Source organism: Pseudomonas sp. BIGb0381 (assembly GCF_024809815.1).
Lineage (GTDB): Bacteria > Pseudomonadota > Gammaproteobacteria > Pseudomonadales > Pseudomonadaceae > Aquipseudomonas.
Window position 1 is genome coordinate 228357 of record NZ_JANUEN010000005.1, and the last position, 56643, is coordinate 284999.

General features: G+C 58.8%; 59 protein-coding genes and 1 pseudogene (2 of these 60 running past the window's edge). 30 read left to right on the forward strand and 30 right to left on the reverse strand.

The annotated features are described in order from the left end of the window. The 15 genes from M2397_RS16280 to M2397_RS16355 all read right to left on the reverse strand — a co-directional run. Positions 1 to 7, reverse strand: the beginning of a protein-coding gene (locus tag M2397_RS16280) for a ClpP-like prohead protease/major capsid protein fusion protein (protein WP_259244113.1). 2024 nt of this gene lie to the left of the window's left edge; only the first 7 of its 2031 coding nucleotides appear in the window; its start codon is at positions 5 to 7; the stop codon falls past the left edge of the window. Positions 8 to 23: 16 nt separating this feature from the next. Beyond that, on the reverse strand, positions 24 to 1550 hold the full coding sequence (locus tag M2397_RS16285) for a phage portal protein (protein WP_259244038.1): 1527 nt from the start codon (positions 1548 to 1550) through the stop codon (positions 24 to 26). Then, positions 1547 to 1759, reverse strand: coding sequence for a primosomal replication protein PriB/PriC domain protein (locus M2397_RS16290; RefSeq protein ID WP_259244039.1), 213 nt, complete (start codon positions 1757 to 1759; stop codon positions 1547 to 1549). Before M2397_RS16290 ends, M2397_RS16285 begins: the two co-directional genes overlap by 4 nt. Further along, positions 1750 to 3813, reverse strand: a complete 2064-nt coding sequence (locus M2397_RS16295; protein ID WP_259244040.1) for a phage terminase large subunit family protein — start codon at positions 3811 to 3813, stop codon at positions 1750 to 1752. The genes M2397_RS16290 and M2397_RS16295 overlap by 10 nt, the downstream gene beginning before the upstream one ends. After that, on the reverse strand, positions 3776 to 4330 hold the full coding sequence (locus M2397_RS16300; protein ID WP_259244041.1) for a terminase small subunit: 555 nt from the start codon (positions 4328 to 4330) through the stop codon (positions 3776 to 3778). The genes M2397_RS16295 and M2397_RS16300 overlap by 38 nt, the downstream gene beginning before the upstream one ends. A gap of 200 nt (positions 4331 to 4530) precedes the next feature. Continuing rightward, positions 4531 to 5268 carry a hypothetical protein gene (locus M2397_RS16305; RefSeq protein ID WP_259244042.1) on the reverse strand — a complete coding sequence of 246 codons (738 nt, stop codon included), beginning with the start codon at positions 5266 to 5268 and terminating at the stop codon, positions 4531 to 4533. Positions 5269 to 5291: 23 nt separating this feature from the next. Beyond that, on the reverse strand, positions 5292 to 5636 hold the full coding sequence (locus M2397_RS16310) for a phage holin family protein (protein ID WP_259244043.1): 345 nt from the start codon (positions 5634 to 5636) through the stop codon (positions 5292 to 5294). Positions 5637 to 6519: 883 nt separating this feature from the next. Continuing rightward, a complete protein-coding gene (locus M2397_RS16315; RefSeq protein WP_259244044.1) occupies positions 6520 to 7134 on the reverse strand; it encodes a hypothetical protein in 615 nt (204 codons plus the stop codon). Between the two features lie 3 nt (positions 7135 to 7137). Further along, complete coding sequence (locus tag M2397_RS16320) at positions 7138 to 8265, reverse strand: DUF262 domain-containing protein (protein ID WP_259244045.1); 1128 nt, start codon at positions 8263 to 8265, stop codon at positions 7138 to 7140. Positions 8266 to 8540: 275 nt separating this feature from the next. Next, complete coding sequence (locus M2397_RS16325; RefSeq protein ID WP_259244046.1) at positions 8541 to 8930, reverse strand: antiterminator Q family protein; 390 nt, start codon at positions 8928 to 8930, stop codon at positions 8541 to 8543. Between the two features lie 296 nt (positions 8931 to 9226). Then, a complete protein-coding gene (locus tag M2397_RS16335; protein WP_259244048.1) occupies positions 9227 to 10555 on the reverse strand; it encodes a site-specific integrase in 1329 nt (442 codons plus the stop codon). Beyond that, positions 10552 to 10761, reverse strand: coding sequence for a hypothetical protein (locus tag M2397_RS16340; protein ID WP_259244049.1), 210 nt, complete (start codon positions 10759 to 10761; stop codon positions 10552 to 10554). Before M2397_RS16340 ends, M2397_RS16335 begins: the two co-directional genes overlap by 4 nt. Further along, complete coding sequence (gene dnaB, locus M2397_RS16345; RefSeq protein ID WP_259244050.1) at positions 10761 to 12128, reverse strand: replicative DNA helicase; 1368 nt, start codon at positions 12126 to 12128, stop codon at positions 10761 to 10763. The genes M2397_RS16340 and dnaB overlap by 1 nt, the downstream gene beginning before the upstream one ends. After that, entirely contained in the window at positions 12121 to 12828 is a 708-nt protein-coding gene (locus tag M2397_RS16350) for a helix-turn-helix domain-containing protein (RefSeq protein WP_259244051.1), read from the reverse strand. The genes dnaB and M2397_RS16350 overlap by 8 nt, the downstream gene beginning before the upstream one ends. Next, positions 12825 to 13049, reverse strand: coding sequence for a hypothetical protein (locus M2397_RS16355; RefSeq protein ID WP_259244052.1), 225 nt, complete (start codon positions 13047 to 13049; stop codon positions 12825 to 12827). Before M2397_RS16355 ends, M2397_RS16350 begins: the two co-directional genes overlap by 4 nt. A 477-nt stretch (positions 13050 to 13526) precedes the next feature. Here M2397_RS16355 and M2397_RS16360 point away from each other — a divergent pair, with 477 nt between their 5' ends. The 3 genes from M2397_RS16360 (at position 13527) to M2397_RS16370 (ending at position 15218) form a co-directional block, all read left to right on the forward strand. Next, entirely contained in the window at positions 13527 to 14195 is a 669-nt protein-coding gene (locus M2397_RS16360) for a LexA family transcriptional regulator (RefSeq protein WP_259244053.1), read from the forward strand. A gap of 333 nt (positions 14196 to 14528) precedes the next feature. After that, positions 14529 to 14912: a LuxR C-terminal-related transcriptional regulator gene (locus M2397_RS16365; RefSeq protein WP_259244054.1), complete on the forward strand. Its 384-nt coding sequence runs from the start codon at positions 14529 to 14531 to the stop codon at positions 14910 to 14912. Between the two features lie 21 nt (positions 14913 to 14933). Next, positions 14934 to 15218 carry a hypothetical protein gene (locus M2397_RS16370; RefSeq protein ID WP_259244055.1) on the forward strand — a complete coding sequence of 95 codons (285 nt, stop codon included), beginning with the start codon at positions 14934 to 14936 and terminating at the stop codon, positions 15216 to 15218. 19 nt (positions 15219 to 15237) lie between these two features. On the opposite strand, the gene M2397_RS16375 is transcribed toward M2397_RS16370, so the two are convergent. Together M2397_RS16375 and M2397_RS16380 are read right to left on the reverse strand one after the other, a co-directional pair. Next, positions 15238 to 15933, reverse strand: coding sequence for a hypothetical protein (locus M2397_RS16375; RefSeq protein WP_259244056.1), 696 nt, complete (start codon positions 15931 to 15933; stop codon positions 15238 to 15240). A gap of 125 nt (positions 15934 to 16058) precedes the next feature. Continuing rightward, positions 16059 to 16757, reverse strand: a complete 699-nt coding sequence (locus M2397_RS16380) for a hypothetical protein (protein WP_259244057.1) — start codon at positions 16755 to 16757, stop codon at positions 16059 to 16061. A 67-nt stretch (positions 16758 to 16824) separates the two neighbouring features. Between M2397_RS16380 and M2397_RS16385 the strand changes: the two genes are divergently transcribed. Further along, the gene (locus M2397_RS16385) at positions 16825 to 17604 is read left to right on the forward strand and encodes a DUF2786 domain-containing protein (RefSeq protein ID WP_259244058.1); all 780 of its coding nucleotides are present in this window, start codon (positions 16825 to 16827) and stop codon (positions 17602 to 17604) included. Between the two features lie 21 nt (positions 17605 to 17625). Here the strand turns inward: M2397_RS16385 and M2397_RS16390 are convergent, their stop codons facing one another. Further along, the gene (locus M2397_RS16390) at positions 17626 to 17859 is read right to left on the reverse strand and encodes a hypothetical protein (protein WP_259244059.1); all 234 of its coding nucleotides are present in this window, start codon (positions 17857 to 17859) and stop codon (positions 17626 to 17628) included. A 71-nt stretch (positions 17860 to 17930) separates the two neighbouring features. Between M2397_RS16390 and M2397_RS16395 the strand changes: the two genes are divergently transcribed. Further along, the gene (locus M2397_RS16395) at positions 17931 to 18854 is read left to right on the forward strand and encodes a DNA cytosine methyltransferase (RefSeq protein ID WP_259244060.1); all 924 of its coding nucleotides are present in this window, start codon (positions 17931 to 17933) and stop codon (positions 18852 to 18854) included. A 159-nt stretch (positions 18855 to 19013) separates the two neighbouring features. Here the strand turns inward: M2397_RS16395 and M2397_RS16400 are convergent, their stop codons facing one another. Together M2397_RS16400 and M2397_RS16405 are read right to left on the reverse strand one after the other, a co-directional pair. Continuing rightward, the gene (locus tag M2397_RS16400) at positions 19014 to 19739 is read right to left on the reverse strand and encodes a hypothetical protein (RefSeq protein WP_259244061.1); all 726 of its coding nucleotides are present in this window, start codon (positions 19737 to 19739) and stop codon (positions 19014 to 19016) included. A gap of 202 nt (positions 19740 to 19941) precedes the next feature. Next, a complete protein-coding gene (locus M2397_RS16405; protein ID WP_259244062.1) occupies positions 19942 to 20229 on the reverse strand; it encodes a hypothetical protein in 288 nt (95 codons plus the stop codon). Between M2397_RS16405 and M2397_RS16410 the strand changes: the two are divergent. The 5 genes and pseudogenes from M2397_RS16410 (at position 20218) to pbpG (ending at position 23398) form a co-directional block, all read left to right on the forward strand. Continuing rightward, positions 20218 to 20507, forward strand: a pseudogene (locus M2397_RS16410) (hypothetical protein). The gene M2397_RS16405 and the pseudogene M2397_RS16410 sit on opposite strands and share 12 nt — an antisense overlap. A gap of 147 nt (positions 20508 to 20654) precedes the next feature. Next, complete coding sequence (locus tag M2397_RS16415; protein WP_259244063.1) at positions 20655 to 20840, forward strand: hypothetical protein; 186 nt, start codon at positions 20655 to 20657, stop codon at positions 20838 to 20840. Between the two features lie 120 nt (positions 20841 to 20960). Further along, positions 20961 to 21305: a hypothetical protein gene (locus tag M2397_RS16420; protein ID WP_259244064.1), complete on the forward strand. Its 345-nt coding sequence runs from the start codon at positions 20961 to 20963 to the stop codon at positions 21303 to 21305. Next, complete coding sequence (locus tag M2397_RS16425; protein WP_259244114.1) at positions 21206 to 22342, forward strand: site-specific integrase; 1137 nt, start codon at positions 21206 to 21208, stop codon at positions 22340 to 22342. The genes M2397_RS16420 and M2397_RS16425 overlap by 100 nt, the downstream gene beginning before the upstream one ends. 132 nt (positions 22343 to 22474) lie before the next feature. Further along, positions 22475 to 23398, forward strand: a complete 924-nt coding sequence (gene pbpG, locus M2397_RS16430; RefSeq protein ID WP_184742859.1) for a D-alanyl-D-alanine endopeptidase — start codon at positions 22475 to 22477, stop codon at positions 23396 to 23398. Positions 23399 to 23448: 50 nt separating this feature from the next. On the opposite strand, the gene M2397_RS16435 is transcribed toward pbpG, so the two are convergent. Continuing rightward, the gene (locus M2397_RS16435) at positions 23449 to 24111 is read right to left on the reverse strand and encodes a C39 family peptidase (protein ID WP_131698141.1); all 663 of its coding nucleotides are present in this window, start codon (positions 24109 to 24111) and stop codon (positions 23449 to 23451) included. Between the two features lie 211 nt (positions 24112 to 24322). Here M2397_RS16435 and M2397_RS16440 point away from each other — a divergent pair, with 211 nt between their 5' ends. Then, positions 24323 to 24484, forward strand: coding sequence for a hypothetical protein (locus M2397_RS16440; protein ID WP_167655709.1), 162 nt, complete (start codon positions 24323 to 24325; stop codon positions 24482 to 24484). On the opposite strand, the gene M2397_RS16445 is transcribed toward M2397_RS16440, so the two are convergent. Then, complete coding sequence (locus M2397_RS16445) at positions 24481 to 24891, reverse strand: hypothetical protein (protein WP_131698142.1); 411 nt, start codon at positions 24889 to 24891, stop codon at positions 24481 to 24483. The genes M2397_RS16440 and M2397_RS16445 overlap by 4 nt on opposite strands. A 207-nt stretch (positions 24892 to 25098) precedes the next feature. On the opposite strand from M2397_RS16445, the gene M2397_RS16450 reads away from it, so the two are divergent. The 4 genes from M2397_RS16450 (at position 25099) to M2397_RS16465 (ending at position 31618) form a co-directional block, all read left to right on the forward strand. Next, entirely contained in the window at positions 25099 to 28320 is a 3222-nt protein-coding gene (locus tag M2397_RS16450) for an efflux RND transporter permease subunit (protein WP_259244065.1), read from the forward strand. Beyond that, entirely contained in the window at positions 28310 to 29476 is a 1167-nt protein-coding gene (locus tag M2397_RS16455; protein WP_259244066.1) for an efflux RND transporter periplasmic adaptor subunit, read from the forward strand. The genes M2397_RS16450 and M2397_RS16455 overlap by 11 nt, the downstream gene beginning before the upstream one ends. Continuing rightward, the gene (locus M2397_RS16460) at positions 29460 to 30878 is read left to right on the forward strand and encodes an efflux transporter outer membrane subunit (RefSeq protein WP_259244067.1); all 1419 of its coding nucleotides are present in this window, start codon (positions 29460 to 29462) and stop codon (positions 30876 to 30878) included. The genes M2397_RS16455 and M2397_RS16460 overlap by 17 nt, the downstream gene beginning before the upstream one ends. Positions 30879 to 31159: 281 nt before the next feature. Next, a complete protein-coding gene (locus M2397_RS16465; protein WP_259244068.1) occupies positions 31160 to 31618 on the forward strand; it encodes an REP-associated tyrosine transposase in 459 nt (152 codons plus the stop codon). Between the two features lie 121 nt (positions 31619 to 31739). Here the strand turns inward: M2397_RS16465 and M2397_RS16470 are convergent, their stop codons facing one another. Together M2397_RS16470 and M2397_RS16475 are read right to left on the reverse strand one after the other, a co-directional pair. After that, on the reverse strand, positions 31740 to 33023 hold the full coding sequence (locus M2397_RS16470) for a Zn-dependent hydrolase (RefSeq protein WP_131698146.1): 1284 nt from the start codon (positions 33021 to 33023) through the stop codon (positions 31740 to 31742). Between the two features lie 25 nt (positions 33024 to 33048). Further along, on the reverse strand, positions 33049 to 34530 hold the full coding sequence (locus tag M2397_RS16475) for an NCS1 family nucleobase:cation symporter-1 (protein ID WP_131698147.1): 1482 nt from the start codon (positions 34528 to 34530) through the stop codon (positions 33049 to 33051). Between the two features lie 591 nt (positions 34531 to 35121). On the opposite strand from M2397_RS16475, the gene hydA reads away from it, so the two are divergent. From hydA to preA, 3 genes are all read left to right on the forward strand, one after another. Further along, entirely contained in the window at positions 35122 to 36561 is a 1440-nt protein-coding gene (gene hydA, locus M2397_RS16480; protein WP_131698148.1) for a dihydropyrimidinase, read from the forward strand. A gap of 93 nt (positions 36562 to 36654) precedes the next feature. Next, entirely contained in the window at positions 36655 to 38022 is a 1368-nt protein-coding gene (locus M2397_RS16485; RefSeq protein ID WP_259244069.1) for an NAD(P)-dependent oxidoreductase, read from the forward strand. Continuing rightward, on the forward strand, positions 38022 to 39296 hold the full coding sequence (preA, locus tag M2397_RS16490) for an NAD-dependent dihydropyrimidine dehydrogenase subunit PreA (protein ID WP_115488543.1): 1275 nt from the start codon (positions 38022 to 38024) through the stop codon (positions 39294 to 39296). The genes M2397_RS16485 and preA overlap by 1 nt, the downstream gene beginning before the upstream one ends. Before the next feature lie 95 nt (positions 39297 to 39391). On the opposite strand, the gene M2397_RS16495 is transcribed toward preA, so the two are convergent. Beyond that, positions 39392 to 40012, reverse strand: coding sequence for a TetR/AcrR family transcriptional regulator (locus M2397_RS16495; protein WP_027606227.1), 621 nt, complete (start codon positions 40010 to 40012; stop codon positions 39392 to 39394). A gap of 115 nt (positions 40013 to 40127) precedes the next feature. Here M2397_RS16495 and copC point away from each other — a divergent pair, with 115 nt between their 5' ends. From copC to M2397_RS16540, 9 genes are all read left to right on the forward strand, one after another. Then, entirely contained in the window at positions 40128 to 40493 is a 366-nt protein-coding gene (gene copC, locus M2397_RS16500; RefSeq protein WP_167655713.1) for a copper homeostasis periplasmic binding protein CopC, read from the forward strand. Positions 40494 to 40496: 3 nt separating this feature from the next. Beyond that, positions 40497 to 41354, forward strand: a complete 858-nt coding sequence (copD, locus tag M2397_RS16505; RefSeq protein ID WP_259244070.1) for a copper homeostasis membrane protein CopD — start codon at positions 40497 to 40499, stop codon at positions 41352 to 41354. 156 nt (positions 41355 to 41510) lie between these two features. Beyond that, positions 41511 to 42773, forward strand: a complete 1263-nt coding sequence (locus tag M2397_RS16510) for an OprD family porin (RefSeq protein WP_259244071.1) — start codon at positions 41511 to 41513, stop codon at positions 42771 to 42773. Positions 42774 to 42996: 223 nt separating this feature from the next. Further along, on the forward strand, positions 42997 to 43815 hold the full coding sequence (locus tag M2397_RS16515) for an NAD(P)-dependent oxidoreductase (protein WP_131698152.1): 819 nt from the start codon (positions 42997 to 42999) through the stop codon (positions 43813 to 43815). Positions 43816 to 43845: 30 nt separating this feature from the next. Further along, complete coding sequence (locus M2397_RS16520) at positions 43846 to 44721, forward strand: SMP-30/gluconolactonase/LRE family protein (RefSeq protein WP_259244072.1); 876 nt, start codon at positions 43846 to 43848, stop codon at positions 44719 to 44721. A gap of 50 nt (positions 44722 to 44771) precedes the next feature. After that, positions 44772 to 45734 carry a TRAP transporter substrate-binding protein gene (locus tag M2397_RS16525; RefSeq protein WP_131698154.1) on the forward strand — a complete coding sequence of 321 codons (963 nt, stop codon included), beginning with the start codon at positions 44772 to 44774 and terminating at the stop codon, positions 45732 to 45734. Positions 45735 to 45800: 66 nt separating this feature from the next. Next, on the forward strand, positions 45801 to 46328 hold the full coding sequence (locus M2397_RS16530) for a TRAP transporter small permease (RefSeq protein WP_090402566.1): 528 nt from the start codon (positions 45801 to 45803) through the stop codon (positions 46326 to 46328). 1 nt (position 46329) lies between these two features. Then, a complete protein-coding gene (locus M2397_RS16535; RefSeq protein WP_065927003.1) occupies positions 46330 to 47610 on the forward strand; it encodes a TRAP transporter large permease in 1281 nt (426 codons plus the stop codon). Further along, positions 47610 to 48467 (forward strand): aldose 1-epimerase, encoded by an 858-nt coding sequence (locus M2397_RS16540; protein ID WP_259244073.1) that lies wholly within the window; start codon positions 47610 to 47612, stop codon positions 48465 to 48467. The genes M2397_RS16535 and M2397_RS16540 overlap by 1 nt, the downstream gene beginning before the upstream one ends. Positions 48468 to 48479: 12 nt before the next feature. Here M2397_RS16540 and M2397_RS16545 read toward each other — a convergent pair whose 3' ends face one another. The 3 genes from M2397_RS16545 to M2397_RS16555 form a co-directional block, all read right to left on the reverse strand. Beyond that, positions 48480 to 49625 (reverse strand): HlyD family secretion protein, encoded by a 1146-nt coding sequence (locus tag M2397_RS16545; RefSeq protein ID WP_053138529.1) that lies wholly within the window; start codon positions 49623 to 49625, stop codon positions 48480 to 48482. After that, positions 49622 to 51265, reverse strand: coding sequence for an MFS transporter (locus M2397_RS16550; RefSeq protein WP_184742885.1), 1644 nt, complete (start codon positions 51263 to 51265; stop codon positions 49622 to 49624). Before M2397_RS16550 ends, M2397_RS16545 begins: the two co-directional genes overlap by 4 nt. 117 nt (positions 51266 to 51382) lie before the next feature. After that, positions 51383 to 51970 (reverse strand): TetR/AcrR family transcriptional regulator, encoded by a 588-nt coding sequence (locus tag M2397_RS16555; RefSeq protein WP_259244074.1) that lies wholly within the window; start codon positions 51968 to 51970, stop codon positions 51383 to 51385. A 177-nt stretch (positions 51971 to 52147) separates the two neighbouring features. On the opposite strand from M2397_RS16555, the gene M2397_RS16560 reads away from it, so the two are divergent. Genes M2397_RS16560 through M2397_RS16570 form a run of 3 tightly spaced genes read left to right on the forward strand, consistent with a single transcriptional unit; the run spans position 52148 to position 54810 of the window. Further along, positions 52148 to 52936, forward strand: coding sequence for an SDR family oxidoreductase (locus M2397_RS16560; protein ID WP_259244075.1), 789 nt, complete (start codon positions 52148 to 52150; stop codon positions 52934 to 52936). Positions 52937 to 52964: 28 nt separating this feature from the next. Then, a complete protein-coding gene (locus M2397_RS16565) occupies positions 52965 to 53963 on the forward strand; it encodes an NADP-dependent oxidoreductase (protein ID WP_131698159.1) in 999 nt (332 codons plus the stop codon). Positions 53964 to 53997: 34 nt separating this feature from the next. Next, on the forward strand, positions 53998 to 54810 hold the full coding sequence (locus M2397_RS16570; protein ID WP_131698160.1) for an oxidoreductase: 813 nt from the start codon (positions 53998 to 54000) through the stop codon (positions 54808 to 54810). A 195-nt stretch (positions 54811 to 55005) separates the two neighbouring features. On the opposite strand, the gene M2397_RS16575 is transcribed toward M2397_RS16570, so the two are convergent. Both M2397_RS16575 and M2397_RS16580 read right to left on the reverse strand, forming a co-directional pair. Beyond that, positions 55006 to 56484 (reverse strand): DASS family sodium-coupled anion symporter, encoded by a 1479-nt coding sequence (locus M2397_RS16575; RefSeq protein ID WP_167655720.1) that lies wholly within the window; start codon positions 56482 to 56484, stop codon positions 55006 to 55008. 80 nt (positions 56485 to 56564) lie between these two features. Further along, a protein-coding gene (locus tag M2397_RS16580) for a hybrid sensor histidine kinase/response regulator (RefSeq protein ID WP_145336154.1) crosses the window boundary here: on the reverse strand, positions 56565 to 56643 show its 3' end. 1292 nt of this gene lie beyond the right edge of the window; only the last 79 of its 1371 coding nucleotides appear in the window; its start codon lies beyond the right edge, outside the window — the gene reads right to left on this strand; it ends in the stop codon at positions 56565 to 56567.

Genomic DNA, 56643 nt, shown 5'->3' on the forward strand with positions numbered 1-56643 from the left:
TGGGCATCGTCAGCGGCGGCGCTTCACGCTTTCTCTTTTTCGCTTGATAGGTCTGCATTGACGGTCACTTTCCCGTAGAACTTGTGATAGGCGTCGGAGCTGAACACCAGCCCTTTCGCTCGGTTGCTTTCGATTTCCGCCTGACGCGAACGCTTAAGCTCTTGCGGGTTTCGCCCGCGCGCTCGGATCACTTCGGCCTCATCGGCAAAACCACCCTGCACCAGCGCATCCCAGGCGGTCGCCTCATGCACCGGGTTAATCCAGGGCATCACCGGCCCCTGATAAACCGCGCCGCACACCGAATCCATGTTTACGTCGCCTGGCGGCACAAGTACGCCGCTGACCAACGCCATTTCGATAAAGGCCCGGTAAACCTTGCGCGACCAGTAGTCGATGAATTCGTGCTGCAGCAGGTCGTAACCCAGTTGCGACTCCACCAATTCCTGACGCTGGGCCGAGTAAGTGCCCGTGTAACTGCGCGTCGCCGTGGAGTAGCCAATGCGCGTACCCGCCGCAACCGCGCGCAACTGACCGTTGCGGAAACTCTCCACAAACTGGCTGGGCCGGTTGCTTTCGATCATCCCCACGTCTTCGCCGGGCAGAAGCCCGTCAAACACCATGCCGGGGGCAATGGGAATACTTCGGGCACCGGTGGCCTGGCCATCTTTGCCGGCAGTCGTAGGCGCAACCACGTAGTCGTCGGTCGAGCCCTTCTTGATAAACATCGCCAGGGCCGCGCTTATCCGGGCAGCAACGCGCTCGCTTTCTTCGTAGTCCTTGATGTCCGCCAAGCGCGTCAACACGGCGTGCAACAGAGGCTGGCCCCTGTTCTGCCCAATTCGCTTGCGGTACGCGATGTGCAACATCCGATCAGCCGGCACGAACTTGGTATCCACCGACATGCTGAAACCCAAGGCACTGCCGGGGTGACGCTTAAGCAGGTTGTATCCAACAACACGGCGCCAGGCGTCGCGTGTGATGCCCTGGCAAATCCCTTTCGATTCGTCGTTGTAGCTCCAGGGCAGGTAATCAGGCTCCAGCAACTCCAGCGTAAAAGGCACTTTGTGCAAGTGCTTGAAGTTGGGCACCTTGCCCAACAGCTGCTGGGCCAACGATTCGCCGTCGCGTAGCCAAGTGCGGCAAACCAGGCGTTCCATTTGTGCCCGGGTCAACTCCCCTGATGTTTCCGGCCGCAAGGACCACTCGGCCCACAGGTCTTTGATTTGTGCCGCGAACTCCAGGTGAATATTGCCCGCGTGATCCAGGGGCAGCGGCTCAACCGCGATCCCGGCACCACCCACTACTCGCTCTTCCAACCGGTCGAAAATACCCGTCACCAGGTCATGGTCTTCGTCCAACTTTCGAGCCTGGCCGCGCAACGATTCAGCGTCGCGCTGCAACGAGCTGTCAGCGCTTCGCGTTTGTCGCTTCGCCTTGTGTGTGCGCGTAACCTCCGCAGCCTCAAAGGCTTGAATTCCGCTACGTGCCGCCAGGCGCCGCAACCCCGCACCCGGACTAACCGCTGCAATGCAGCGGTCGATGAAGTTCAACGAAACTCAGCCAGGGCATAACCCGGACTGCCCTGCACGGCGGCGCGCTGGGCGATAACCCGGCGCTCCCATTCGCGTCGACCTGCTTGGATTTGCGGCAGTTCGGCCATGGTGTGGGTGCGGCCATTAAAAATGGTCGTTTTACCCAGCAGAATGGCGGTCTCTGCCTCCAGATACTTGTCCAGCATCTCCTGCGCGTTTATAGCCATCCGTTACTTTCCACGTTATGCCAGTCGCCAGGGGCGTCGGCTTGAGTTGATGGGGGCTCAGGCCGCGCCGACTCAATCGGCGGCTCTGATTCTTCTGGCTCATTCAGTTCGGGCACTTCCGGCACCTCCCACGCGCCCGTGGCCGGAACGAACTGAGCCTCTAAGGCCAGTTGCTCCAGATCCAGGCCGAAACGCTCCTGACTGATCCGCAGGGCGGCCAGTGCATACACAAAACAGTCGAGGGCTTCATTGCGGCGGCGGCCGTTAGTCCAGCGCTGAACCCGGCGGCCTTTGGAGACCACCCATTCTTTACGCTCGCTGGTCAGCTGCTTCATTTCGTCTTCGTCACACACCAGCTCGTTGAGGGGCAGATGGATGCACTCAGGTGCCGGACGGTCGCCGTCCGGTTCGATTTTCAAGCGGCTGTAGATCAGTTCCTTGGCGTTGTCCGTACCTACCTCAGTGAGGTAAACCCGGTCGCCCTTGGTCTTTTTCTTCGGGAAGGTGGCAATCTTCTTGCCGTAGGTCGCAGCGCCGAACACCGGGATAACCCAGGTGACACCGTGCTTTTTACTTTCCTTCCGCACTTCGTCCGAGTAGTGGCCGCCGGAGTCCCAGCACCAGCGCTCTACACGCATTAGCGTGCCGTCTTCGCGGGTGAACTGGCGTCGTATTTCCTGGCCCACTTTCTTGCGCAGCTCAACGCTTGCAGGGTCACCGGTCAGCACCCAACGGTGAACTAGCCACGCTTCCTCACCGGCGCCGAAAGCCCAAACACGGCCCTCATAACGGTCATCCTGCGTGTCAATCCCGCCGAACAGCGCGACACCCCGGGCGGGCACTTTCAGGTAGTTGCTACGCCGCTTGGCCAACACTTCCCATTCCAGTTTCTCGCCTTGGTCTTCTTCCCATGCTTCGCCCAGGGTGGTGTTGATAAAAGTCTTGAGCTTGCCCCGGTCCTTGCCTACCTTCAGCCATTCGCTGACCACCGAAGCCCAAGTAACGAACTCGGAATACACGGTCCAGATGTGGAACGTGACAGATCGCGGCGTGGTGATCGGCTGATCATCAGCGGAAAACCACTCCATCCCGTCGCGGGTCCAAATACCTTGGCGCTCGCAGATGTAGCGACCAGCAACTGACGCCTGGATCATTTCGTGGTATTCGAACGTGCAACCGTTGCCGGACTCGCACAAGTACCAGGCTTTCTCTACCTGGCCGTATCCATCGAGACGCCAGCGCATGCCGTAAGGCTTGTCGAAGGCTCCCCATTTCAAATGCTGCTCTGTGCCGCAGCATGGACATTTGATGTTGAACCGCAGGAAGTGCGGCGATTCATCAGCCGCCCGACTGATTTGGCAGCCCTCCCCCACTGACTCGTCGTCCTCACCGCCGGCAACGATCACCCCAGGCGTTGACCCGCGAATCGACTTAGGGAACGTCGCACCTTCAAGGCGCTTATCCCCCAGCATCGTCGGGGAGCCCTCACCCTCGATATCGGCGTCGAACTTTGACAGTTCGTCGTAGATCACTTCATCAGGGCTTTTCTCCCGGTAATTGCGCGCCGCTTTACCTCCCAGGCACCAAAGCATTTTCGAGTTATCAAAACGCTTTTCGTCTAGGGTGTTGTCTCGGTGCTTCACGCCGTACCAGGGCGCCAAAGCGCGCACCAGGGGCACATCGCGAATCATCGTTTCGATGTGCCGTTTCATCATGGTGTCGGCATCGGGGTCCGTCGGGCACCACGACAACACGTTGCGTTTCTTGTGCTGGATCTTGTAGCCCTTGTTGGCTACCAGCATCTTGGTATAGCCAACCCGTGCAGACTTCAGCACGTTGACTACGGCGATCAGGTCATTGCCCATCGCATTAAGAATGGCAACCTGAAACGGCGCCGTGGTCCACCGCCCCTCCTGATAGGACGACTCGGAAGACAGGTAAAAATGCTTATCGGCCCACTCAACCGCCGTCAGTGGCGGTTCCTTGTAGAGACCGGTTAGGCCCTTACGGACGCTATCAATCAGCGCCCTCATCCAGGGCTTCGACGAACTCATCTAGAAGCTCCGGCAAGGTGTCGGCCAGGTTGACCGCTTCGTTCCGCGTAACGGCTATTTCACGTTGGATAGCCTCGATGTGACGCACCTCGATATCCGGGTGCTTGCGTTTCACTTTGATGTGAATGGTGTCCAGGGTTGAGCCGAGCATCGCGCTCAACTTGCCCAGGGCGAACAGGCAGAAATCCACCGGCACCAGCTTTTTGGCTTTCACCCGATTACGCATTTCTTGGGCGTCGGCTTGCTCAGTGGTCAACCGCAGTTTCTGCTGCGCTTGCTTGTACTCAATCAGCGGATCGATTGGTTGGCCGTCGTCATCGAGCGGTTGTTGTTTCTCGCCCTTGTGAACCAGCCGGTTATCCAGCACAGAACGCACGTCGTAAAACGACTCCCGGCCGATCTTGGCAATGGGCGTCACCCCCCATTTATCGAAGGCTTGCGTGGTAATCCCGAGGCTGTCCGCCATGCGTGATTTGTTCAGCCACTCCGGCTTACGGGTGATCGATTGATTAACCATAACTACACAACAACCAACCTTTGAAAATGGGTCATATATAGCGAAGACGCGGGGCCCGAATTACCCCCTTAGGGGGTGGCGGTCCGGGAGTACCTTTGATTTTTTCGCAGCGGCCGCCCTGTCAAGTTAAAAAGGCGAGAAAACCGAAGAAAAGGCCAATTTTTTCACCCTTTTTTCTGATTTGATGGCGACTATGGCCATTACCGGGCCGAAGCCATCGCCTCAGCCCAGGCGGTCGCTGCGTCAGCTTTATAGTTCGCGTTTACGATGTTTTGCCCGATCTTGAAGAACGGGAAAATGGTTCGATACCTGGGCGCTGAATCCGCGAAGATGAACACCGGCCGGACTGCATCGCCCATGCCCATGGACTTGCGCTCCCACACACCCTGCGTGCCGTCAACAACACCTGAGAAGAAGCGATGGGCGTTGCCCTTACGTCGACTTCGAGCACTGCCACTGGCGTTTGCCTGATAGCCCCGCGTCGATTCAGCAGCCCCCAGGCCCGACAGGATCTTCAACATCGTGCCGCGCGACACGTTGCCGTACTGATTCATAAAAGCCGTGGTGGGCACGGCGTATTGGCCGCTGCGCATAATGCCGCGTGCTATCAACGATTTCTCGAAACGCTTGTGAGGCCGCATACCACCACTCACCGCCTGCTGAAGGTAAGTGTCGGCAGGAATGCCCGACGCCCATGAGTCTTTGAAGTAGACCTCAGCGGCTCGCGCCTTGGTGGCCATTTTTACGAACAGGCTGTTCAGCGTGGTCGGGGTGGGCCGGTCCAGGCGTTTCTGCATCACCGTGATGGTGCCCTTCTTGACCCGCTTGGCCAGTAAGGTCGCGGTGCGAGCCATCACAAATGGAATGTGCTTTTTCTCTAGCTCCAGCATGCCCGCAGAAACTGGAAACGCGTCCAGCGACATGTCGACCTTGAACATCGTCCCTCCCCGACTCTGTCGATCTACTGACCGTTAGTGGTACGGCCTGAAGCCGGGTCGCTAACGCCCGCCTTACGTGCCAAGAATTGCGTGTACAGGCCACCAGCAACATCTGCACCTATCACGGCGATTACGATGCCCAAGCCGGCCGCCAGGTAGAGGTTGTTCCAAAGGGCCATTGCGAGCAGCAACGTGGCCATACCCAGCAGGCCAGAAGCGAGAAAGCGCAGTGCTACTCGCTGAAGGATTTGGCGAAGGCCCAGGTCGCTGCCTGATGCACGAAGCATTTCTCCAGACAAACCAGCGAGGCTCAGCAGAACCAACAACCACAGGGGTACATCGGTCAGTGCCTGATGCTCGGAGTTCATCTTGAGTCCTCAAATAGGTCGGCCTCTACGTAGCTGGCATCCGCTTTAGGCAAGGAGACAGGCGTGGGGCCGAAAACAAAAAAGCCCCGCTGAATGGCAGGGCTTGAAAATAGGAACAAAAAACCCGGCTTAGTGGCCGGGTTTTGAAGGCGTCTCGCTGCGTTCACAGCAATACACGCTGCTATAAAAACAAATCTATTCCGTGCGGAAAAGCTTTAATTTCAATAACCGCAACTCGTCCTCAGTCCGTCGCGACCCGACTGGGTAATGACGTATCCACCCGATCCGTCTGACTCGAGAAATCCCCTTTTAACAAGAGAGTCCACAGTCCTTATCGAGTAAATTTCAATCTCTTCGTTTGGCCCTGGCTGAAATCGACCCTCGGCATAAATTGTGTATCCCAAGCAGGCCGAAGTGAGAGCGACCTTCTGAAGCTCTGTGAGGTTTAGCCGAATAACTTTATGCGACTGGGGCAATATCCGCTCCAGCTCCCCATCCTTCCAGTCAACCGCTTCCGCGCTTGCCGTAGGTTTATTCCCCTTAGCCCTGGATCGAAGCACTACAAAAACGACCGCTACCGAGACAATCAGCGCCGCTTTTACATACACGTCCATGTGACCTTCTCCGTGATTAAATTGCGAAACTCCGCTCTACTTGACCACCCATTTGCGTTCGCTCTGTCCAAAGATGGCACCGGATTTGACCAACACGCGTTGAAACCATGATCGGCAGAGGACGGCCAAAAGCTACCATCGAGCAGTACTAACCGGCGGGAAGATAGTCGCCGGGGCGCAGGCCCCCCCCAGACGCGCACAAAGTTATCCTGCATTTGTTTGCTCGAATATTCGCAGAAGTATGGACGAAATGACTTCCCGTAATCATTCTACTTCGTTAGATCAAAATATAAGGCCAGCCCATCCACTAGGTCCTTAGCAGAAGCAAATTCAACACTGGGTGCATTAATTGTGGAAGAGTGCTTTGTGCTTTGATGTGCTACATCGCCCCGACTTTTCCCATAACTGTTAAGACTTGCTGAAAGAGTTGAGTCAATTTCGTCTGCTGTCTTTCCTGCAAAGATTGACAACACATTAAATGACCCCTCCTTGATTCCATTATTATCTTTGATGAAACCTTTTGCACTTCCAATCATTTGCGTGACGTAACCTTTAAAAGCCGTGACATCAAAAGCATGTTCAGAGCTTAGTGGTTTATTCACTACGGTTGCTATGTAAAACAACTCAGGAAAAAACCGAGAAGAACCAACCTTTGAGCTTACTAACTGGAGACTTATTTTATCTAAATTCTCCTTCGCTTTTCGCTCTAAGAAATCCTCAATTTCCGCGTGCATTAAAAGTCTGAAAGCAGCAATAGAATCCAGGTCAGGCGTAAACTGTCCTGGATTAGCATTCTCAATTTTGATTAGATCATCTAGAAACTTAACCCTCAAATCAGTGAGTCTTGTTTCTAAATGTGCAAAGTGGGCGCATTGGGTTGGCATAGGTTAAACAATCCTATGCGCGTTTTTATCGTAAGCCCTTCCTAGGCAAGCGGCTAGCTTTTCACCCCATAGATCAACGCGTTGAAAAGTCGCAGCAACTGTTTTAGGTGTCTTTTCAATCGAGTCTTTAAAAATCTGAGTCGAGCATACTTCTCTAAAAGCTGCTACCACTTCAGGTTGACGTGCAACCGCTTCGGCAGCTACATCGGGCTGCGCGAAGAAGCGGGATATACAATCGAATACTGCGCGGTTGATAACGCGTTCATATTTATCGCCAATCCATTTTTTAAACGCGTCTTGGCCGAATATCTTATGCGCCGCATCAAGAGCAATATCTAGTCGCTGGAAGATACTTTCAATCTGCGGGGTTTTATTCGCCCAGTCATCTTCGAAATATCGGGTATTATTGTCTAGAAACTCTTTGAAGTCACCTCTGTACTCGGCTAAGGACTGGTCATAAGCAACAAATCGCAGTACAAGTTCCGAATCCCTCATCCTTTTGTCCAAACCAACCCCAAACACGGATTTGAATGACGCGCTACCTAGCATGTATTTATCGATGGCGCTAATGAGGTTTGCGCCAATCAATGCTTTGCGTAGCTCTTGCGGAGAAAGTGGTAGGCTGCCGCTATTAAGGCGAAAGAAAGTAACATAGAGAAAGTTTTCGTCTTTCCAGTTTCGGATTACGCTCGCCCTGATTGTTGCGTTTTCCAAATACTCACGATCTTCTTGAGGCAGGTCGCCGAATGCTTTCAAGTTAAGATCGCGGCGCATGTCAAGGCCTTTAAGCTTATACTCACCTTGCATATACTCGCTCACAGCTACAAGTCGCTGCTTGCCGTCAATGACAATAAACTTGCCGCGAGAATCCTTATTTTCTGCCAGAACAATGTTTGGCACAGGAAGCCCTACGATAATTGACTCAATTAGTCGGCTCTTCCTTTCATCATCCCAAGCGACTCTGCGCTGAAATCCAGGTTGCAGATCGATATTACCCTTTTGGATTTGTAGGTTAATCGTTTCGATAGTCCAGTCAGCATTAAGAACTACCGCGTCTTTGAATGATACTTGAGAAACAATGTCGTCTTCGTTTTCTTGCTGGTCATCAGGAATAAGTTCGAACTCAGCCATGTCAATTCCCTATGTGTAGCCGTAGTGATGATGGAATTTTGCCATCTTAGCCTAAGCTTGTAATTAGGTACACAGGAGTGCAGCTGACCGCTTTTTGCGCCGACAGCAGTTTTTTCGCGACCGCCAGCCACGGGGCGTTCTCTGCCGGTCATGCCCACGAATCGTACTGGTCAGTTCCGAAACAAATGATTGGCCAGGTCGAATGCTAATGGGTGGGCAAGTCCGTGCAAATACACCATTGACGCCGGATAGCAGTCAGGAAGGCGTCGCAGAGGTTAAGCCACCGCCCTCATCTCACTCACAGCACAATCCACCCAAGCAGCCCCAGCCCTCGCCAACTCACGTGCTTTCCCCTCACTGAGTCCGAAATACTTCCCCACTCGCAACATTGGCCACTTTTCGCCGTAGTACAGCCAAATCACGTCTCCCATCTGTTGATCTCGATGGGTCAGCCTAGCCACAGCATTATCGATAGCTACGGCCCACTCATCTGTGATGCAGTAATTCTTACTAACTGATACCTGTGCTACCGCTTGCCGCATCAGCGCCAAAGTAGGGGACGTGTAACCAGGCACACCCATCCCGTCCATTCTCCACCATCCCCACTGTTCAAGCAGGTATTCGGTGTCCCCCAATGGCCGGCCAGCCGGCTTACGAATCATCATGCTCTCAATCCCCTGTGTAATTTGTTCCGCCTGCTCCCAGGCGGTTTGGTTGCTCGTATTGGCTCTGTGGCCCTATCGGTGTAGGAGCAGTCTTTAACGCCAAGACTTCGCGCTGTACCTGCTGCAATTTAAAACTTAATTGGGTGACCAACTCGCCGACAGAAAGCACCAACTTGCTCCCCTGAACAACCCAACCTGAGCCGTTGCAATCCGTGCAAACCAGGTCATAAAACACCCCCGCCACTACCGCCCTACCCTTGCAGATCGAGCAGGGTTCAAGTTCGATCCGCTCCCGCTTAAAGCCAGGCCCCTGTCGTTTCTGCACGTTTTAAAACCTCGCCCTTAACAAATTGCGGTTCTGGCTCGCAGGCCCCGCCGTTCAAGGCGTCTACGAGGTTTCGCGAATCTTCATATCTAACGCCTGTCTGCGCGTGAATCGCCTTGAAGCCACGCGCATCTAACCAGTCGTGCCACTTCACCAACGCCAGGCGGCGCTGCTCTTTGGCCTGGGTGTTGATGTAGGTAGAAGCGATCTTGCCCAGGGAGTGGTTCAGCAACATCTCGCCTATGTGGCCGTCGACGCCGAGGTCAGTCCAGGCGGTGCGGGCCACCTTGCGCAGGTCGTGACTGGTCCAGGCGCCCTGCCCCAACCGAGTGAACGCGGCACTGGCTTGGTTATCACTCAGCGGCTTGCCACGGCGCGACGGGAACAGAAAAGCCCCTGTGTAGCCCTGGGTGGTTTGGCGGTCACGGTAATGGCGCAGCAGCGCGCATACTTGATCAGTCAGCGGCACACGCAACTCGGTTTTGCTCTTGGTATGTTCCGCCGGTAGGAACCACTCACGCTCAGGCAATGCAACGTCAGCCCACCGCGCCTGGCGGGTTTCACCGATCCGGGTGCCGTGGCACAGCATCATTAAGGCCAGCATGGCGTCACCTGGCGCGCTGTCGAAGCGCTCAGCCAGCAGCGTCACTAACTCGGGCACTTGCACATCGCGCAGCCGGGCGGGCTTGGGCTGAATGCGCGCCGACGTGAAGTTGCTGAACTTCAGCTCGGCCATCGGGTTGACGGGGATCAGATCCAGCTTGCGCGCCTGACGAAAGGCCATCGCAAGCAGACGAAACAGCTGCTGAACATACGACAGCGACAGCTCAGCCTGCACCGGCCACATCAGCAACCGGTCGAGGGCCTGTGCGTTGACATCGCGAAGCAACAAATCATTCAGCCGCGGCTTGAGCTGGCAGCTGATCGCAGACTTGATGGCCGCGCGGCGCTTGTCAGACAGTGCCCGCGACTTGGCCATGCGCTCACAGAACCAGTCGAGCAGCTCGCCGACAGTCAGCCAGCCCGACACGCTGGCCGCCCCATCCGCCGCCACACGCAGGCGCACTGCCGGCAACGCCGCGATCACCTGCTTGGTGTTCAGATCGGGAAAGGCGCCAATACGGTGCCACTGCCGCTTGTGGAGCAGGTACCAGGACCCGCGCGCACGGTTCTTGGCGAAACGAAAGTGCAGCGTCGGGTGGCCGGCATCACGCAGGTCACGCACGTGCTCGAGCTTGGCGTTGCGCACAATCTCGGCATCCGACAGTTTTACTGTCAGGGTTTTGATTTGGGTATTCAAACGTTGCCCTCCTTTCGGGCAAGTAGGTCAACGACCTCAAAAGTCGATGGCCACATCCAATTGCCGTAGCGCTTGGCCATGGCCTCATCAGCGAACAAAGCCACGGCATGGTCAGGCAGGACGTCCATGTCCAACTTGAAGCCGCAGCAATGCACCGCATAGCGGTAATTGGCCGGGACCGGAACGGCTAGGCGAATCGGTGCCATCAGTTTTTTTCCTTTCTGTAACGACCGGCCAGACTGCTGACCTTTTCGGGTTTGGTCGGCTCAACCCAGCCCGCTGCGAGCTGTTCGAATCGGCTGTACTGACCGTGGAAAGCGGCGCGCACGGTGCCGCCTGCAATGTCACGGCCCTTGCCGATAATGATTTCGGCAATGCCTTTGGCTTCGGTGTGTTCGTGGTAGACCTCGTCGCGGTACACGAACAGGATGATGTCCGCGTCCTGCTCAATGGCGCCGGATTCGCGCAGGTCAGAACACAGCGGGCGCTTGTTGGGCCGTTCTTCGCATTTGCGGGAGAGCTGGCTGAGCAGGATCACCGGGACGCCCAGCTCGCGTGCCATGAGCTTCGCGGTGCGCGTCATGTGGCTGACTTCCTGCTCACGACTGGACGTGCGCGAGTCGGACTCCACCAATTGCAGGTAGTCGATGACAATGAGGTCCAAGCCATAGCGACGCTTATGGCGGCGAGCCGCCGAGCGCAGTCGATTCATTGACATCGACGCGCGATCCGACAGGAACAGATTCGACTTCTTGAGCTTGCCGGCGGCACTCATCAGCTCGGCGCCGTGGGTGTTCGGGGCTTTGCCATTTTTGATCAGCTGTAACGGCACTCGCCCTTCGGACGCCATGAAGCGATCCATCAGTCCCGTGTTATCCATTTCCAGGCTGAACGCCATCACGCTTTTGCCATCACGGATGGCCGCGTGAGACGCGATGTTCATGGCGAGCGTGGTTTTGCCCATGGCCGGACGGCCAGCAATCACGATCAGTTGGCCAGGCTTGAGCCCTTGCAGCTTCTCGTCCAAATCAGGAATGCCCGTGGACAGGCCATCAATTTCGTCACCACGATCAGCCCGTGCCTGCAGCACCTCGATGTAGTCGTTGAGAAAGTCCTCAGCCTTGACCACTTCGGATGTTGCCGATTGGCTGTCAATGGCGTGGGACTCAGCCTGTACCGCTGCAACCTTGTCAGCCGCGGGCTGGTCACCGTAGGCAATGTCGTTGATCCGCACGCTCAGCTCGATGATCGACCTATCCAGGCTGCGCTCACGAACCGTTCCGGCGTAGGAAGCGGCGTTTGCAACGCTTGGCGTATTGCGGGCAATTTCTGCAGCGTAGGCAAACGAACTCGCACCACCAGGCAGATCCCCCACATAAACCCCGACGGTCACGATATCGACGGGATGACCATCACCGTGCAAGGCCAAAATCCCGCGATACAGCTCGGCGTTGTCCTCGTAGTAAAAGTCCTCGGGCACCAGGTCGGCGGCCAGTACGTCGATCAGCTCAGGGCGCAGGAACATCGCCCCCAGCACGCCGTGTTCGGCTTCCAGGCTGTAGGGATCACGCATTGTAATTACCCTCAACGACCTTCACGAAGTTGCTCGGGGCAATCAGCCAATCGAAGTTGCAGCGGAAAGGATTACCGCCAGAAGCCGAGACCTTGCCCATCAGAAACTCGCTGGAGCGCACCAGGGCGAAGTACTCGGCCCAGAAACTGAGATCCTGATGAACATCGCTTTCGTTCCAACGTGCGCTGACCTTGGCAATCCGATCATTGGTCAACAACATGACCCGGGGAAACTCCGGGATCGTTGCGTTGAACAAATCGACGATTGCCTGGGTTGGGCATTTCGGCTTCGAAATTTTCGTTGGTTGCTCGGCGCAAACAAGGGGTGACGGTTCACTTGATGGTTCTATTACGGTTCTGGGTGCGGCTGCTGCGGGGGTTTTTGTCGTGAGCTGCGGGGGTGGGGATGCAGCTACTGCGGGGTGCGCCTCCTGCGGGGGTGCATATGCTGCGGGGGTCAGGGTGTACATAGTTGAGCGCCCCATCCGTTCGCGAACAGACAAAATGCGCGCCTGGCCGAGCCACTTGATGGCAGCCTGAACGGTTCTTTCAGCAAGGCAAGTACGCTCAGAAATACGAGCGACCGAAGGCCAGCAAACACCCTCGTCGTTTGCATTGTCAGCCAGCGAGATTAGGACTGCTTTTTGCGGGCCACTCATGCCTTGCAACGGCCAGCACAGGCTCATGATGATGGTACTCATGCGGGAACATCCTGGGCAGGTGCCAGGGACGCCTTCAAGTAATCGAGGCATTTCCGGCGGAATTTAGACTTGGATGCATGCGAGTACTGGCCGCCGATCATGAGGGCGGCACTCATCGCAGCGAATTGATTTGAATCGAGGTGTCGAGACACCTTTTCGGAATCGCCGGACAGTGTCGCGACATCGCCCGAGCTGTTGACGGCGTGGCCGTTATTGATCATTATTCACCTCGTTATGAAGCTGTACTGAACCGCCCTGCCAGGCGGTTTTTTTATGTCTGTAATTTGGCTACTGGATGAATTAACAGCTAATCCATAATCTCTATTCCGGAGTTCCAACTCGGCGGAAAATGGAGGACATCAAACGGTTAAGCCGTCCTAGGATGCTCAACGAAATAGTTGGTGAGAGCCTGAATCGAGCTGATCCGAGGATCCTTGGTGGCACCGTTCGAGATCTTGCTCAGCGTGAAATATGGGACTTTTGCTGCGCTACTGATTTCCCGCCATTCACCGCGGCGGCGAGATAGCTCGCCTCTGACGAAGCCCAGCAGGTCATTTTGGAAATTGGCTACGTGCATAGCGGCTAACCTATCTAGTCATTAACGCATATCGTAGCCATATACGAATAACTTGGTCAAGCCACAAACGACTAGCCGCAGATGAGACTATTAGCCGTATATGGTTTAGGGGCTACGCAAAATGCTTTCTACTCGCCAAATCCTGGCAAACAACCTCAAGTACCTCATGTCCAGCTCGCAAAACTTGAACACCCAAAAGAAATTGGAGGCCAAGTCAGGGGTTGGACAGACAACGATCGGTCGAGCCCTAAAAGCAGAAACGGACACCGGTATAGACCGGGTTGAGTCGTTGGCCAAAGCATTTAAGCTTGAAGCTCAAGACTTGATTGATAACGGTCTGATTGACCGCCTCAAGGGCGGGGAATCAAACATCAGTTCCGGTCATGGCCTTTATGATCCGGTACCTCTGATCTCATGGGTGGCTGCAGGGATGCTCAGCGAAAGTTTTGATTTGCTATCTATAAATCATGCCGAGGAATGGCTGCAGTGCCCTTACTCCCACAGTGCCAGCGCATTCTGCCTGCAGGTGAATGGGCTAAGCATGTTCCCCGAGTACAGGGATGGTGAAATCATCCTCGTCGATCCGGATATTGAAGCTCGTCACAACAGTGATGTAGTCGTGAGGACGCCAGAGCCTGATCGCAAGACAACATTTAAAAGGCTCCAGATTACGGAGGAAGGCGTTTTCTTGTTGGCCCTGAATCCCGACTATCCAAGCCGTATTTTGGAAATGCCAGAGGACACCAAAATCTGTGGAGTGGTGACAGGCTCCTGGATGAAGCGTCGCTAGAAAAAACCAGTTCAAGCAAACCCGCTTAGGCGGGTTTTTGTTTGCCCCCACAAAACCGAATACGAATAACAAGAAATAAATAGCCATATCTGGCTTGACATAAAACCCGCATACGAATAATTTAATAGCCACGAACGGCTAGTAAAGAGTTCGGCGGGACTTAACAACCCACAAACGACTGGTGAAGCCGCCAGATAGCATGGGATCAGCGAAGTGATCTCCCAGCCCCGGAAAGCGGGACCGACTGGACCAAGCTCTTTAAGTAGAACGGAAGATTTCACTGGCTGGCCTTGGCGACAGGGCCAGACGGGAAACTAACCGGGAGTCACGACGATGGAAGTAACAATCATCAACGGCGTATGGAAAGGCCACCTCGGGCGCGGCCTTGCGCACAAAGAACTTCAGTACCTGCTATCTGCTGCCCAGGGCATGACGGCCAAGCAGATTGCCCGCCAGTTCGACGTGGCAGCCTGCACCGTAGCGAAGCGCCTTTCCTGCGCCATGTTCAAGCTCGGCGTTACCCGCCAGACCGCCATGATTGCCGAGGCTATGCGCCGCCAGATCATTTCGCCGATGTGCTTCGTATTGGCGGCACTGATCGCCATGCACGCAATGATCGGTGACGAGTCAATGCGTCGTGACCGCCGGGTGCCAGAACGCCGTACAGCAGAAGTCAGGATGGTTCGCCGCGCCGAACAACCGATGCTACTCGCCTAACTCAAACACCGAGGAAAAGGTATGCCCCCATCAATTCAAGAGCGTGCCGAAGGGCTCGCAGCCCTCCGTGTCCGCGCAACCATTGCCACCAGCGCGATGTACGCCTTGATCGGCAAAGAGCAGCCCGTACAAGAGGTTCGCTTTCAGGTAGTCAACAAAGGCAGCAGCGCCTATCACGTCGTCGAACGCTCCACCGGCAAGGTCATGGGGATGTGTTTCACCTGGAAGGCAGCGATCAACCGCGCCCAGGTGCTGGAGGCTCGCGCCGATGGCAGGAAGATCAACATAGAAGGGTGGTCTTCATGAGCGGTGTACTTCGGACGAACTAATCATCTACCAACACAATCCTTCTCTCTATAAAAACGAATGGATTATCTGTTGGTATTGAGTATGTAAAATCCTCGCAAACCCTTCGCCCATCCGATCTCAGATAGTTGATCAAGCATTGTCCGGTCCTATCTTCGGATGAGGCAGGGAACACAAAATCTATATCGGCACTTCTAGAGTCTCTTCGAAGTTTCCCTAGACTGACGGAGCCAGTGCTACCAATGGGAGGCTCAAATGTGACAGAAACGTCTCTAGCCTCAAAGCCGGAATTCTGAAAATAGACACTAGTTCTTATTCCTTCTGGCACTCCCTGCCTGACTCCGATCGAAGTAGAAAATACAGCTGATAAAGCCTTTTCGACCTCTTTTTCTTGCAACTGCAGTGCCGCCTTTTGAGATGCTATTTGCTGAACAGCCGCAGTTGCCATAATAGATTGCTGCTCCACAGAACGCTTCAATTCCTCTGCTTGCAACCTCAATGCATCCGTACTCAATTTAAGTTCTCGGCCTTGCTGCAAAAACCCTAACACCAACCAAAGAAATGCGACAGGCCCGAAAACTCCCGCAAGAAAGTCACCAAGTTCATTGAGCTTTAGCTCTTGAAAAGCTTCAAGTTTTAGTATTACCGTCAATGCGATTATTAATAGATAACCTATGGTACCCAATGCACCCCAAAACTCTAATTTCTTAATCATATTCACCTCCTTGATCCGGCTCCAAGCCGTTCCCCCATCATACCCAGCATCGCCGATGCACGACTCCCGACCGGAGATAAGCGCTATAGCTGTGTGTTACTCGACTGCATAAAAACCCCTTAAGTTTAGCGTATAAGCTTCGATCTAATTACTTCATCGGCAGACGATACCCACTCATCAAACATAGCAAGTTGATCCGGAGTTTTAGTTAGCCAGCCCTCACGCTCAAATCTCTTATAATTTCTACTAAGGGTAGACTCGTAAGACTTGATCATTTGATTCTCTGGGCTCATTCGCGCCCACTGACATAACGCACTAACAACATTATAGAAAGTATCTGTCTGACTAATCAAAATATCGTAATTATCAGAGAAATCCTTACCCCAAATCGCACGACACTCCTGCAAGACACCGAGAAATTCAGCCTTGGACTCTTGGCTCTTTTCAAGCCTTGCTTCGAAACCGGGTATATATAGCTCTAAAATCTCGACAGGCAACATCTCTCTACCAACATTAAACTGCAACGCACAGAATTGCGCATCATTGAAGGAAGACTTAGAAACCTCTTTATACTTTAACGAGGCCACTGCAACTCTCTGAGCTAACGCGTGATCCGATTCAGCGCCTAGTTGTTGGCGCCAGGCGTTCACCCCGGCAAATGCAACGAACACCGCAGCTATAGTCGCTGCAGACGAAAAAATTTCGAATAAATCGTGAATATTGGCCACTTTCAAAAACTGAATATCAAGCGATATCCCACCCCAGATAGCACCAGCACCAAATAGCAAAGCGCATCCGCACCAAACAACCCAATCCTTTCTCAAAGCGATTCTCCCGAATAAACCAATTCCAGATTATGCCGTAGCTTTTTGCCAGCGGCGAGGATCCCCTATGTCCACACAACAGATAGACGAAAAGAAGCTCGAGCGCGCAATCCGGAAGATAAAACACTGCCTGGCGCTGGCGCAGAGCGCAAACGAGAACGAAGCCGCCACTGCGCTCAGGCAGGCTCAGGCACTGATGCGGGAGTACCGGCTGAACGAAATTGATGTGAAGTTGAGCGATGTCGGTGAAGTTGAGTCCGCCCTCTTCCGCACCAAGCGGCGACAAGCGTGGGATCATCAGCTCAGCATCGCTGTAGCAGAAGCATTCAGCTGCACAACCCTACGGCACAGGACGTGGAGTTCTGCGAAAGGCCAGGTCATTGAGTGCGCAACATTCGTCGGAGTGTCTCCCGCCCAGAACATCGCCCTTTACGCGTACGAGGCGCTGCACACCAAGCTCACCCAGGCCCGGAAGGCCTACTGCTCAGCGGTCAGATCAGGAGTTCATCGCAGTCAGTATTCGGCAGAAACTGCCGGCGATCACTTTGCACTAGCGTGGGTTTGGGAGGTTCAGTCGAAGCTGAAAGCGCTTGTACCTCAAGCCGATGATGATCCGCTCGGGAGCCCCGCCACCGGCCAAGACCTCGTCGCGATTCAGGCGCAGGACAAGGCACTGATCAGCGAATATCTCGCTACCCAGGAAATCGGGAAGTCCAGGAAAGGCAAGGCGGTAGAGCTGGATCTAAACGCCCAGATCGCCGGGATGCTTGCTGGCAGCAAGGTGGAACTGCACGCCGGCATCGCGCGGGGTGGTGAGGACATCCTCGCGCTTCCCGTACTCGCTTGAACTCCCCTGCCCACAGAAGCCCTATAGCCCTGCACCAGCAATCAACCGGGCCCCGACCTCACGCCCAGCAACCTGCGCCAGGCCACGGTCAACATAGGTTCGGTCACCCATAACAACCGGCACCACCACCTCACCACCGCGCTTTACCTCGACGTTGATACGCCAGGTCTCCCGGCCTTCATCGTCTTTGTCGCACTCCATGTAGTTCCAAACCTCAAAGCCTTCGATGTCATCGTAAATATCGTGCTTTGTCATGGTCCAGCCCATTTATAGAAAGGGGGCCATCGTAGCACCACACCTCGGGCATGGCCCGGCAAGGACTCCCTATGCTTACAGCAATTGACCTATTTTCTGGTTTTGGCGGATGGACGCGCGGCGGGAAAGACGCCGGCCTCGACGTCCTATGGGCCGCCAACCACTGGCCGGCTGCTGTCGAGTGGCACACCAAGAACAACCCGGAGACACATCATGTGTGCCAAGATTTGCACCAAGCCGATTGGTCGCGGGTGCCGAAGCATGACGTGATGCTGGCCTCTCCATGCTGTCAAGGCCACGCAAAGGCTCGCGGCAAGGCCGCCGGAAACCCGCACCACGACAACTCGCGCTCGACGGCCTGGGCACCGGTAGCGAATGCAGAGGTCAACCGACCGGACTTCGCTGTTATCGAGAACGTGCCGGAGTTCTTGAACTGGATTCTCTACCCAGCCTGGGCCGACGCAATGCGGCGCCTGGGTTACTCGCTGGCTCCTCACATCGTGGACTGCGCCGACCTTGGGGTTCCTCAGCACCGGGTGCGCCTGTTCATGGTTTGCTCCCGCAGCAAGGCTCCGCTCCACCTGCAGCTCCAGCAGCACCAGCATGTGCCGGCAAGCCAAATCATCGACTTCAACGCCGGCAAGTGGTCGACAATCATTAAACCAAGTCGCGCCGAGTCGACATTGATCCGTGTGAAGAATGGCCGCGAGCGCTTCGGTGATCGGTTCGTAATGCCCTACTACGGTTCCGGGTCTGGGCTCACCGGCCGCAGCCTGGATCGCCCGATTGGTACCATCACCACCCTGGACCGATGGGCAGTCGTTGACGGTGACCGTATGCGCATGATCACCGCCGACGAGGCGATGGCAGCGCAATCCTTTCCCGCCGACACCCTTCGGCCGGACAACCACCGGCTGACCATGCACATGACGGGCAACGCGGTGCCGCCGCTGGCCGGTCAACGAATTATCGAGGCGCTGATGGCCGCAGCGTAACTACGCACTTCACCGCCCGGGCATTGCCCGGCAAGGACTGCCCATGACCCACTTGCTCTAGCGACTCAGCACCAAGCGGATTGCGTACGTCCTCGCCCCTATACTGATTTTCCTTCTGAAAACTTAATCACCATCCTAGAGCAGCAGTGTTTTTTCTTATCAGTACTGAGGATTACACAACCCAGAAGCCTTCCGAACTTTATATTTAGAAGAAACCTCCTCAAGCCAAAGTTGATTTAGAACCAAGCAATCCATTATTAGAAACTTACCCCCAACAACCTTCACTAAAAGCCCGACAGCCTCGTTTTTTTCATTAAAAACAACAGACGTTTTCTCCCGACCAAATTTGAGATCTTTCGCATCCAGATAGCCAACCAATGCAGGGGCCACTGAGAATGAAAGAGCCATTCCCATTAGACCGATCACTATGGAAATGCCTTTTGTTTTATGCTCAATGAATGCGTGTAGCCCCCAAGAAAGCATCCCCATCCCTAAAATACCTACGGACGCTACTCCGTAAACTAAAAGCTTTGTTTGGATGCTTATTTCGCTATCAACAGCTGGAGTAAACCAAGCGATCACTGGAGTGAGACATATAACAAAACAAAGCGAAATGAATAAATAACGACCCCCTCTTTGAGATCTTAGAAAACAAAACAGCACGATCATAATTATAAGAAACAGCATCACAAACGGCAATCCATCTTTAATCATGCCTTGCAAATCAATCAGTGCAATGACCCAATGACTACCCAGTTCAGAATAAAGCATCAAATTGGAGAAAAAACCTACTGCATATGCAATCCCCAATAAAACCCCAACTGCAGCAGCAGTTTTACTCGCAACGTCGATCATCGCTGAATAAGTAGCAGTTCCTTCACTCACTTACATTCTCCTATGTATTTTATTTAAATCACAGCAATGAAATTGCTAGCGTGCATTTGTAATGCAGAAAATCAACAGAGGGGGAGCGCCTAGCTAGCTTTCTGTATTTCAAAGTTGAAAAGTACCATATTTGAAAATCCCGTACGTTCAAATTATGCCGCTATTAGTGGCAAGGATGCGCTTGCTCATGAACACGCGAATGCTAACCCATGCTCGTCTTATGGAAATAGTGGTTTATGACCCAGAAGTCGGAACATTCTCTCACCTTGACCGGCCCAGGCCAAAGGTCGGTCAGTTCGACAAAGACAGTTACGTCAAGATCTCGATTGATGGGATCAAGCATCAGGCGCACCGGCTGGCCGGGCTGTACATGACGGGCAGCTATCCACCAGTAGACATGCACGTAGATCACATAAACGCCGTGCGCGAAGAAATTAAATTGATCCAGCCAGCCCCGGTCGTGCGCGGTTAGTACGGCATGTTCGCTCATGCCGACATGCCCGACTTCGACGAAGGCGACGGTGACGGTGACGGTGACGGTGAAAAGATAAGGCGTGGATTGCTGTATAGCGCTTGCAGGCGAAGATGGTGCGGCTCGAATACCACTGCGACGAAGCGGTCTCTGAGCGCTATTTCGAAGGTGGAAACCCGGACTGCAGTTACTGGGAGCCGGAGCGACCTGACGACGAGGGTTGGTTTTGCATGGCGATTCATGACACGGACGACGGCCCAGTCTGCTGGTGGGCGCGCCGTGAATTGACGCCATGATCCTGCTCACGGTGCCAGCCACCCTCTGGTTCGCTTACGCCTTCATCTCCAAGGGGCCGAGGCCATGAGAAATTTAAACTGAAAATAGTCGGGAAACCGTCAATTCGCCGCGTTGAACATAGGGGCCCATCAGACTAGGAGTACCTCATGAGAACTTTCGCAGAAGCGGTCATCGCCATTGCACCTGTGGCCAGCCGCAAGTCCAGAAATCGCTTCTTCCGCGACTACGACAGATGGACTAACCGCCTATTTATGCGGCGCCTCATCAACCTTCATGAGCGTCAAGATCTGCGTAAGCAAATCGCAGAGGCCTATTTAGCCTCCTTGATATAACAACCCCCACTAAATCCTGCCGCCTAGCGGCAGGCCTACCTTTTGCCGCACAGCGAGGTAAGGACACAACATGAACATCATCAAGACAGCGCCGCCCAGTACGGGCAGCGGGAGGTAGCTATGGCTGAGGCCAAGGAAAAATCAGAAGCATTTCAGCTCGACAAGGTGCCGGAGGCTCGGATGGCCGAGATCATCGGCACCACTAAGCGGGCATTGGAAGGCAAGCGTGACCGTCGCGTAATTCCTGAAGGCGTTTGGAACAAGATTGACGGCAGGATTTTTTATAGCTTAAGGAGATATGAAGCATGGCTAGAAAGCCAATGGGCCTGCCCACAGGAGTTGAATTCGTTGGCCAGTCCGTTCGCATTCGCTTCACATGGAGAGGCGAGCGACGCTGCGAGACTCTCGCACACCCGCAAACCTCAAAAGGGATTAAAGCGGCAGCCGATCTACGCGATCAAGTAATAAGCCTGGCAAAGCATGGGGTTTTGGATGATCAGCGATACGCTGAGCTGTTTCCGAACTCCAGCTACATGCCAGTATCGCTGGTGATGACGTTCGCCGAGTACGCCCAGGCCTGGATCGATAGCTTGGAGATCGTACCCGGCACGCGCAGAAACTATCGAGCAACGATCAACACCTACTGGATGCCATGGCTTGGGCAGCTCCCGATCACGGCAATCACCACGACGGTGCTACGCAGAGTAATAAGCGAAACAGTTTGGGAAACACAGTCGATTAAGCGCGAGTCGATAGCGCGAGTCAGTTCACTACTGAAGTCTGCCGTGCAAGATGAGTTGATCGATCGCAACCCGGCGACGCCGATCAAACTACCGAAAAAAGCAAAGAAGCAGGTAGATCCGTTTTCCGGGGATGAAGCATCTGCAATCGTTGAATGGATGTACGCGAATTTTAAAAAGCCAGGCGTGCGGATATTTGCCGCCTACTTTGAATTTGCATTTTTTAGCGGGATGAGAACAGGGGAGATAGCGGCGTTGCGATGGGATGAGATCGACATGGCCGCGCGCACTGCACACGTCTGCCGGATCGTTGTAGATGGGGAAGTAGAGGAGCGCACCAAAACGAAGTATGCGAGGACGGTGATGCTTAATAGCCGAGCGTTGAATGCCCTGCGGCAAGCCAAGCAAATCGCCGCTGATCGAATGCTACAGCGTCGGAGAATCAAAACGAAATCGCAGTATGTGTTTCCGCCTTCGGGCGGGTCTGAATTCATCTGCCGACCGTCTCAGACCGGCGACCAGTTCAGCAAAGCGTTGACGGCGCTTGATCTAAGGCATCGACCGCAGTACAACTGCCGACACACCTACGCAACCATGTGTCTAATGGCAGGCATGAACCCAGCGTTTATCGCCGGCCAACTTGGCCACAGCATCCAAGTGTTGCTGACGACTTACGCGAAATGGCTATCGTCAACCACAGACTGGTCAGAGGTCGGAAAGCTAGAGCAAGCGATGATTGGTACAAAATCGGTACAAGCCTGACCAATCATCGGCTTAGAGCCTTTATTTAAAGGCTCTCTATCACTTTCTGATCCATACTCCTAAAATGTAACGCCATTTGTCACAAAACCCGTTTCCCAACGGTATTTCTTACTTTTTAGCGAGTTCATCCGCGTGAAAATTCGTCTTTCTATTGTCAGCCTATTTTTTGCTTTCACCGGCACCTTTGCACACGCTGCCGAATCCGCCCTGGCGCCGCGGGATCCATCCAAACTCCAGATCGCTTCCGGCAGCGCCATGCTGGTGGACCTGCAAACCAACAAGGTCATCTACGCCAGCAACCCCGACGTGGTGGTGCCTATCGCCTCGGTGAGCAAGCTGATGACGGGCCTGATCGTGCTTGAAGCCAAGCAGAACATGGACGAGTACATCGACATCAACATCACCGACACGCCGGAAATGAAAGGCGTGTTCTCCCGCGTGAAAATCGGCAGCCAGATGCCGCGCAAGGAGATGTTGCTGATCGCCCTGATGTCATCGGAAAACCGTGCCGCCGCGAGCCTGGCGCACCACTATCCGGGCGGCTACGCGGCCTTCATTGCTGCGATGAACGCCAAGGCCAAGGCCCTGGGCATGACCAGCACCCATTATGTCGAGCCCACCGGCCTGTCGATCCACAACGTGTCCACCGCCCGCGACTTGAGCAAGCTGCTGGCCTATGCGCACAAATTTCCGATGCTGAGCCAGTTGAGCACCACCAAGGAAAAGACCGTGGCGTTCCGCAAGCCCAACTACACACTGGGTTTCTCCAACACCGACCACCTGATCAACCGCGCCAACTGGGATATCAAGCTGACCAAGACCGGCTTTACCAACCAGGCCGGTCATTGCCTGGTGCTGGTCACCCGCATGGGTAACCGTCCAGTATCGCTGGTAATCCTGGATGCTTTCGGCAAATTTACTCACTTTGCCGATGCCAGCCGAATCCGTAGCTGGGTCGAGACCGGCAAGGGTGGCTCGGTGCCGGACGTCGCGTTGCGCTACAAGGCTGACAAGAACCTGAAGAACCGTGCGAATGCGGCCGAAGTCCGCCGTTAAAGAACACCGAGAAACTCATGTGGGAGGCGTTTGCCTGCCCCCCCACATTTTTATCTGTGCTCCGCCAACACTTTGAGCGCCTGCGCCGCCGCCCGCTCCTGCCCGGCCTGGGCCGTTGCGTTCGCCGAATCCCGCCAGCGCTGCGCATCCACATTGGCTGGCAATTGGCTCGGGCGCTGGGTGAGGATTGCCCAGTGCCCGGCGCTATTCCACTTCGACTCAAAGTCGCTGAAGCTCATCAGCAGGCGTCGGTCCATGCCTGAGCGCAACAGCACCGTGCTTTTCTGCTGGTTGAAACCCACCACGACCACGTAGTGCGCGTCAGACAACAGGCCGCCGCCAATCCGCGCCATCACCGGGTAACCCGCCGTCACCTGCGCCAGTACCGCGGTCAGCTTGGCATCCAGCGGGTACACCATCAGCCCGTACTCACGGGCCAGCACCTGCATGTTGCGCTCCAGGTCCGCTTCACCGCCCGGCAAATGCAACGGCTTATCCAGCAAGCCCGGTGTCATCACAATGCCTTGTTGCGACAGCATGCTGGCTAACGCTGTAGGACCGCTCTGATAAGCCTCGCTGCGAAAGGTCGGCACACCATTGAGTTCGACACGTTCCGGCAGGCCCGGAAGTTTCGACGGGTGCCCGGAACACGCCGCGAGCCCCAGGGCACAGGCCAGCAACAAGGATGTTTTAAGGTTCGACCGTAACCGCAATTTTTTACTCTCTTGATCAACTGCCGGTGAGGGCCCTGATCATAGGACGCTCTGCCACGCGGGTATAGCCCATAGGCTCAGTAAAGCGTCGCGGATAGAGCAAACGAGTTGGACGAACACGACCATTGGTCAATAGCAGGCAACCACCGGGTAGCTAGACTGTCCATTGAGAAGACTGTGTGTGCCCCCTGCGGGGCGAAAGGAGGCCAAAATGAGCCTTGCAACAACGATTTTCCTGTTGATCTGCGGATGGCTGGCGGTAGCCGCCGCCATGTTGTGGGGGGTGTTGCGCATTACCCGTCGGCACCACCACCCCCACGTCAAACCTGCGGCACCTGCCAAGCCCCATAGAGCGGCGGTGCACCACGCCTAGCCAGGCATGCAACTGAAATCCTGAGTCGCTGCAACTTCCTTACCGTGCCCATCCCTCAGGGATGCGCGCACGGTGGTGCCCAGACTCGACTCCACCAGAGTGTAATGCTCACCTGCCTTGAAATCCTTGTACTCGACCCGGCCCTGGCAGTCCTGCTGGTTGTCGTCGCCCGGCTCTTCCTCGAATAACGTCACGTCCAAGCGGTGATCCCCGGGTGTCACTTCGAAAAAGCGCCCGTCATCTACCCGCTTGCCGTCCACACGTTCGGCCATCAGGTCGTTCGGCGCTTCTTCTTTCAAGCCAATCCAGGCTTCGCTGGGGTCCGCCTTGGGAATTGGGCCGGCACAGGCTGACAACAACAAAACAGCACCCAGGGCGGGGATCAACAATAAAGGTTTGAGTGACATGGCAGGGCTCCAAAGAACATCAGTTAAAGGACAAGTCGTCCGATGGGATGCAAGCTTGGGCAGCCACGCCTTGTAGAACAAATGAATCCATATGAAACGATCTTCAGCCCTCACCTAAATGTTCCTTCACCTGGCTGAAAGGCGCGTGTTAGGTGGGTCGGGCAAGACTGCCGGGGTTTGCAATCCTGCTCCCTCGGAGGTTCACGCATGCTCGGGCTGGTAAAGACCGCACTGCAAAAGCCCTACACGTTTATCGTGTTGGCCATATTCATCTGCATCATCGGGCCGATGGCGGCCCTGCGAACACCCACTGACGTGTTTCCCGATATCGGCATCCCTGTGGTCGCCGTGGTCTGGCAGTACAACGGTCTGTCGCCGGACGCCATGGCCGGTCGGGTGATCTACACCTACGAACGCTCCCTGAGCACTACCGTCAACGACATCGAACATATCGAATCGCAATCCCTGCCCGGCATGGGCATCGTGAAGATTTTCTTCCAGCCCGGCGTCGACATCCGCACCGCCAACGCCCAAGTGACCGCCGTGTCACAAACCGTGCTCAAGCAGATGCCACCGGGCATCACGCCGCCGCTGATCCTCAACTACAGCGCCTCCACGGTGCCGATCCTGCAAATGGCGTTCTCCAGCCCGACGCTGTCGGAAGCCAGGATTCGCGACCTGGTGCAGAACAATATCCGCCTGCCTCTCAGCGCCCTGCCCGGCCTGGCCATGCCCACGCCAATGGGCGGCAAACAGCGGCAGATCACCCTCGACCTCGACCCCCAGGCGTTGGCAGCCAAAGGTTTGTCGGCCCAGGACGTGGGCAATGCCCTGGCGCTGCAGAACCAGATCATCCCGGTGGGCACCGCCAAACTCGGCCCCAACGAATACACGATCCTGCTCAACAACAGTCCCAAGGCCATCGATGAGCTCAACGACCTGCCGATCAAGACCGTCGACGGCGCGCTAATCACCATCGGCCAGGTCGCCCACGTGCGCGACGGCTCGCCGCCGCAGACCAACATCGTGCGCGTCGACGGCCATCGCGCGGTGCTGATGCCGGCGTTGAAAAACGGCAGCATTTCCACCCTGTCGATCATCGACGGTATCCGCCAGATGCTGCCGCGCATCAACGAAACCCTGCCGCCGTCACTGAAGACCTCGCTGCTGGGCGACGCCTCGGTATTCGTCAAGCAATCGGTGGGCAGCGTGGCCCAGGAAGGCATCATCGCCGCGCTGCTGACCAGTGCGATGATCCTGCTGTTCCTCGGCAGCTGGCGCTCCACGCTCATTATCGCGGCGTCAATTCCCCTGGCGGTACTATCGGCCATTGCGCTGCTGGCGGTCAGCGGGCAAACCCTCAACGTCATGACCCTCGGCGGGCTGGCGTTGGCCGTAGGGATCCTGGTGGACGACGCCACGGTGACCATCGAAAACATCAACTGGCACCTGGAGCAAGGCAAGCCGGTGAAGACCGCGATCCTCGACGGTGCCGCGCAAATTGTCGGCCCGGCGTTCGTCTCGCTGCTGTGCATCTGCATCGTGTTCGTGCCGATGTTCCTGCTGCAAGGCATCGCCGGTTATCTGTTCCGGCCGATGGCGCTGGCGGTGATCTTCGCCATGGCCAGCTCATTCATTCTTTCGCGCACCCTGGTGCCGACGCTGGCGATGTTCCTGCTCAAGCCACATATACCGGAGCCAGGTGCCGGGCATCATCCTGAAGATGCATTCATCAACCACCATGAGGGCGAGCAGCACACGAAACCGCGCAATGCCACGCTGCAAGCCGTGCTGAATTTCCAGCAAGGTTTCGAGCGCCACTTCTCGAATATCCGCGACACCTACCATGGCTTGCTGACGTTGGCCCTGGGTCATCGCAAGCGCTTTATCGTGGGCTTTCTGGCCTGCGTGCTCGCCTCATTCCTGCTGTTGCCCAGCCTTGGCCAGGACTTTTTCCCGGCGACGGATGCCGGTGCGCTGGCCCTGCATGTGCGCCTGCCGCTGGGCACGCGCATCGAAGAAAGCGCCGCCGCCTTCGACCGCATCGAAGCGCGGATCCGTGAGGTCATCCCTGCCGAGGAACTGGACACCATCGTCGACAACATTGGCATCCCGCTCAGCGGCATCGACATGGCCTACAGCAGCAGCGGCACCATCGGCCCGCAGGATGGCGACATTCAGGTCAGCCTGAAAAAACACCACGCGCCCACCGCCGACTACGTGAAAAAACTGCGTGAAGCGCTGCCGCAAAGCTTCCCCGGCAGCCACTTCGCGTTCCTGCCGGCGGACATCAGCAGCCAGATCCTCAACTTCGGCGCGCCGGCGCCGCTGGACGTGAAAATCTCCGGGCGCAGCGAGGCAGAAAACCGCGCCTATGCCATCGAGCTGGAACGTCGCCTGCAACACGTACCCGGCATCGCCGACCTGCGCATCCAGCAGTCCACCGGCTACCCGTCGCTGCAGGTGAATGTCGACCGCATGCGCGCCAACGGCCTGGGCATTACCGAGCGCGACGTGACCAACAGCATGGTTGCCTCCCTAGCCGGCAGTTCGCAGACCGCGCCGACCTTCTGGCTCAACCCGGCCACTGGCGTGTCCTATTCCATCGTCGCCGCCACCCCGCAATACCGGCTCGACAGCCTGCCGTCACTGGAAGCGCTGCCCGTCACCGGCGCCGATGGCCAGTCGCAGATCCTCGGCGGCGTGGCAACCATCTCCCGCGTGCAAAGCCCGGCAGTGGTGACCCACTACAACATCGAACCGACCCTGGACCTGTACGCCAACGTGCAGGGCCGCGACCTCGGCGGCGTGGCCCGCGACGTGCAAAAAGTGCTGGATGACACCGCGCATATGCGCCCCAAAGGCTCGGTGATCAGCCTGCATGGGCAGATCGATGCGCTGCATGAAGCCTTCAGCGGCTTGAGCCTTGGCCTGCTCGGTGCGGTGGTGCTGATCTACCTGCTGATCGTGGTCAACTTCCAGTCGTGGGCCGACCCATTCGTAATCATCACCGCGTTGCCGGCGGCGCTCGCAGGGATCGTGTGGATGCTGTTCCTCAGCGGTACCTCATTGTCGGTGCCGGCGCTCACCGGAGCCATCTTGTGCATGGGCGTAGCCACGGCCAACTCGATCCTGGTGGTGAGCTTCTGCCGTGAGCGCCTGGCCGAACATGGTGATGCGTTGAAGGCCGCCATGGAGGCCGGTTACACCCGCTTCCGCCCGGTGTGCATGACCGCCCTGGCGATGATCATCGGCATGTTGCCCCTGGCGATTTCCGAGGAGCAGAACGCCCCGCTCGGGCGCGCCGTTATCGGCGGTTTGATCTTCGCCACTCTCGCCACGTTGTTGTTTGTTCCCGTGGTCTTCAGCCTGGTCCACGGTCGTCACCCTACTCGCGCAGTTGCAGGAGAAACCCCACATGTCGTCTGATCACAAACCCTCGCGCAAGCGTCTGATGCTCATGGGTGTCGGCGGCCTGACCCTGGCCGCTCTGCTGGTCGCCAACGGCCTGCATGCCCGTACGCTGCACGAACAATCGGTCACCGCCTGGACCGAGACCGCCGCCATTCCGCACGTGATGGTGTTCCAGCCCAAGCAGAATGTGGCCGGCGATACCTTGCGCCTGCCGGCGCACCTGGAAGCCTGGAGCAAGGCGCCGATCCACGCCCGGGTCAGCGGTTACCTGAAGGATTGGAAAGTCGATATCGGCAGCCACGTCAGCGCCGGGCAAGTCCTCGCGGAAATCGACAGCCCCGACCTTGATCAACAGCTGGCGCAGACCCATGCACGCCTGGTGCAGGAACAGGCCAACGCACGCCTGGCCGAAACCACCGCCACGCGTTGGCAAAACCTGCTGGCCAGCCATTCGGTATCGCGCCAGGAGGCGGATGAAAAAACCTCCAACGCCGCTGCCGCCAAGGCCAACGCCGAGGCCGCCGCTGCCGACTATGCAAGGCTGTCGGCACTGGAAAGCTACAAGACCCTTCGCGCCCCGTTCGCCGGTACCATCACCGCGCGCAACACCGATATCGGCCAGTTGATCAAGGCCGACACCGACAGCGATCCGGAACTGTTCAACATTGCCGACACCCACCAATTGCGCCTCTATGTGCCGGTGCCGCAGAACTACGCGGCGGTCATCCATCCCGGCCTTGAAGCCGAGCTGACCGTGCCCGAGCATCCCGGCAAGCACTTCAAGGCGCGCCTGATCGGTGACTCCACCGCCATCGACCGCCGCTCCGGCACACTGCTCGCCCAGTTCGTCGCCGACAACCCCGACGGAGAACTGCTGCCCGGTGATTATGCCGAAGCCACCCTGCCGATTCCGGCCGATACCCATGGCGTGAGCATCCCGGCCAGCGCACTGATCTTCCGCGCCCAGGGCACGCAGGTGGCGGTGCTGGATGGGCAGAACCATGTGCACCTGCAAGCCATCCATATCGGCCTCGACCTGGGCGAACGCCTGGTGATCGACCAAGGCTTGAAACCCGCCGACCGCATCGTCGACAACCCGCCCGATGCCCTGCGCGAAGGCGACCCGGTGCAACTGGCCGACGCCGGAGGTGCGCATGCGCACAGGGCTTAAACCGCTCGCCGCGTTGATGCTGCTGGCACTGCAAGGCTGCTCGATGGCGCCGACCTACAAGGTGCCGTCGATCGACCTGCCGGCCAACTACCGCGAACAGACCAGCGATGGTCCCTGGCACAGCGCGCAGCCGTCCGACCAACTGGCCCCCGAATGGTGGAAGCTCTACAACGATTCGCGCCTGAATGACCTGCAACAGCAACTGCTCAAGGCCAACCCGGACCTGGCGGCGGCGCTGGCGCACTTCGATGCTTCCCAAGCCTATGCCAGTCAGTTGCATGCCGGGCTGTTCCCGCAGATCACCGCCAGCGCACAGCCGCTGCGCCAGCGGCAATCGGATTCGCGACCGTTGCGGGGGGATACGCAACCGTCGGTGTACAACAGCAACACCGCCGGTTTTTCGTTGAGTTATGACCTGGACCTGTGGGGCAAAATCCGCAACCAGGTCGCGGCCGGTGATGCCAAGGCGCAAGCGTCCGGGGATGACCTGGCGGTGGCGCGCCTGAGTTTGCAACGTCAGTTGGCGACCTTGTACGTGCAGCTCAATGGGCTGGATGCGCAGACCCGGATTCTCACCGGCTCGTTGGACGATTTCAGCCAGGCGTTGCAACTGACCCGCAGCCGCTACGAGGGCCAGATAGCCTCGGAGCTGGACCTGACCCGTGCGCAAAATCAACTGGCGCAGGCCAAGGCGCAATTGGATGAGGTACGCGCGCAACGCAACCTCACCGAGCACGCCATCGGTGAGTTGGTGGGCGTGGCAGCCAGCGACTTTACGCTGCCGCCCGGCCAGCAACTGATCGCCCTGCCGGGGGTTCCGTCGCAGCTGCCAAGCCACTTGCTGCAACGTCGCCCGGATATTGCGGCGGCAGAGCGCCGGGTGTTTGCGGCCAACGCGAATATCGGCGTGGCCAAGGCGGCGTGGTATCCGGACTTCAGCTTGACCGGGTTGATCGGCGGGCAAACGCAGGGCGTGGGGAATTTGCTCTCGGCGGGTAATCGGTATTGGGCGCTGGGGCCGTTGATGAATGTGCCGATCTTTGATGGCGGGCGCTTGAGTGCCAATGAACGCCAGGCCAAGGCCGAGTTTGAAGAAGCGTCCGCGCAGTATCGCAGCCGGGTGCTGAAGGCCGTGCGCGAGGTAGAAGATAGCCTCGCGCAACTGCGGGATCTGCAGCAGGAAGCGCAGGATGAGCAAGCGGCGGCGGACGCGGCGCAACACACGCAATCGCTGGCGATGAACAGCTATCAAGCGGGTGCGGTGAGTTACCTGGATGTGGTGACAGCGCAGACGGCGGCGTTGCAAGCGCAGCGGACATTGCAGGCGGTACAGACGCGGCAGTTGCAGGCCAGTGTAGGACTCGTGACTGCACTAGGCGGCGGCTGGCAACCGGGCGCCTGACATCCCCCCCAGGCACAGTTCAGGCTAAATGCAGGAGAGAGCTTGCCCCCGATAGCGGTGGAACAGCCAGTTTATCCGTAGCTGGCCTACCGCAATCGGGGGCAAGCCCCCTCCCACACTGGTCCTGCGTCAGACACACAATGTATAAGCGCCGCTGAGCCAATGTGGGAGGGGGCTTGCCCCCGATTGCGCCATTCCAGACACATGCTGCCAAAAGCCTGCCCATCAACCTCTTGCTCTCCAATCTAGCCTCTCTAAGCACATCTTGAGAGGGCCAGGGAATGGCAGATTTACCCGCTTCACACCGCCTGCGCATCGGTCGATTCAGCGAACCCAACCGTATCTACCTCATCACCACCAACACCCACGAACGCATACCGATATTCGACAATTTCCATCTCGCTCGCTTGGTGGTCTGGCAATTTCGGTTGGCGCAGTACCAAGGGCTCGCCAACTCGCTGGCTTGGGTGATTATGCCGGACCATTTCCATTGGCTGCTTGAACTGAAAAAAGGCTCGCTGGCGGACTTGATGTGCCAGGTGAAGTCAAAGAGCACCAGGACCGTCAATGGTGCAAGCGGACGCAAGGGACGGCTCTGGCAAGAAAGCTTCTATGACCGCGCACTGCGCAAGGAAGATGACTTGGTGAAAATGGCCCGGTATATGGTGGCTAATCCATTGCGGGCGGGCTTGGTCGAGCGGATTGGCGACTACCCACTGTGGGATGCCATCTGGATTTAACGTCAAACACAGTTCAAATGTGGGAGGGGCTTGCTCCCGATTGCGGTAGGTCAGTCAGCTTATCTGTAACTGATACACCGCTATCGGGAGCAAGCCCCCTCCCACATTTTTTACCCGCATTTCAGGCGGCGAGTTTGCCGCTGGCGATGGCTGCCGATGCAGCCACCATGGCCCGCAACAGCACTGCACACCCAGCTGCCAGGTCATCCGGCGCGGCGTTCTCGATTTCGTTATGACTGATACCCCCCTCACACGGCACAAAGATCATCCCCGCCGGCCCCAACTCGGCGACGAAAATCGCGTCGTGCCCTGCCCCGCTGACGATGTCCATGTTCGACAAGCCCAGCCCATTCGCCGCATCGCGCACGGCGTCAACGCAGCCTTTGTCGAAGTACAGCGGCGGGAAGTCAGCCGTGGGTTCCATTTCAAAACTCAGCCCATGCTTGGCACAGGTCTCGTCAATCACCGTGCGCACCTCGGCAATCATCGAATCCAACCGCGCCGGTTCCAAGTGACGGAAGTCCAGGGTCATGCGCACTTCGCCAGGAATGACGTTGCGTGAACCGGGATACGCCTGCAGGCAACCGACGGTCCCGCAGGCATGCGGCTGATGCCCCAGCGCCGCGGCATTGACCGCCGCCACCACCGCTGCCGCGCCTACCAGGGCGTCCTTGCGCAGGTGCATCGGCGTCGGCCCCGCATGCGCTTCAACGCCGCGCAGTTTCAGGTCGAACCACTTTTGCCCGAGGGCGCCGAGCACCACGCCGATGGTCTTCTTCTCATCCTCCAGAATCGGCCCTTGTTCGATATGCGCCTCGAAATACGCACCGACCTTGTGCCCACTCTCAGGACGGGTTCCCGCGTAGCCAATCGCATTCAGCGCATCACCCACGCTGACCCCGTCCGCATCGACCTTGGCCAAGGTATCCGCCAGGGTGAATTTCTCCGCAAATACCCCCGAGCCCATCATGCACGGTGGGAAGCGCGAGCCTTCCTCGTTGGTCCACACCACCACTTCCAAGGGCGCCTCGGTTTCGATCTTGAGGTCATTGAGCGTACGCAACACTTCCACCCCCGCCAGCACACCGAAGCAACCATCGAACTTGCCGCCCGTAGGCTGAGTGTCGATATGGCTGCCGGTCATCACCGGCGGCAGGTTGGGATTACGACCGGGACGGCGCGCGAAGATATTGCCGATACCGTCGACGGTCACGGTGCAACCGGCGTCTTCGCACCACTGCACAAACAGGTCGCGGGCCTTGCGGTCGAGGTCGGTGAGGGCCAGGCGGCACACGCCGCCCTTGGGGGTGGCACCGAGTTTGGCCAGGTCCATCAGCGACTGCCACAAGCGGTCGCGGTTGATGTGCTGGTGGGTCGATTGCAGAACGTCAAGGGCAGCGTTCATGGGGATCTCCTCAGGCGTGTATTTCTTATGAATTGACAACGACCGGGCTGGCTCCGCGCCTGGCATTCAGGCCGTAATACAACAACCCGCCCAAGGCCGAACCGGTAAACCAGCCGTAGCTGTAGAACCAGCTGAACGCATCACTGCCCAACGACAGCAACGTCAACACCACCGGCACGCCAAAGGCGATAAAGCCGCTCCAGTTCCACGCCGGGTACACGTCGTCGCGGTACAGACCGGCCAGGTCCAGTTGCTGTTTGCGGGTGATGAAGTAGTCCACCACCATGATCCCGGCGATCGGGCCCAGCAGGCTTGAGTAGCCCAGCAACCAGTTGGAATACACGGTTTCCAGGCTCACATCAGAGACGATCAAGCCGAGTTTTTTCAGCAGTTCATGGCCCATCAGCACCAACCCCACCAAACCGGTGAGGATCACCGCCGTGGTGCGGTTGATCAGCTTGGGCGCGATGTTCTGGAAGTCGTTGGTGGGCGAGACGATGTTCGCGGCGGTGTTGGTGGACAAGGTCGCGACGATGATCAGCGCCATGGCCACGGCCACCCACACCGGGCTCTGGATATGGCCGATCAGGGTCACGGGATCGGACACGCTGACGCCCACCAGTTTCACCGAGGCGGCGGTCATGATCACGCCGAGGGCGGCGAACAGGAACATGGTCAGCGGCAGGCCGAAAATCTGCCCGAGGATCTGGTCCTTCTGGCTTTTGGCGTAGCGGCTGAAGTCGGGAATATTCAGCGACAAGGTGGCCCAGAAGCCCACCATCGCGGTCAGGCCGGCCATGAAGTAACCGGTAAGGCTCGCGCCCTCGGGACGCTTGGGCGGGATCGCCATCAGTTCGCTGAGAGACACATTCGGCATCGCCCACACCAGCAGGCCAATACCCACCGCCACCAGCAACGGCGCCGACAGGGTTTCCAGGCGCTTGATCGACTCGGCGCCGCGCAGCACCACCCATAAATTCAGGCACCAGAACATCATGAAGCCGATCACTTCACCGGTGCCGCCGAGGGACTTCCACCCCTCGAAAATCGAGCCCAGGAACAGGTGAATCGCCAGCCCGCCAAACATCGTCTGGATACCAAACCAGCCGCACGCCACCAACGCGCGGATCAGGCACGGCACGTTCGAGCCGAGGATGCCGAAGGACGAACGCAGCAACACCGGAAACGGAATGCCGTACTTGGTGCCGGGGAACGCGTTGAGGGTCAGCGGGATCAGCACCACGATATTGGCGAGCAAAATCGCCATCAGCGCCTCGCCCACCGACAACCCGAAATACGCGGTGAGCACACCGCCCAGGGTGTACGTGGGCACGCAGATCGACATGCCGACCCACAGCGCGGTGATGTGCCACTTGTTCCAGGTGCGTTCGTGCACCTTGGTCGGTGCCATGTCGTGGTTGTAGCGAGGGCTGTCGAGGACGTCGGGGCCGGCGTCGAGTTCGTACAGGCCGTTGCGCTCAATGACTTGCGATCTGTTCTGTTGCATGGCCGCTCCACGGTTTTTTCGAATTATTGTTGCTCACCCCGCGCTGAACGCTGGGTGGCCGGAGTACCTCGTAAACAACATGACATCACGGGTCCGGCCAGCCGCCACTGCACTCAATAACCGTGCCGACAACCGCTCTCGAACCCGCACCGCTTATATAACTCGCTGATGTTAATCAGCTTTCCGATTGTGCCTGCGGTACTTGCCGCGCTACTCAGGCTAAATAACGCGCTAATTATCCGAACGGTCAGGACTCAATCTGGTGCACCACAATTATTTTTATTTACCGACCCCGTCAAGAGGCATGTCTCAAGCGTCTGATTTGCAATAAGAAATGTTGCTCATATTGAGAACCTGTCAAGTGCGTCAAAATGGTGAGAGACCGCTACATTTTGGTGATTTTGTATTTTTATCCTTATAAATCAATAGATTAAATACTGCATAAGCTTATAAAAAATCTTCTTGCTCAATCGAAAAACTCGGGCTAGTTTCTATTCCTGTCACCGATGACAGGAATTAACCGCCCATCGGCGCGTAGCAATACAACACTTAGAACTGGCACAAGCCGGTCAAGCCTGTGAGGAACTCGACATGTCGCTGTTGATCCGTGGCGCCACCGTTATTACCCATGATGAAAGTTACCGCGCCGATGTTTTATGCGCAGGCGGTCTGATTCGCGCTATTGGCACGGACCTGGATATTCCCGCCGGCACTGAACAACTCGACGGCAGCGGACAATATTTGATGCCCGGCGGCATCGACCCCCATACCCATATGCAACTGCCCTTCATGGGCACAGTGGCCAGTGAAGATTTTTTCAGCGGCACGGCGGCGGGTCTGGCCGGGGGCACCACCTCGATCATCGACTTCGTGATTCCCAACCCGCAGCAATCGTTGATGGAAGCGTTCCACCAGTGGCGGGGCTGGGCAGAAAAGTCTGCGTCCGACTATGGCTTTCATGTGGCGATCACCTGGTGGAGCGAACAGGTGCGCGAGGAAATGGCCGAGCTGGTCAGCCATCACGGCATCAACAGCTTCAAGCATTTCATGGCCTACAAGAACGCAATCATGGCGGCCGACGACACCCTGGTGGCCAGCTTCGAACGCTGCCTGGAACTCGGCGCCGTGCCCACCGTGCATGCGGAAAACGGCGAGCTGGTGTACCACCTGCAACGCAAGCTGATGGCCCAGGGCATCACCGGGCCGGAAGCGCACCCGCTGTCGCGCCCTTCCCAGGTGGAAGGCGAGGCGGCCAGCCGCGCGATTCGTATCGCCGAGACCATCGGCACGCCGCTGTACCTGGTGCACGTGTCTACCAAGGAGGCGCTGGATGAAATCACCTACGCCCGGGGCAAGGGCCAGGCGGTCTACGGCGAAGTGCTCGCCGGCCACCTGCTGCTGGACGACAGTGTCTACCAGCACCCCGACTGGCAAACCGCCGCCGGCTATGTGATGAGCCCGCCGTTCCGTCCACGCGGGCATCAGGAAGCGCTGTGGCATGGCCTGCAATCGGGCAACCTGCACACCACCGCCACCGACCACTGCTGCTTCTGCGCCGAGCAAAAAGCCGCCGGGCGTGACGATTTCAGCAAGATCCCCAACGGCACCGCCGGTATCGAAGACCGCATGGCGCTGCTGTGGCACGAAGGGGTCAACACCGGACGCCTGTCGATGCAGGAGTTCGTCGCGCTGACCTCCACCAACACCGCGAAAATCTTCAACCTCTACCCGCGCAAAGGCGCGATCCGCGTGGGTGCGGATGCCGACCTGGTGCTGTGGGACCCCGAGGGTACGCGGACCATTTCCGCCAAGACGCACCATCAGAAGGTCGACTTCAACATCTTCGAAGGCAAGACCGTGCGCGGCGTGCCGAGCCACACCATCAGCCAGGGCAAGCTGGTCTGGGCCGATGGCGACCTGCGCGCCGAGCGCGGCGCCGGGCGCTATGTGGAACGGCCGGCGTATCCGTCGGTGTTTGAGCAGTTGAGCAAGCGGGCGGAGCATTCCAGGCCGGTTGCTGTGAAGCGCTGAGACCGCTATCGGGGGCTTGCCCCCGATGAGCCCAGTACAGGCAACAAAAATGCCCACTTAGAGGCAATCCAAAAAAACCGTGAGGCCAACACCGTGATCCAGACCCTGACCCACCTCCCCCACCCCCATGAAGACGGGGCCACCCTCGCCAGCCATTTCACCGACCTGGCGCCGCCTCTCAACGCGCGCCAGGCCCAACTGGAAGCCTCCCGCTGCCTGTATTGCTACGACGCCCCGTGTGTGAACGCGTGCCCCAGCGAAATCGACATCCCGTCGTTCATCCGCAATATCCACACCGACAACGTCCAGGGCGCAGCGCAGAAAATCCTCTCGGCCAACATCCTCGGCGGCAGCTGCGCGCGAGTCTGCCCGACAGAGATCCTCTGCCAGCAAGCCTGTGTCCGTAACAACGCCGAAGAATGCGCGCCGGTGCTGATCGGCCTGTTGCAGCGCTATGCGGTAGACAACGCACACTTCAGCGAACACCCGTTCCAGCGTGCCGCACCGACCGGCAAACGCATCGCCGTGGTCGGTGCGGGTCCCGCAGGGCTGGCCTGCGCTCATCGCGCAGCCCTGCACGGGCATGACGTGGTGATCTTCGAAGCGCGGGAAAAAGCCGGCGGCCTGAATGAATACGGGATCGCCAAGTACAAGCTGGTGGACGACTTCGCCCAGAAGGAACTGGATTTTCTCCTGCAGATCGGCGGCATCGAAATCCGCCACGGCCAGCGCCTGGGCGACAACCTGACCTTGAGCGAACTGCACCAGCAATTCGACTCGGTGTTCCTCGGCCTGGGCCTGGCTGCGAGCAAGCAACTCGGCTTACCCCATGAGGACGCGCCCGGCCTGCTCGCCGCCACCGACTATATCCGCGAACTGCGCCAGGCCGACGACCTGACCCAGCTGCCCCTGGCCGACCGCTGCATCGTGCTCGGCGCCGGCAATACCGCCATCGACATGGCCGTGCAAATGGCCCGGCTCGGCGCCCGTGACGTGAACCTCGTCTACCGCCGTGGCCTGGCCGACATGGGCGCCACCCACCATGAGCAGGACATCGCCAAGGCCAATCAGGTGCGCCTGTTGACCTGGGCCCAACCCGAAGAAGTCCTGCTCGACGACCAGGGCCACGTACGCGGCATGCGCTTCGCCCGCACCCGCCTGGAAAACGGCCGTCTTCACCCTACCGGAGAAACTTTCGAACTGGCCGCCGATGCCATCTTCAAGGCCATCGGGCAGGGTTTTGACGGCGAGGCCTTGCACGATCCCCTGGCGCAACAGCTGCACCGCGTCGGCGAGCGTATCTTCGTCGACGAACAGCTGCGCACCAGCATCCCTGGGGTCTATGCCGGCGGCGACTGCGTCAGCCTCGGCCAGGACCTCACCGTGCAGGCGGTGCAACACGGCAAGCTGGCCGCCGAAGCCATGCACGCCCAACTCATGCTGAATGTGGAGGCTGCGTAATGGCCGATCTCTCGATTGTGTTCGCCGGTATCAAGGCCCCCAACCCGTTCTGGCTGGCCTCCGCGCCACCCACCGACAAAGCCTACAACGTGGTGCGTGCGTTTGAAGCGGGCTGGGGCGGCGTGGTGTGGAAAACCCTGGGTGAAGACCCGGCGGCGGTCAATGTGTCATCGCGTTACTCGGCGCACTACGGCGCCAACCGTGAAGTGCTGGGCATCAATAATATCGAGCTGATCACCGACCGTTCCCTGGAGATCAACCTGCGGGAAATCACCCAGGTGAAAAAGGATTGGCCCGACCGCGCGCTGATCGTGTCGCTGATGGTGCCCTGCGTTGAGGAATCCTGGAAAAACATCCTGCCCCTGGTGGAAGCCACCGGCTGCGACGGTATCGAGCTGAACTTCGGCTGCCCTCACGGCATGCCCGAACGCGGCATGGGGGCGGCGGTGGGCCAGGTGCCGGAGTACGTGGAACAGGTGACGCGTTGGTGCAAGACCTATTGCTCGCTGCCGGTGATCGTCAAGCTCACGCCGAATATCACCGACATCCGTGTGGCGGCGCGGGCAGCGTATCGCGGCGGTGCGGACGCGGTGTCGCTGATCAACACCATCAACTCCATCACCAGCGTGGACCTGGAACGCATGGTCGCCCTGCCGATGGTCGGCACCCAGAGCACCCACGGCGGTTATTGCGGCTCTGCGGTCAAGCCGATTGCCCTGAACATGGTTGCCGAAATCGCCCGCGACCCGCAGACCCAGGGCCTGCCGATCTGCGGGATCGGCGGCATTGGCAACTGGCGCGACGCCGCTGAATTCGTCGCCCTCGGTTGCGGCGCGGTGCAGGTGTGCACGGCGGCGATGCTGCATGGTTTTCGCATCGTGGAGGAGATGAAGGATGGGCTGTCGCGGTGGATGGACAGCCAGGGCTACACCAGCCTGCAAGAATTTTCCGGGCGGGCGGTGGGCAACACCACGGACTGGAAGTACCTGGACATCAACTACCAGGTGATCGCCAAGATCGACCAAGAGGCGTGCATTGGCTGTGGGCGTTGCCATATTGCCTGTGAGGATACCTCGCACCAGGCCATCGCCAGCCTGAAACAGGCGGACGGCACGCATAAATACGAAGTGATCGATGATGAGTGCGTGGGCTGCAACCTGTGCCAGATCACCTGCCCGGTGGCGGATTGCATCGAGATGGTGCCTATCGACACGGGCAAGCCGTTTTTGAATTGGACGCAGGATCCGAGGAATCCCTATCGAGAGGCGGTGTAGTCCTTCAGGCCACTATCGGGGGCCCCCTCCCACACCACACATCAAATGTGGGAGGGGGCTTGCCCCCGATGAGGCCCTAAGCCCCACCACAATACTCAAGGCTCCAACCCAATCCCACGCAAAATCACACTGGTCACCGTCTGGATCGCCTTCTCGAACTGCATATCCGACAACGGCTGGTGATCATTCAAAATCTTCACCTGGTGGTCAAAGTCGGCATAGTGCTGGGTCGAAGCCCAGATCATGTACAGCAGGCTCGAAGGCTCCACCGGCAGGATGCGTTTGTCTTCCACCCACTGGCGAATTTTCGCTTCCTTCATCTTGGCCCAGTCGTACAGGCTCTCATCCAGGGCCTCACCGAGTGTCGGCGCGCCGTGGATGATCTCGTTGGCCCAGACCTTGGAGCCATAGGGCCGTGTGCGCGAGCGTTGCATCTTGGCGCGGATATAGCTGCTGAGCACCACCCGGGGGTCATCGAAGGTCTCGAAGCTGAGGGCGTCCTGCTTCCACACTTCCAGCAGGTCGAACAGCACCGCGCTGTACAGCTCGCTCTTGGTGGTGAAGTAGTAATGCAGGTTGGAGCGCGGCAGTTGCACTTCTTCGGCAATATCGGCCATGGCGGTGCTGCCGTAGCCCTTTTCGGCGAAGATCTTCTCCGCCGCCAGCAGGATTTTTTCGACGTTGACCCGGCGAATTCCGCTCTTGTGATTGCCCATAAGGGCTCCCTGACAAAGACATGACCCAAAGACTACCACCGCTCTAGATCGGGGCGACAGGCGCAGTCGAAACTTCGTACACTGCCCGCTCCTAACCATTGATGGGTATTGCACAATGTTGATCAAGAAAACCCTGACCACTGTCGCCCTGCTCGCCTCCCTGCTGGGTGCCTCAACAGCATTTGCCCATGCTCATCTCAAAAGCGCCACGCCTGCGGCAGACAGCAGCGTCACTGCGCCCAAAGATCTGCGCCTGACCTTCAGCGAAGGCGTCGAAGCCACCTTCACCAAAGTGTCCTTGAGCAAGGACGGCACCGAAATCGCCATCAAAGGCCTGGAAACCCCGGACGCCGACAAGAAAACCCTGGTGGTGACGCCTGCCGCACCGCTCGCGGCCGGTAACTACAAAGTGGTGTGGAATGCGGTGTCGGTCGACACCCACAAAAGCAACGGTGAATACAGCTTCAAGGTCGGCCAATAACCCATGGCAACGCTGCTGGTGCTGTGCCGGTTCGTGCATTTCAGCGTCGTGCTGTTGATGTTCGGGGCCTGTGTATTCAGGCCCTGGCTCCTGGGCGCTGAACCGCAGCCGCTGCTGGACCGGCAATTGTTGCGCATCACCCGCGGGCTGGCGTGGACGGCCCTCGCGTCGGGGATGATCTGGTTAGGGTTGATTACCGCCAGCATGGCCGGTTCATGGCCGGCGGCGCTGGAACTGTCGACCGTGCAGTTGGTGCTGGGCAAGACTTTTTTTGGTCAGGTGTGGACCTGGCACCTGATGTTGAATGGCTTGCTGGTCATCGCCCTGACGACCGCGTGGAAGGCCCCGCGTCTGCCGTTGATCACGCTGTTGCTGATGACCCTGGCCCCGGTCGGCCATGGCGCCATGCTCGATGGGCTGAGCGGGCAGTTGTTGATCCTCAACCAGGTGGTGCACCTGATGTGCGTTGGCGCATGGTTGGGGGGGTTATTGCTGCTGGTATTGATCCTCAGGCCGCCACACGGTGTTGAGCTGGCGCCGGTCCTGCGTCGTTTCAGCGGCGTGGGTTATGGCCTGATCACCGGTTTGCTGGTGACCGGCCTGATCAATGTGCGCGTACTCACCGGGCAGCTGTGGCCCACCCCCTTGTTCAGTGGTTTTGCCCTGATTCTGTTGATCAAGGTGATGCTGGTGCTGGGCATGTTGGCGCTTGCATTGTTGAACCGGTTGCGCCTTGACCACTGCGAACAGCGACTGGGCAGCTTGAAGGCCAGCGTAATGGTGGAATGGCTGCTCGGTGTTTGTGCAGTAGCTGCCGTTTCACTCCTTGGCACTTTGCCGCCGATGGTCCTGGCGGGCTGAATGTGGGAGGGGCGGTGCCCGTTCTAGATCAACCCACACCCAGTCATCGCATAACTTCCGCTTGACACTCCACGAAAACCCCGCAAATATCCGCCTCAATGTTGTACGACGACGTATAACAAATAATAAAAACAACAAATGAAAGGGAGCGTCACTGTGAGTCAATTCGCCCGTAATTCCTCGTCGTGTATCAGCCTTATCGGTCTCGGCAGCCTGGCCTTCGCCCTGCCCCTCGTCGCCCACGCCGAAGGGTTCGTCGACGACGCCAAGGCCACGCTCAACCTGCGCAACGCCTACTTCAACCGCAACTTCACCAACCCGAGCAACCCTCAGGGCAAGGCCGAAGAGTGGACGCAGAGTTTTATTCTCGACGCCAAGTCCGGCTTCACCCAGGGCACCGTAGGGTTCGGCATTGATGTGCTGGGGCTGTATTCGCAGAAGCTCGATGGCGGCAAAGGCACCGGCGGCACCCAGTTGCTGCCGATCCACGATGACGGCCGCCCCGCCGATAACTTCGGGCGCTTGGGCGTGGCGCTGAAAACCAGGCTGTCGAAGACCGAATTGAAGGTCGGCGAGTGGATGCCGGTGCTGCCGATCCTGCGCTCCGACGATGGCCGCTCGCTGCCCCAGACCTTTCGTGGCGGCCAGGTGACGTCCAACGAAATCGCCGGCCTGACTCTCTACGGCGGCCAGTTTCGCGGCAACAGCCCGCGCAACGACGCGAGCATGGAAGACATGTTCATGAACGGCAAAGCCGCGTTCACCTCTGATCGCTTCAACTTTGGCGGCGGCGAATACACCTTCAACGACAAGCGCACCCAGGTTGGCGTGTGGTACGCCGAGTTGACTGATATCTACCAGCAGCAGTACGTCAACCTGACCCACAGCCAGCCTGTGGGCGACTGGACCCTGGGTGCCAACCTGGGTTTCTTCAACGGCAAGGAAGACGGCAGCGCCCTGGCCGGCGACCTCGACAACAAAACCGTGTTCGCCCTGCTCTCGGCCAAATACGGCGGCAACACCTTTTACGTTGGCTTGCAGAAACTCACCGGCGACAGCGTGTGGATGCGCGTCAACGGCACCAGCGGCGGCACCCTGGCCAACGACAGCTACAACTCCAGTTATGACAATGCCAAGGAAAAATCCTGGCAGGTACGGCATGACTTCAACTTCGTGGTGCTCGGTGTGCCAGGGCTGACCCTGATGAACCGCTATATCAGCGGCAGTAACGTGCACACCGGGGCGATCACCGATGGCAAGGAATGGGGACGCGAATCGGAGCTGGCCTACACCGTGCAGAGCGGTGCGTTGAAGAACCTCAACGTGAAATGGCGCAACGCAACCATGCGCCGGGATTTCAGCACCAACGAGTTCGACGAAAACCGGATCTTTATCAGCTATCCACTCTCCCTGCTGTAGAACCTAGTCTCCCAGCCCCAGAAAATCCCCTGTGGGAGGGGGCTTGCTCTCGATGGCGGTGGGTCAGTAACAGATGCATTCACTGGCATGCCCTCATCGAGGGCAAGCCCTCTCCCACATTTTGCTCCGCACTCTGTCCGCAAGAACGTTGACAACCTGGGGGATCCCTACCAATACTTCGGCATAGTCATACGACAACCTACAACAAAAATTTGGAATCCCCATGACCACGACCACCTCCACGCCCTTCAACCGTCTGCTGCTCACCGGTGCCGCCGGCGGCCTCGGCAAAGTCCTGCGCGAGCGCCTGCGTCCTTACGCCCAGGTGCTGCGCCTGTCGGACATCGCCACTATGGCCCCGGCAGCCGATGCTTCGGAAGAAGTCCAGCCCTGCGACCTCGCCGACAAACAAGCGGTGCACCACCTGGTGGAAGGCGTCGACGCCATCCTGCACTTCGGCGGTGTATCGGTGGAGCGTCCGTTTGAAGAGATCCTCGGCGCCAATATCAGCGGTACCTTCCATATCTACGAAGCCGCGCGCCGTCATGGGGTCAAGCGCGTGATCTTCGCCAGTTCCAACCATGTGATCGGTTTCTATAAGCAGACCGAAACCATCGACGCCCACTCTCCACGCCGCCCCGACAGCTACTACGGCCTGTCCAAGTCCTACGGCGAAGACATGGCGAGCTTCTACTTCGACCGCTACGGCATCGAGACCGTGAGCATCCGCATCGGCTCCTCGTTCCCGGAACCGCAGAACCGCCGGATGATGCACACCTGGCTGAGCTTCGACGACCTGACCCAACTGCTCGAACGCGCGCTGTATACGCCGAACGTCGGCCACACCGTGGTCTACGGCATGTCGGATAACCTCGACACCTGGTGGGACAACCGCTATGCCGCACACCTGGGCTACGCCCCGAAAGACAGCTCCGAAGTCTTCCGCGCCCAGGTCGAAGCCCAGCCACCGGTGGCCGCCGATGACCCGGCCAAGGTCTATCAGGGTGGCGCGTTCTGCGCCGCCGGGCCATTCGATGACTGAGTTCACACCCACCCAAGGGAATGAGTTGCCATGACTGCTGAATTGATCGTCGACGCCCGCAATGCCGTGGGCGAATGCCCGGTGTGGGTGCCCGAGGAAAACGCCCTGTACTGGGTGGACATCCCCCACGGCGGCCTGCAACGCTGGAGCGCCGCCACCGGCCACGTTGCCGCTTGGAAAGCCCCGCAGATGCTCGCCTGCATCGCCCGCACCACCGCGGGCAACTGGGTCGCCGGGATGGAAACCGGTTTCTTCCAACTCACGCCGCACAACGACGGCAGCCTCGACACCACGCCGTTGGCCAGCGTCGAGCACCCACGCCCGGACATGCGCCTGAACGACGGCCGCTGTGATCGCCAAGGACGTTTCTGGGCCGGCAGCATGGTGCTGAACATGGGCGCGAATGCCGCCGAAGGCATCCTCTATCGCTATGCATCGGGTTCAGCACCCCATGCCCAGCTGGACGGTTTTATCACCCTGAACGGCCTGGCCTTCAGCCCCGATGGCCGCACGATGTACGCCTCGGATTCGCACCCGCTGGTGCAGCAGATCTGGGCCTTCGACTACGACATCGACACCGGCACGCCGTCCAACCGTCGCGTGTTCGTCGACATGCACAACTTCCTCGGCCGCCCCGACGGCGCCGCCGTGGACGCCGATGGCTGCTACTGGATCTGCGCCAACGACGCCGGCCTGATCCACCGTTTTACCCCCGATGGTCGCCTGGACCGCTCCCTGAGCGTACCGGTGAAAAAACCCACCATGTGCGCCTTCGGCGGCAGCCGCCTGGACACCCTGTTTGTCACCTCGATCCGTGACGACCAGAGTGAACAGTCAGTGTCCGGCGGCGTGTTCGCCCTCAACCCCGGCGTCCAAGGACTGCCTGAACCGACGTTTACTCTCTAGCTGCATCGCTGTGCCTTGAATACAACAATAACAACACAGGAGTGACTCCCATGGACTTCAAACGCACCTTGCTCGCCGTCGCAGTCTTTACCCTCAGCAGCGCCGCCCACGCGCTGGAAATCAAATTCGCCGACATCCACCCCGCCGGCTACCCCACCGTTGTTGCCGAAGAAAACATGGGCAAGGCCCTGACCAAGGAAAGCAACGGCGAACTGACCTTCAAATACTTCCCCGGTGGCGTGCTGGGCTCCGAGAAAGAAGTGGTCGAACAGGCCCAGGTCGGCGCCGTGCAGATGACCCGCGTCAGCCTCGGCATCGTCGGGCCAGTGGTGCCGGACGTGAACGTGTTCAACCTGCCGTTCGTGTTCCGCGACCAGGCGCATATGCGCAAGGTCATCGATGGCGAAATCGGCGACGAAATTCTCGCCAAGATCACCGACTCCGAGTTCGGCCTGGTGGCCCTGGCCTGGATGGACGGCGGCACGCGCAACCTCTACACCAAGAAGCCGGTGCGCAAGATCGAAGACCTCAAGGGCATGAAGATCCGTGTGCAAGGTAACCCGCTGTTCATCGATGCCTTCAACGCGATGGGCGCCAACGGCATTGCCATGGACACCGGCGAGATCTTCAGCGCCCTGCAGACCGGGGTGATCGACGGCGCGGAGAACAACCCGCCGACCATGCTCGAACACAACCACTTCCAGAACGCCAAGTACTACACCCTCACCGAGCACCTGATCCTGCCTGAGCCCATCGTGATGTCGAAAATCACCTGGAACAAGCTCACCCCGGCGCAACAGGTCATGGTCAAAAACGCCGCCAAGGCCGCCCAGGCCGATGAACGCGCGCTGTGGGATGCCAAGTCCGCCAGCAGTGAGGAAAAACTCAAAAAGGCCGGTGTCGAGTTCATCACCGTCGACAAAAAGCCCTTCTATGACGCCACCGCAGCGGTTCGCGCCAAGTACGGCGCGCCTTACGCCGACATCATCGCGCGCATCGACGCCGTTCAATAACCTCTCCTGCCTCTCGCAAAAGGCCCGGCGCGGTCTGCACCGACGCGCCCGGTTACGGTGAACGCCATGAAGAATCTACTGCTGCGCATCAACGACCGCATCTACATGACCTGCATCTGGGTCGCCGGCCTCTCGGTTCTCGGCGTCGCACTGATCATCCCCTGGGGCATCTTCGCCCGCTACATCCTCGGCACCGGCTCCAGCTGGCCGGAACCCACCGCCATCCTGCTGATGCTGGTGTTCACCTTTATCGGCGCCGCCGCCAGCTACCGCGCCGGTGCACATATGTCGGTGGCCATGGTCACGGACCGCCTGCCGCCCGCCCAGCGCCGCATCGTCGGCATCCTTTCGCAACTGCTGATGGGCACCATCTGCCTGTTCATGGCCATCTGGGGCACCAAGCTGTGCCTGTCGACTTGGAACCAGTTCATGAGCGCCATCCCGACCCTGCGCGTGGGCATCACCTATATGCCGATTCCAATTGGCGGGCTGCTGACCCTGATCTTCGTGGTGGAAAAACTCCTGCTCGGTGACCAGAGCAACCGGCGCGTGGTGCGCTTCGACCTGGTGGAAGAAAGCGAAGGGGCTGCCTGATATGGACGCATTGATTCTGCTGGGCAGCTTTATCGCCCTGATCCTGATCGGCATGCCGGTGGCCTACGCCCTGGGTTTGTCGGCGCTGATTGGCGCATGGTGGATCGACATCCCGTTCCAGGCCCTGATGATTCAGGTCGCAGGCGGGGTGAACAAGTTTTCGCTGATGGCGATTCCGTTCTTCGTGCTGGCGGGGGCGATCATGGCCGAGGGCGGCATGTCGCGCCGGCTGGTGGCGTTTGCCGGGGTGCTGGTGGGCTTTGTGCGCGGCGGCCTGTCGCTGGTGAACATCATGGCCTCGACGTTTTTCGGCGCCATCTCCGGCTCGTCGGTGGCCGACACCGCCTCGGTCGGCTCGGTGCTGATCCCGGAAATGGAGCGCCGTGGCTACCCACGGGAATTTGCCACCGCAGTTACCGTCAGTGGTTCGGTGCAGGCGCTATTGACCCCGCCCAGCCATAACTCGGTGCTCTACTCCCTGGCGGCGGGCGGCACGGTGTCCATCGCCTCGCTGTTCATGGCCGGCGTGGTGCCTGGGTTGTTGATGAGCGCGTGCCTGATGGTGCTGTGCCTGATCTTCGCGAAAAAACGCAACTACCCCAAGGGCGAAGTCATCCCTTTGAAACAGGCCCTGAAAATCTGCGCCGACGCGCTGTGGGGCCTGATGGCCATGGTGATCATCCTCGGCGGCATCCTGTCGGGCATCTTCACCGCTACCGAGTCCGCCGCGATTGCGGTGCTGTGGGCGTTCTTCGTGACCATGTTCATCTACCGCGACTACAAATGGAGCGAGCTGCCCAAGCTGATGCACCGCACGGTGCGCACCATTTCCATCGTGATGATCCTGATCGCCTTCGCCGCCAGCTTCGGCTACATCATGACCTTGATGCAGATCCCGGCGAAGATCACCACCCTGTTCCTGACCCTGTCGGACAACCGCTACGTGATCCTGATGTGCATCAACGCCATGCTGCTGTTGCTCGGCACGGTGATGGACATGGCGCCGCTGATCCTGATCCTCACGCCGATCCTGCTGCCGGTGGTGCTCGGTATCGGCGTCGACCCGGTGCACTTCGGCATGATCATGCTGGTCAACCTCGGCATTGGCTTGATTACGCCGCCGGTGGGTGCGGTGCTGTTCGTGGGTGCGGCGGTGGGCAAGGTGAGTATCGAGAAGACCGTGAAGGCGCTGCTGCCGTTCTACGCGGTGCTGTTCCTGGTGCTGATTGCGGTGACGTACATTCCGGCGCTGTCGCTATGGCTGCCAAGCGTGGTGTTGTGATGATTGAACTTGAAGACAGCCTGACCCACCTCACCTTGAATCCGGCCGTGGGCGGCAGCATCGTCAACTGGTCCGTGCGCGCCACCGGCCAGCCGTTGCTGCGCCATAACGATGAGCAGGCGATCCATACCGGTTTGCCGGGCAAGCTGGGGTGCTATCCATTGGTGCCCTGGTCCAACCGCATTGCCCACGGCGGTTTCGACAACCCCGACGGTTGGCTCGCGCTCACGCCCAACAGCCTGACCGATCCTTTGCCGATTCACGGTTCGGCCTGGCAACAGGCGTGGCAGGTGGTCAGCCAGTCGGCGGATGAAGCAGTGCTGGAAGTACGCTGTGACACGCCGTTTGCCTATCGCGCCGAGCAGCGGATTCGCTTGATCGACGGGGCGTTGAGTATCGAGCTGCGGGTGACGCACCTGGCCGAAACAGCGGCGTGGCATGGCGTGGGCTTGCATCCGTACTTTCCGCGCCGGCCGGGTACCCGGTTGCAGGCCAGGGCCGCGCAGGTGTGGATGAGTGACGCGTCCAAGCTGCCGACCGGGTTGACGCCGGTGCCGGGCGAGTGGGATTTCCAGGTATTGAATACCCTGCCCGAAGGCCTGGTGGACAACGGGTTTTGCCAGTGGGACGGGTATTGCCGGATCGAACAGCCGGACCTGGGCTATGCGCTGGAATGCCAGGCCAGCGGCGCCGACTACTTTCTGCTGTACTGCCCGCCGGGGCTGGGGTTCTTTTGCATCGAGCCGGTGAGTCATCCGGTGAATGCTCATCACCTGGCGGGACGGCCGGGCCTGAAACTGCTGGAACACAATCAGTCGGTCCAACTCAATTTCAACCTGAAATACAGCCCCCTGTAGGAGCGAGCTTGCTCAAGGTGGAGAGTTTTTGAGGCGCCCAGCCGTATCGATACTCACGACAACCGACAACCCCGGCCGCAACCGTTCACTCTCAGCCTGATCCGGGTCCACCGTAATCCTTACCGGCACGCGCTGGGCAATCTTCACAAAGTTGCCCGTCGCGTTGTCCGCCTGCAACAGGCTGAATTCCGACCCCGTGGCCGGGGAAATATGCTGCACCGTGCCGTGAAACCTGCGGTGGTTCAGCGCATCCACGGTGAAGGTCACCGGCTGGCCGACCTGCACATTGTCCATCTGGGTTTCCTTCATGTTGGCGATCACCCACAGCTGCTTCGGCACCAGCGCCATCAACTGCGCTCCGGAGTTGACGTAGGCTCCCAGACGCACGCCAATCTGCCCCAGCTGCCCGTCACGCGGCGCGGTGATGCGGGTGTTGGACAGGTCGATACGCGCCAACTCCACTGCGGCCTCGGCACTCGCGACCGCCGCTTCCAGGGAGCCGCGATTGACGATCACCGTTTGCAAATCCTGCCGCGCAATTTCCAGGCTCGCCTGGGCCTGTGCCACCGCCGCGATGGTCTGCGCATTGGCGGCGCGGGTCACGTCCAGCTCGCGCTTGGACACCGAACCGTCGCTGATCAGCTCTTCATTGCGGCGCAGGTCGGCGGTGCTTTTGCGCGCCTGGGCCTGGCTATCCACCAGTGCGGCCTGGCGCAGCTTGATGGTGGCTTCGGCACTGTTGCGTTGCTGCACCACATTGGCCAGCGAAGCCTTCTGCACCGCCAGTTGCGCCAGCGCCTGGTCGAGGCGCTGCTTGTAGATGCGGTCATCCAGGCGCACCAGCAGGTCGCCGGCCTTGACGTACTGGAAGTCCTGCACCGGCACCTCGAACACATAGCCGCTGAGCTGCGGGCCGATGATGGTTACCTGGCCACGCACCAGAGCGTTCTCGGTGGTTTCCACCGCGCTGCTGAACGGCGGCAGTTGCCAGGCATACAGCACGATCAGCACCCCGACGATGGCAATCGCGGCGAAACCCAGTGACGAGAGGATGCGCACGCGCAACGAGCGCGGCTCGGTGACCGTGGCACCGGGTGGCGTGGTGCCTTCCGGGGTGGCGGCGATGGCATTGGTGGTCGTGGTGGTCGGTTCGGTCATGAAGTAGCGCCGCTGGGTTGAACGGGAGTGGCTGCTTTAGTGGTGCTCATCAGCCACAGACTGCGGATAAAGATCCAGATCATGGTCAGGATCGCGATAATCGCGATCAGCATGAACACATCGTTGTAGGCCATGACATTGGCCTCACGGGTCGCCGCGGTGGCCAGGCTGCGGATGCCCATCAGGTTGCGCAGTTCCGGGTCGGCGATGATACCGCCATAGGCCGACCCGCCGCTCTGCACCCGCGCGGCCACACGCGGGTCGAGCAAGGTCAGGTGCTCGACGATCATGCTGGAGTGATACTTCTCGCGCACGATCTGGAAGGTGCCGAGCAAGGCCGCGCCTATCAGGCCGCCGAGGTTCTGGCAAATCCCGAACATCACCGAAAAGCTCACCAGGTTACGCGGGTTGGCCAACACGTTTTTGGTCCCCAGCACCATGGTCGGCCCCAGAAAGAACGTACCGCCGAAGCCTAGCAGGAACTGGCTGATGTACAGGTTCTGCGGGCGCGTGAGGTTGCTGGAGAAACTGTCCATCACCGAGCCGGTGGCCATCAGCGCCAGGGAAATCACCAGCGGCATCAGCAGGTGCGCCGGGTTGATCGTCAGCGCACTGACCACCAACCCGGCAATCGCCCCCGCCAGCATCACCACGTACAGCGTGTGCATCTGCTGGTAGCTCATGTTCAACATCTGCATGAACCCGACAGCACCGGTGGACTGCTCCGACAGCACCATGCGAATCAGGATCACCGCCAGCGCCAGGCGAATCATGGTGCCGCTGCCCAGCCAGCGCGTCATCAGCAGCGGGTTGGCGCGGTTATGTTCGATGGCCAGGCCGGCCATGATCAGCACCAGGGAACAGGCCGAGGCCACGCCGATCCAAGGGGCCTCCAGCCACCAGTCGATACGCCCCAGGGACAGCACCGCGCACAGCAGGGCCACGCCGCTGGCGAGGATGGCGAAGGTGAGGAAATCAAGTTTTTCAAAGGTCTTGAAGCGGTCGCCGGGGGGCAGCTTGAGCAGGAACACACAGCCCAGGCAGATCAGCGCCATGCCCAGTTCGAACAGGTACAAACCACGCCACTCGGCAATTTGCAGCAGGTCTTCGGAGAACAGTCGCGCCAGCGGCAAGGCCAATTGCGCCGTGCCCAACCCCAGCACCAGGGATTTCAACCGCCACTTCGCCGGGAACGCCTGGATCATGTAGTACAAGCCCAACGAACTCAGCGCCGCGCCGACCATGCCATGGGCCGCCCGCACCGCGATGGCCGAGTTAAGGTCGTTGACGAACAAGTGGCCGAAGGTCACCAGCGCGTACAGCACCAGGAACACCTCGGTAAACGCCCGCAGGCCGAATTGCTGGCGAAACTTCACCAGCAGCAGGTTCATGCACACGTTGGTCATCACATAGGCGGCGGGCAGCCAGGCCATTTCCGCGGTGGTCGCCCCGAGCGCGCCTTGCAGGTATTGCAGGTTGGCGATGACCAGCGCGTTGCCCAGGCCACCGGTGATTGCCACCAGCACGCCGACCAGCGCATACAGCCAGCGCTTGTGGGTGGGGTGCCACGGCGTCGACGGCGAACCGGGCAGGCTCGGGCGCTCGTGGGGTTCCCAGGTGTGGGGGGTGTATTTATCCATTCGATGACCTAGATGACCCGACGGGTGACGTCGGTAAAACCACTACTCAGAGACAGTAAACCTGAGCAGAGTTCATCTTGCCATCTTGGACGTATCAGTCAGCGCCCATCTTGCCACTCATGCGCTGCTTTCTTTACTCGATGGCAGGGATGCGATTATCTCAGCGCGGCACGTTTCCAATATTTCATCCGCCAGGGCCGAGTCATCCGGACACGCCCGCGACAGCATGACCGCACCGATTGCATGGGCCAGCAGGTCGATCATTTTCGCGCGGGCCTCTTGCCTGGTGACATCCACACCCGCCGTGTACTTGTCCTCGAGTGCTGCAAGCGTGTTTTCAACGCCACTGGCAAAGGTCGCCTTCAGATCATCGGACTGACGGGCGGCGTCACCACACAGGGCTGCCAGGGTGCACCCCGCTCCCCTGCCGTCTCGGTGGTCCCTGGACACGTACAGGTTTACAAATTCCGGCACGTCGAGATCGCAGGTACTCGACAGGGATTTGGCCAGGCTGTTTTCGGCCGCTTCGGCCATCAGATCGGCCTTGGAGCCAAAGTGTTTGTAGAAGCCTCCCTGGGTAAAACCCGCAGTAGCCATGAGTTCTGCCACACCCACACCGTCATAGCCACGCTCACGAAACAGCTCTGACGCCGTCTCCACAATATGAGCTCGGTTGGCGAGTGATTGCGTCTTGGTGATCTTCATTTCGCGCCCCTGCGACTCCTGAACAATGGCCTGATCATACTCTGATGTCGTTCATAATCAAAACTATTGACACCTTTGATTATGATCGACATCATAAAACCACCCGCACATGTCTCTGCGGCTGTGCGGCGCGGATCGCCGTCTCTGATCATCCTGAACAATCAAGAGCATCTACCTATGAGCACCCCAGAAACCGTACTGATTACCGGCGCCTCAACAGGCATTGGCGCGACCTACGCCGAGCGTTTTGCCCAACGTGGGCACAACCTGGTGCTGGTTGCCCGCGACAAAAGCCGGCTGGACGCATTGGCCTTGCGGCTGCGTGAGAAACACGCGGTTTCCATTGACGTGATCCAGGCCGACCTGACTCAAACCAGCGACCTGACCACCGTCGAAGCTCGCCTGCGTGATGACGCCAGTATCGGCATCCTTGTGAACAATGCGGGCGCCGCCCTGTCCGGCAGCTTCATTGAGCAATCCATCGACAGCGTTACCAACCTGGTTGCGCTCAACACCACCGCCCTGGTGCGACTCGCCAGCGCTATCGCTCCACGCCTGGTACACGCCGGTAACGGCGCGATTATCAACATTGGCTCGGTGGTGGGGCTGGCACCGGAATTCGGCATGAGCGTCTACGGTGCAACCAAGGCGTTCGTGCTGTTTCTATCCCAAGGGCTGAGCCTCGAGCTCTCGCCCAAAGGCGTCTACGTGCAAGCCGTTCTTCCAGCGGCCACCCGCACGGAAATCTGGGATCGCGCGGGCATCGACATCAATACCCTGAGCGAAATCATGAGCGTGGACGAGCTGGTCGATGCTGCGCTGGTCGGTTTTGATCGTCGCGAGCCGGTGACCATTCCGCCATTGCAAGACGCCGCCCGCTGGGATGCCCTGCAGGCCGCCCGCCAAGGTTTGCTGTCAGAGATTCGCCAATCGGTCGTCGCCGAGCGCTATCAAGCCAAGGCGTGATAGTCACGCGAACCATGGGAACTGAACGATGAAAGCCTTCCTGATCGACCGTTACGGCAAGAATCAAGGACGCCTTGCCGAGGTACCGGACCCGGAACCAGGCATCCACGACGTGCTGATCAAGGTGCATGCCAGCAGCGTCAACCTGCTGGATTCGAAGATCAGCAAGGGTGAATTCAAACTGATCCTGCCGTACCCATTCCCGCTGATCATGGGCAACGACGTGGCCGGCGTCGTCGTTCGCGTAGGGTCAGGCGTGCGCAGCTTCAAGCCCGGTGACGAGGTCTACGCGCGCCCGCCCGACGCGCGCATCGGTGGCTTTGCCGAGCTGATCGCGATTGAGGAAAGTGCCCTCGCACTGAAACCCAAAAACACCAGCATGGAACAAGCCGCCGCCCTGCCCCTGGTTGCACTGACCGCCTGGCAGGTGTTGGTTGAAACAGCCCGCTTGAAGAAGGGACAAAAAGTCTTTATCCAGGCGGGCTCCGGTGGTGTCGGCAGCATTGCCATCCAGCTTGCAAAACACCTGGGGGCTTTCGTTGCCACCACGACCAGCACCCCCAACGTGGAGTGGGTCAAGGCGCTGGGAGCAGACGTCGTCATCGACTACACGCAGCAAAACTTCGAAACCGTGTTGCGTGACTACGACGTCGTATTGAACAGCCTGGGCCCCGCCGAACTGGAAACATCCCTGCGCATTCTCAAGCCGGGTGGGCAGCTCATTTCTATCTCAGGGCCACCAACCGCCGAGTTCGCACGCGAGCAAAAGCTGTCCTGGGGACTCGGTTGGATCATGCGCCTGTTAAGCAGCGGCATACGCAGAAAAGCCCGCAGGCAGGGCGTCGACTATGGGTTCGTGTTCATGCGCGCGAGCGGTGCGCAATTGCAGAAAATCACCGTGCTCGTCGAGTCCGGCGCTATCACACCCGTGATCGACCGAACCTTCCCTTTCGAGGCAACGGCTGAGGCATTGAGCTACGTCGAACGGGGCAGAGCCAAGGGGAAGGTGGTCATAAAGATCATATGACCCAGCACACACTCAACAACCGGCGGAGCCTCAAATGAAAACACCTTCCGAAAGAACTGCGATAGTCACCGGTGCGTCGTCCGGTATTGGTCAAGCGACTGCTGAAGCACTGGTGCGTGCAGGGTATAGGGTATTTGGCACAAGTCGGAAAGCGGGGGCCAGCTCAACGCCGGTGTCCATGCTCACCTGCGACGTGACAGACGACGCCTCTGTCAGTGCGCTCGTCTCCACCGTGCTCGCACAGACCGGGCGGATCGATCTGCTGGTCAATAATGCCGGCATCGGCCTGCTGGGCGGCGCTGAAGAATTCTCGCTCCCACAGGTACAGGCACTGTTCGACGTCAATCTGTTCGGCGTCATCCGCATGACCAATGCGGTACTCCCGGCAATGCGAGAGCGTGGCCAGGGGCGCATCATCAATATCGGATCGATTCTAGGGGTAATCCCCGCGCCCTACTCCGCTCATTATTCGGCGGTCAAGCACGCGCTGGAAGGCTATTCCGAATCCCTTGACCACGAGGTGCGTGCCTTCAATATTCGCGTCTCGGTCATCGAGCCCGCATTCGTGCGTACCGTCTTCGATCAAAACGGCATTGAGCCAGACTCGCTGCTGAAGACCTACGATCAGCCCCGAGCCGGGTTCAAGGCACTGCTGGCCGAGGTGATGCCGAAAGCCGACCGGCCAGACGTCGTCGCGGCAGTCGTGGTCAAAGCCGCGACCGACATCCACCCTCAGCCTCGCTACACGGCTGGCAAGGCCGCACGACAAATCAGCCTGCTGCGCCGCTTCGCCCCTGCTGGGTTCTTCGATAAGGCCTTGCGTAAGCAATTTCGCCTGCCGGTTTGAATCACAAGATGTGCAGACTTGTGGCGAGCGGGCTTGTCCCGCGTTGGGCTGCGCAGCAGCCCCAAAACCAGCCACTACGCAATATCGGGTACACCGCATTCGTCCTTCATTGGGGGCGCTTCGCCCCCCAACGCGGGACAAGCCCGCTCGCCACAGGGGTTCCAGTTTGCTGTGCGACCAGAAGCGCATTTCAAATCAGATCCAACCGAGCCAGCTCCAGTAAGTCGCCGCAAACACCAACATCAACCCATACCCGATCAACGTCACCAGAATCCCCACCTTGGCAAACTGCCGCGCCGTAAACGTCCCGGTCCCCAGGCACACCATGTTCTGCGGCGCATTGATCGGCAGGATAAACCCGTAGCTCATCACAAACCCCAGCAGCATGGTCATGCCCAAGCGGTTGAACTCCCCCGGCAAGGTCTGCAACACCGCAATCAATATCGGCAACAGCGCCGAGGTCAGCGCCGTGGCGCTGGCAAAGCCCAGATGGATCACGATCAAAAACGCCCCCAGGATCGCAAACACCCCCAGCGGCCCGACCCGATCCAGGCCGGTGTGCGCCACCACCTGGGAGCCCAGCCATTGCCCGGCCTGGGTGGTCAGCAGCGCGGTACCGAGGCTGATGCCCACGCCAAACACAATCACCGTGCCCCATGGAATGCGCGACTGCACATCCTTCCAGGTCATCACCCCAATCCCCGGCAGCAGCAGGAACACCAGCCCGGCGTAGGTGGTCGAGGTCGTGTCGAAAGGGTGCAGGCGCCCTTCCGTCGCCCATGCCAACAGCAACAACACCGACACCGTCAGCAAGCGTTTCTGCGGGCCGGTCATCGGGCCGATGTCCACCAGGGACTGGGCCACGGCTTCCTTGCCACCGGGGATGCTGTCGGTTTCCGGAGGCAGCAGCTTGATCACCAGGAACAGCAACACCGCCGACATGATCACCGCCCACGGCGCGCCGGCGATCAGCCAGTCGATCCACGACACGCGCTGGCCGAGCATCTTGTCCATAAAGCCCACGGTCAGCAGGTTTTGCGCGGCGGCGGTCTGGATGCCGACGTTCCAGATGCTGGTGCCCTGGGCCACCACGATCATCAGGCCGGCGGCGATGTTGGAGCGCTTGTCCACGCCAAACGCGGCGACCACGCCCATCATGATCGGCACCACACAGGCGCTGCGCGCAGTGGCGCTGGGGACGACGAGGCTGAGCAGGATCGTCACCGCAATCGCCCCAAGCAGAATGCCGCGGGTGCTGGTTCCGACGCGGGTCAGGGTCACCAGGGCGATGCGCCGGTCCAGGCCGGTGTGGGTCATGGCCGCCGCAATAAACAACGCGCCCGCCACCAGGGCCAGTGCCGGGTTGGAAAAGCCGGTGAGCGCCATGCTGATGGCCGGGCTGGAGCCGATCAGGTGGGTGGGGTCTTGCAGCGACGGTGCCGTGCCAAGCAAAAACGCCATGAGCGAGGTAATCATGATCGCGCTGGCTTCATAAGACACCGCCTCGGTGATCCACACCACCACGGCAAACGCGAGGATCGCCAGCATGCGCTGCCCAGCCACCGGTAAGTCGACGGGCATCGGCAACAGCAGCACGCCGACCATCACCAGTACACCGATCACCAGGCCCAGGGGCAACTTGAAGGATGCTGCGGTTGTTGCGGGGGCGTTCATGGCGGGCTCCGTCGGGCTCTGAATCAGAGCCCGCAGCATGGGGCAAAGCGCCGCAACGGGTGTTGACGGGTATCAACACCCTAGGTCAATAACTGGCTCAATACCGCCCGCAACTTGCCGGGCTTGAGCGGTTTGTTCAACAACGGCGCGTCCAGGCGA

Coding starts and splice junctions, on each gene's coding strand:
- M2397_RS16290 (WP_259244039.1), bottom strand. CDS start 1,759: ATGGCTATAAACGCGCAGGAGATGCTGGACAAGTATCTGGAGGCAGAG.
- M2397_RS16295 (WP_259244040.1), bottom strand. CDS start 3,813: ATGAGTTCGTCGAAGCCCTGGATGAGGGCGCTGATTGATAGCGTCCGT.
- M2397_RS16300 (WP_259244041.1), bottom strand. CDS start 4,330: ATGGTTAATCAATCGATCACCCGTAAGCCGGAGTGGCTGAACAAATCA.
- M2397_RS16305 (WP_259244042.1), bottom strand. CDS start 5,268: ATGTTCAAGGTCGACATGTCGCTGGACGCGTTTCCAGTTTCTGCGGGC.
- M2397_RS16310 (WP_259244043.1), bottom strand. CDS start 5,636: ATGAACTCCGAGCATCAGGCACTGACCGATGTACCCCTGTGGTTGTTG.
- M2397_RS16315 (WP_259244044.1), bottom strand. CDS start 7,134: ATGCCAACCCAATGCGCCCACTTTGCACATTTAGAAACAAGACTCACT.
- M2397_RS16320 (WP_259244045.1), bottom strand. CDS start 8,265: ATGGCTGAGTTCGAACTTATTCCTGATGACCAGCAAGAAAACGAAGAC.
- M2397_RS16325 (WP_259244046.1), bottom strand. CDS start 8,930: ATGATGATTCGTAAGCCGGCTGGCCGGCCATTGGGGGACACCGAATAC.
- M2397_RS16340 (WP_259244049.1), bottom strand. CDS start 10,761: ATGGCACCGATTCGCCTAGCCGTTCCGGTCCCGGCCAATTACCGCTAT.
- dnaB (WP_259244050.1), bottom strand. CDS start 12,128: ATGCGTGATCCCTACAGCCTGGAAGCCGAACACGGCGTGCTGGGGGCG.
- M2397_RS16350 (WP_259244051.1), bottom strand. CDS start 12,828: ATGAGTACCATCATCATGAGCCTGTGCTGGCCGTTGCAAGGCATGAGT.
- M2397_RS16355 (WP_259244052.1), bottom strand. CDS start 13,049: ATGATCAATAACGGCCACGCCGTCAACAGCTCGGGCGATGTCGCGACA.
- M2397_RS16360 (WP_259244053.1), top strand. CDS start 13,527: ATGCTTTCTACTCGCCAAATCCTGGCAAACAACCTCAAGTACCTCATG.
- M2397_RS16365 (WP_259244054.1), top strand. CDS start 14,529: ATGGAAGTAACAATCATCAACGGCGTATGGAAAGGCCACCTCGGGCGC.
- M2397_RS16370 (WP_259244055.1), top strand. CDS start 14,934: ATGCCCCCATCAATTCAAGAGCGTGCCGAAGGGCTCGCAGCCCTCCGT.
- M2397_RS16375 (WP_259244056.1), bottom strand. CDS start 15,933: ATGATTAAGAAATTAGAGTTTTGGGGTGCATTGGGTACCATAGGTTAT.
- M2397_RS16385 (WP_259244058.1), top strand. CDS start 16,825: ATGTCCACACAACAGATAGACGAAAAGAAGCTCGAGCGCGCAATCCGG.
- M2397_RS16390 (WP_259244059.1), bottom strand. CDS start 17,859: ATGACAAAGCACGATATTTACGATGACATCGAAGGCTTTGAGGTTTGG.
- M2397_RS16395 (WP_259244060.1), top strand. CDS start 17,931: ATGCTTACAGCAATTGACCTATTTTCTGGTTTTGGCGGATGGACGCGC.
- M2397_RS16405 (WP_259244062.1), bottom strand. CDS start 20,229: ATGAGCGAACATGCCGTACTAACCGCGCACGACCGGGGCTGGCTGGAT.
- M2397_RS16415 (WP_259244063.1), top strand. CDS start 20,655: ATGAGAACTTTCGCAGAAGCGGTCATCGCCATTGCACCTGTGGCCAGC.
- M2397_RS16420 (WP_259244064.1), top strand. CDS start 20,961: ATGGCTGAGGCCAAGGAAAAATCAGAAGCATTTCAGCTCGACAAGGTG.
- M2397_RS16440 (WP_167655709.1), top strand. CDS start 24,323: ATGAGCCTTGCAACAACGATTTTCCTGTTGATCTGCGGATGGCTGGCG.
- M2397_RS16445 (WP_131698142.1), bottom strand. CDS start 24,891: ATGTCACTCAAACCTTTATTGTTGATCCCCGCCCTGGGTGCTGTTTTG.
- M2397_RS16450 (WP_259244065.1), top strand. CDS start 25,099: ATGCTCGGGCTGGTAAAGACCGCACTGCAAAAGCCCTACACGTTTATC.
- M2397_RS16455 (WP_259244066.1), top strand. CDS start 28,310: ATGTCGTCTGATCACAAACCCTCGCGCAAGCGTCTGATGCTCATGGGT.
- M2397_RS16460 (WP_259244067.1), top strand. CDS start 29,460: ATGCGCACAGGGCTTAAACCGCTCGCCGCGTTGATGCTGCTGGCACTG.
- M2397_RS16465 (WP_259244068.1), top strand. CDS start 31,160: ATGGCAGATTTACCCGCTTCACACCGCCTGCGCATCGGTCGATTCAGC.
- M2397_RS16470 (WP_131698146.1), bottom strand. CDS start 33,023: ATGAACGCTGCCCTTGACGTTCTGCAATCGACCCACCAGCACATCAAC.
- M2397_RS16475 (WP_131698147.1), bottom strand. CDS start 34,530: ATGCAACAGAACAGATCGCAAGTCATTGAGCGCAACGGCCTGTACGAA.
- hydA (WP_131698148.1), top strand. CDS start 35,122: ATGTCGCTGTTGATCCGTGGCGCCACCGTTATTACCCATGATGAAAGT.
- preA (WP_115488543.1), top strand. CDS start 38,022: ATGGCCGATCTCTCGATTGTGTTCGCCGGTATCAAGGCCCCCAACCCG.
- M2397_RS16495 (WP_027606227.1), bottom strand. CDS start 40,012: ATGGGCAATCACAAGAGCGGAATTCGCCGGGTCAACGTCGAAAAAATC.
- copC (WP_167655713.1), top strand. CDS start 40,128: ATGTTGATCAAGAAAACCCTGACCACTGTCGCCCTGCTCGCCTCCCTG.
- copD (WP_259244070.1), top strand. CDS start 40,497: ATGGCAACGCTGCTGGTGCTGTGCCGGTTCGTGCATTTCAGCGTCGTG.
- M2397_RS16515 (WP_131698152.1), top strand. CDS start 42,997: ATGACCACGACCACCTCCACGCCCTTCAACCGTCTGCTGCTCACCGGT.
- M2397_RS16520 (WP_259244072.1), top strand. CDS start 43,846: ATGACTGCTGAATTGATCGTCGACGCCCGCAATGCCGTGGGCGAATGC.
- M2397_RS16525 (WP_131698154.1), top strand. CDS start 44,772: ATGGACTTCAAACGCACCTTGCTCGCCGTCGCAGTCTTTACCCTCAGC.
- M2397_RS16530 (WP_090402566.1), top strand. CDS start 45,801: ATGAAGAATCTACTGCTGCGCATCAACGACCGCATCTACATGACCTGC.
- M2397_RS16535 (WP_065927003.1), top strand. CDS start 46,330: ATGGACGCATTGATTCTGCTGGGCAGCTTTATCGCCCTGATCCTGATC.
- M2397_RS16540 (WP_259244073.1), top strand. CDS start 47,610: ATGATTGAACTTGAAGACAGCCTGACCCACCTCACCTTGAATCCGGCC.
- M2397_RS16545 (WP_053138529.1), bottom strand. CDS start 49,625: ATGACCGAACCGACCACCACGACCACCAATGCCATCGCCGCCACCCCG.
- M2397_RS16550 (WP_184742885.1), bottom strand. CDS start 51,265: ATGGATAAATACACCCCCCACACCTGGGAACCCCACGAGCGCCCGAGC.
- M2397_RS16555 (WP_259244074.1), bottom strand. CDS start 51,970: ATGAAGATCACCAAGACGCAATCACTCGCCAACCGAGCTCATATTGTG.
- M2397_RS16560 (WP_259244075.1), top strand. CDS start 52,148: ATGAGCACCCCAGAAACCGTACTGATTACCGGCGCCTCAACAGGCATT.
- M2397_RS16565 (WP_131698159.1), top strand. CDS start 52,965: ATGAAAGCCTTCCTGATCGACCGTTACGGCAAGAATCAAGGACGCCTT.
- M2397_RS16570 (WP_131698160.1), top strand. CDS start 53,998: ATGAAAACACCTTCCGAAAGAACTGCGATAGTCACCGGTGCGTCGTCC.
- M2397_RS16575 (WP_167655720.1), bottom strand. CDS start 56,484: ATGAACGCCCCCGCAACAACCGCAGCATCCTTCAAGTTGCCCCTGGGC.